The organism is Apilactobacillus intestinapis, assembly GCF_049166695.1.
In the GTDB taxonomy this organism is placed as follows: domain Bacteria; phylum Bacillota; class Bacilli; order Lactobacillales; family Lactobacillaceae; genus Apilactobacillus; species Apilactobacillus kunkeei_C.
In genome coordinates this window covers 57,484-114,538 of the sequence record NZ_JBMHFD010000001.1, presented here as the reverse complement: position 1 = coordinate 114,538, position 57,055 = coordinate 57,484, and the positions used below count along the sequence as shown (strand labels likewise).

General features: G+C 34.1%; 71 protein-coding genes and 2 tRNA genes (2 of these 73 running past the window's edge). 9 read left to right on the top strand and 64 right to left on the bottom strand.

Annotated elements, in window-relative coordinates; genetic code table 11:
- From ACOMA7_RS00750 to ACOMA7_RS00565, 38 genes are all read right to left on the bottom strand, one after another.
- A protein-coding gene (locus ACOMA7_RS00750; RefSeq protein WP_421391395.1) for a hypothetical protein crosses the window boundary here: on the bottom strand, positions 1–567 show its 5' portion. It extends 324 nt beyond the left edge of the window; 567 of the gene's 891 nt are visible here — the first part of the coding sequence; the start codon lies at positions 565–567; the stop codon falls past the left edge of the window.
- 61 nt (positions 568–628) lie between these two features.
- Positions 629–4,768, bottom strand: a complete 4,140-nt coding sequence (locus tag ACOMA7_RS00745; RefSeq protein WP_421391393.1) for a phage tail tape measure protein — start codon at positions 4,766–4,768, stop codon at positions 629–631.
- Between the two features lie 217 nt (positions 4,769–4,985).
- Positions 4,986–5,465, bottom strand: coding sequence for a hypothetical protein (locus ACOMA7_RS00740; protein WP_263500544.1), 480 nt, complete (start codon positions 5,463–5,465; stop codon positions 4,986–4,988).
- Positions 5,466–5,494: 29 nt separating this feature from the next.
- Positions 5,495–5,917, bottom strand: coding sequence for a PLP-dependent aminotransferase family protein (locus tag ACOMA7_RS00735; protein ID WP_057197999.1), 423 nt, complete (start codon positions 5,915–5,917; stop codon positions 5,495–5,497).
- A gap of 11 nt (positions 5,918–5,928) precedes the next feature.
- A complete protein-coding gene (locus ACOMA7_RS00730; protein WP_421391391.1) occupies positions 5,929–7,008 on the bottom strand; it encodes a hypothetical protein in 1,080 nt (359 codons plus the stop codon).
- Positions 7,009–7,035: 27 nt separating this feature from the next.
- On the bottom strand, positions 7,036–7,521 hold the full coding sequence (locus tag ACOMA7_RS00725; RefSeq protein WP_421391389.1) for a phage neck terminator protein: 486 nt from the start codon (positions 7,519–7,521) through the stop codon (positions 7,036–7,038).
- Positions 7,514–7,921, bottom strand: a complete 408-nt coding sequence (locus ACOMA7_RS00720; RefSeq protein WP_263504939.1) for a hypothetical protein — start codon at positions 7,919–7,921, stop codon at positions 7,514–7,516. The genes ACOMA7_RS00725 and ACOMA7_RS00720 overlap by 8 nt, the downstream gene beginning before the upstream one ends.
- Positions 7,921–8,526, bottom strand: a complete 606-nt coding sequence (locus tag ACOMA7_RS00715) for a hypothetical protein (protein WP_421391386.1) — start codon at positions 8,524–8,526, stop codon at positions 7,921–7,923. Before ACOMA7_RS00715 ends, ACOMA7_RS00720 begins: the two co-directional genes overlap by 1 nt.
- Entirely contained in the window at positions 8,523–8,876 is a 354-nt protein-coding gene (locus ACOMA7_RS00710) for a hypothetical protein (protein WP_053795559.1), read from the bottom strand. Before ACOMA7_RS00710 ends, ACOMA7_RS00715 begins: the two co-directional genes overlap by 4 nt.
- An 11-nt stretch (positions 8,877–8,887) precedes the next feature.
- Positions 8,888–9,124, bottom strand: coding sequence for a LysM peptidoglycan-binding domain-containing protein (locus ACOMA7_RS00705; protein WP_421391384.1), 237 nt, complete (start codon positions 9,122–9,124; stop codon positions 8,888–8,890).
- Positions 9,125–9,126: 2 nt separating this feature from the next.
- The gene (locus ACOMA7_RS00700; RefSeq protein WP_421391382.1) at positions 9,127–10,257 is read right to left on the bottom strand and encodes a major capsid protein; all 1,131 of its coding nucleotides are present in this window, start codon (positions 10,255–10,257) and stop codon (positions 9,127–9,129) included.
- Between the two features lie 11 nt (positions 10,258–10,268).
- Positions 10,269–10,664: a hypothetical protein gene (locus ACOMA7_RS00695; protein WP_094750419.1), complete on the bottom strand. Its 396-nt coding sequence runs from the start codon at positions 10,662–10,664 to the stop codon at positions 10,269–10,271.
- Positions 10,665–10,680: 16 nt separating this feature from the next.
- Positions 10,681–11,283: a capsid assembly scaffolding protein Gp46 family protein gene (locus ACOMA7_RS00690; protein ID WP_421391379.1), complete on the bottom strand. Its 603-nt coding sequence runs from the start codon at positions 11,281–11,283 to the stop codon at positions 10,681–10,683.
- 127 nt (positions 11,284–11,410) lie between these two features.
- Positions 11,411–12,334: a hypothetical protein gene (locus tag ACOMA7_RS00685; protein WP_421391377.1), complete on the bottom strand. Its 924-nt coding sequence runs from the start codon at positions 12,332–12,334 to the stop codon at positions 11,411–11,413.
- The gene (locus tag ACOMA7_RS00680) at positions 12,300–13,919 is read right to left on the bottom strand and encodes a phage portal protein (protein ID WP_421391375.1); all 1,620 of its coding nucleotides are present in this window, start codon (positions 13,917–13,919) and stop codon (positions 12,300–12,302) included. The genes ACOMA7_RS00685 and ACOMA7_RS00680 overlap by 35 nt, the downstream gene beginning before the upstream one ends.
- Before the next feature lie 12 nt (positions 13,920–13,931).
- Positions 13,932–15,206, bottom strand: coding sequence for a PBSX family phage terminase large subunit (locus ACOMA7_RS00675; protein ID WP_421391373.1), 1,275 nt, complete (start codon positions 15,204–15,206; stop codon positions 13,932–13,934).
- A gap of 70 nt (positions 15,207–15,276) precedes the next feature.
- On the bottom strand, positions 15,277–15,594 hold the full coding sequence (locus tag ACOMA7_RS00670; RefSeq protein ID WP_421391371.1) for a hypothetical protein: 318 nt from the start codon (positions 15,592–15,594) through the stop codon (positions 15,277–15,279).
- Positions 15,595–15,885: 291 nt separating this feature from the next.
- A complete protein-coding gene (locus ACOMA7_RS00665) occupies positions 15,886–16,110 on the bottom strand; it encodes a hypothetical protein (RefSeq protein WP_421391369.1) in 225 nt (74 codons plus the stop codon).
- Between the two features lie 155 nt (positions 16,111–16,265).
- Positions 16,266–17,111: a terminase small subunit gene (locus tag ACOMA7_RS00660; RefSeq protein ID WP_421391367.1), complete on the bottom strand. Its 846-nt coding sequence runs from the start codon at positions 17,109–17,111 to the stop codon at positions 16,266–16,268.
- Between the two features lie 47 nt (positions 17,112–17,158).
- Positions 17,159–17,344, bottom strand: coding sequence for a hypothetical protein (locus ACOMA7_RS00655; protein ID WP_057198030.1), 186 nt, complete (start codon positions 17,342–17,344; stop codon positions 17,159–17,161).
- 28 nt (positions 17,345–17,372) lie between these two features.
- A tRNA-Thr gene (locus ACOMA7_RS00650) sits at positions 17,373–17,445 on the bottom strand.
- A 666-nt stretch (positions 17,446–18,111) separates the two neighbouring features.
- Complete coding sequence (locus ACOMA7_RS00645; RefSeq protein WP_421391365.1) at positions 18,112–18,525, bottom strand: ArpU family phage packaging/lysis transcriptional regulator; 414 nt, start codon at positions 18,523–18,525, stop codon at positions 18,112–18,114.
- On the bottom strand, positions 18,522–18,725 hold the full coding sequence (locus ACOMA7_RS00640) for a hypothetical protein (RefSeq protein ID WP_421391363.1): 204 nt from the start codon (positions 18,723–18,725) through the stop codon (positions 18,522–18,524). Before ACOMA7_RS00640 ends, ACOMA7_RS00645 begins: the two co-directional genes overlap by 4 nt.
- Complete coding sequence (locus ACOMA7_RS00635) at positions 18,722–19,399, bottom strand: putative HNHc nuclease (RefSeq protein ID WP_421391361.1); 678 nt, start codon at positions 19,397–19,399, stop codon at positions 18,722–18,724. Before ACOMA7_RS00635 ends, ACOMA7_RS00640 begins: the two co-directional genes overlap by 4 nt.
- Positions 19,399–19,887 carry a hypothetical protein gene (locus ACOMA7_RS00630; protein ID WP_248605768.1) on the bottom strand — a complete coding sequence of 163 codons (489 nt, stop codon included), beginning with the start codon at positions 19,885–19,887 and terminating at the stop codon, positions 19,399–19,401. Before ACOMA7_RS00630 ends, ACOMA7_RS00635 begins: the two co-directional genes overlap by 1 nt.
- Positions 19,888–19,892: 5 nt before the next feature.
- The gene (locus ACOMA7_RS00625) at positions 19,893–20,405 is read right to left on the bottom strand and encodes a hypothetical protein (protein ID WP_421391358.1); all 513 of its coding nucleotides are present in this window, start codon (positions 20,403–20,405) and stop codon (positions 19,893–19,895) included.
- 174 nt (positions 20,406–20,579) lie between these two features.
- Entirely contained in the window at positions 20,580–20,768 is a 189-nt protein-coding gene (locus ACOMA7_RS00620; RefSeq protein WP_421391356.1) for a hypothetical protein, read from the bottom strand.
- Positions 20,765–20,914, bottom strand: a complete 150-nt coding sequence (locus ACOMA7_RS00615; protein ID WP_421391354.1) for a hypothetical protein — start codon at positions 20,912–20,914, stop codon at positions 20,765–20,767. The genes ACOMA7_RS00620 and ACOMA7_RS00615 overlap by 4 nt, the downstream gene beginning before the upstream one ends.
- The gene (locus tag ACOMA7_RS00610; RefSeq protein ID WP_421391352.1) at positions 20,901–21,398 is read right to left on the bottom strand and encodes a hypothetical protein; all 498 of its coding nucleotides are present in this window, start codon (positions 21,396–21,398) and stop codon (positions 20,901–20,903) included. The genes ACOMA7_RS00615 and ACOMA7_RS00610 overlap by 14 nt, the downstream gene beginning before the upstream one ends.
- Positions 21,398–21,610, bottom strand: coding sequence for a hypothetical protein (locus ACOMA7_RS00605; RefSeq protein WP_421391350.1), 213 nt, complete (start codon positions 21,608–21,610; stop codon positions 21,398–21,400). The genes ACOMA7_RS00610 and ACOMA7_RS00605 overlap by 1 nt, the downstream gene beginning before the upstream one ends.
- A gap of 12 nt (positions 21,611–21,622) precedes the next feature.
- Positions 21,623–21,802 carry a hypothetical protein gene (locus tag ACOMA7_RS00600; RefSeq protein WP_421391348.1) on the bottom strand — a complete coding sequence of 60 codons (180 nt, stop codon included), beginning with the start codon at positions 21,800–21,802 and terminating at the stop codon, positions 21,623–21,625.
- Entirely contained in the window at positions 21,803–22,624 is an 822-nt protein-coding gene (locus ACOMA7_RS00595; protein WP_421391346.1) for an ATP-binding protein, read from the bottom strand.
- Positions 22,608–23,366, bottom strand: coding sequence for a conserved phage C-terminal domain-containing protein (locus tag ACOMA7_RS00590; protein ID WP_421391344.1), 759 nt, complete (start codon positions 23,364–23,366; stop codon positions 22,608–22,610). Before ACOMA7_RS00590 ends, ACOMA7_RS00595 begins: the two co-directional genes overlap by 17 nt.
- A 125-nt stretch (positions 23,367–23,491) precedes the next feature.
- Positions 23,492–23,908 carry a single-stranded DNA-binding protein gene (gene ssb / locus ACOMA7_RS00585; protein WP_421391342.1) on the bottom strand — a complete coding sequence of 139 codons (417 nt, stop codon included), beginning with the start codon at positions 23,906–23,908 and terminating at the stop codon, positions 23,492–23,494.
- Entirely contained in the window at positions 23,901–24,647 is a 747-nt protein-coding gene (locus tag ACOMA7_RS00580) for an ERF family protein (RefSeq protein ID WP_421391340.1), read from the bottom strand. Before ACOMA7_RS00580 ends, ssb begins: the two co-directional genes overlap by 8 nt.
- 12 nt (positions 24,648–24,659) lie before the next feature.
- The gene (locus ACOMA7_RS00575) at positions 24,660–25,523 is read right to left on the bottom strand and encodes a DUF1351 domain-containing protein (RefSeq protein WP_421391338.1); all 864 of its coding nucleotides are present in this window, start codon (positions 25,521–25,523) and stop codon (positions 24,660–24,662) included.
- Between the two features lie 13 nt (positions 25,524–25,536).
- The gene (locus ACOMA7_RS00570) at positions 25,537–25,707 is read right to left on the bottom strand and encodes a hypothetical protein (protein ID WP_421391336.1); all 171 of its coding nucleotides are present in this window, start codon (positions 25,705–25,707) and stop codon (positions 25,537–25,539) included.
- Between the two features lie 102 nt (positions 25,708–25,809).
- Positions 25,810–25,953 carry a hypothetical protein gene (locus ACOMA7_RS00565; protein WP_421391334.1) on the bottom strand — a complete coding sequence of 48 codons (144 nt, stop codon included), beginning with the start codon at positions 25,951–25,953 and terminating at the stop codon, positions 25,810–25,812.
- A 67-nt stretch (positions 25,954–26,020) separates the two neighbouring features.
- Between ACOMA7_RS00565 and ACOMA7_RS00560 the strand changes: the two genes are divergently transcribed.
- Positions 26,021–26,164, top strand: a complete 144-nt coding sequence (locus tag ACOMA7_RS00560) for a hypothetical protein (protein WP_421391332.1) — start codon at positions 26,021–26,023, stop codon at positions 26,162–26,164.
- A 42-nt stretch (positions 26,165–26,206) separates the two neighbouring features.
- Here ACOMA7_RS00560 and ACOMA7_RS00555 read toward each other — a convergent pair whose 3' ends face one another.
- On the bottom strand, positions 26,207–26,923 hold the full coding sequence (locus ACOMA7_RS00555) for a Rha family transcriptional regulator (RefSeq protein WP_421391330.1): 717 nt from the start codon (positions 26,921–26,923) through the stop codon (positions 26,207–26,209).
- Between the two features lie 11 nt (positions 26,924–26,934).
- Entirely contained in the window at positions 26,935–27,159 is a 225-nt protein-coding gene (locus ACOMA7_RS00550; protein WP_057198074.1) for a helix-turn-helix transcriptional regulator, read from the bottom strand.
- 137 nt (positions 27,160–27,296) lie between these two features.
- On the opposite strand from ACOMA7_RS00550, the gene ACOMA7_RS00545 reads away from it, so the two are divergent.
- From ACOMA7_RS00545 to ACOMA7_RS00530, 4 genes are all read left to right on the top strand, one after another.
- A complete protein-coding gene (locus tag ACOMA7_RS00545) occupies positions 27,297–27,923 on the top strand; it encodes a LexA family protein (RefSeq protein ID WP_140968198.1) in 627 nt (208 codons plus the stop codon).
- 84 nt (positions 27,924–28,007) lie between these two features.
- Positions 28,008–28,256 (top strand): hypothetical protein, encoded by a 249-nt coding sequence (locus ACOMA7_RS00540; protein ID WP_421391327.1) that lies wholly within the window; start codon positions 28,008–28,010, stop codon positions 28,254–28,256.
- 50 nt (positions 28,257–28,306) lie between these two features.
- The gene (locus ACOMA7_RS00535) at positions 28,307–28,975 is read left to right on the top strand and encodes a hypothetical protein (protein ID WP_421391325.1); all 669 of its coding nucleotides are present in this window, start codon (positions 28,307–28,309) and stop codon (positions 28,973–28,975) included.
- A 10-nt stretch (positions 28,976–28,985) separates the two neighbouring features.
- On the top strand, positions 28,986–29,390 hold the full coding sequence (locus tag ACOMA7_RS00530) for a hypothetical protein (RefSeq protein ID WP_421391323.1): 405 nt from the start codon (positions 28,986–28,988) through the stop codon (positions 29,388–29,390).
- Between the two features lie 31 nt (positions 29,391–29,421).
- On the opposite strand, the gene ACOMA7_RS00525 is transcribed toward ACOMA7_RS00530, so the two are convergent.
- From ACOMA7_RS00525 to ACOMA7_RS00510, 4 genes are all read right to left on the bottom strand, one after another.
- The gene (locus tag ACOMA7_RS00525; RefSeq protein ID WP_051961179.1) at positions 29,422–30,573 is read right to left on the bottom strand and encodes a restriction endonuclease subunit S; all 1,152 of its coding nucleotides are present in this window, start codon (positions 30,571–30,573) and stop codon (positions 29,422–29,424) included.
- 439 nt (positions 30,574–31,012) lie between these two features.
- Entirely contained in the window at positions 31,013–31,945 is a 933-nt protein-coding gene (locus ACOMA7_RS00520) for a hypothetical protein (RefSeq protein WP_421391320.1), read from the bottom strand.
- On the bottom strand, positions 31,933–32,430 hold the full coding sequence (locus ACOMA7_RS00515; RefSeq protein WP_421391319.1) for a Panacea domain-containing protein: 498 nt from the start codon (positions 32,428–32,430) through the stop codon (positions 31,933–31,935). Before ACOMA7_RS00515 ends, ACOMA7_RS00520 begins: the two co-directional genes overlap by 13 nt.
- 173 nt (positions 32,431–32,603) lie before the next feature.
- Positions 32,604–32,831: a hypothetical protein gene (locus ACOMA7_RS00510; RefSeq protein WP_421391317.1), complete on the bottom strand. Its 228-nt coding sequence runs from the start codon at positions 32,829–32,831 to the stop codon at positions 32,604–32,606.
- A gap of 345 nt (positions 32,832–33,176) precedes the next feature.
- Between ACOMA7_RS00510 and ACOMA7_RS00505 the strand changes: the two genes are divergently transcribed.
- Positions 33,177–33,716 carry a helix-turn-helix domain-containing protein gene (locus ACOMA7_RS00505; protein WP_421391315.1) on the top strand — a complete coding sequence of 180 codons (540 nt, stop codon included), beginning with the start codon at positions 33,177–33,179 and terminating at the stop codon, positions 33,714–33,716.
- A gap of 83 nt (positions 33,717–33,799) precedes the next feature.
- Positions 33,800–34,948 carry a site-specific integrase gene (locus tag ACOMA7_RS00500; RefSeq protein ID WP_421391313.1) on the top strand — a complete coding sequence of 383 codons (1,149 nt, stop codon included), beginning with the start codon at positions 33,800–33,802 and terminating at the stop codon, positions 34,946–34,948.
- A gap of 146 nt (positions 34,949–35,094) precedes the next feature.
- Here the strand turns inward: ACOMA7_RS00500 and ACOMA7_RS00495 are convergent.
- From ACOMA7_RS00495 to uvrC, 6 genes are all read right to left on the bottom strand, one after another.
- A tRNA-Ser gene (locus tag ACOMA7_RS00495) sits at positions 35,095–35,181 on the bottom strand.
- A gap of 32 nt (positions 35,182–35,213) precedes the next feature.
- A complete protein-coding gene (locus ACOMA7_RS00490) occupies positions 35,214–35,732 on the bottom strand; it encodes an adenine phosphoribosyltransferase (RefSeq protein ID WP_034531719.1) in 519 nt (172 codons plus the stop codon).
- A gap of 20 nt (positions 35,733–35,752) precedes the next feature.
- Positions 35,753–38,056, bottom strand: a complete 2,304-nt coding sequence (recJ, locus tag ACOMA7_RS00485) for a single-stranded-DNA-specific exonuclease RecJ (RefSeq protein WP_421391310.1) — start codon at positions 38,054–38,056, stop codon at positions 35,753–35,755.
- A gap of 18 nt (positions 38,057–38,074) precedes the next feature.
- Positions 38,075–39,010 carry a ribonuclease Z gene (rnz, locus tag ACOMA7_RS00480; protein ID WP_421391308.1) on the bottom strand — a complete coding sequence of 312 codons (936 nt, stop codon included), beginning with the start codon at positions 39,008–39,010 and terminating at the stop codon, positions 38,075–38,077.
- A gap of 87 nt (positions 39,011–39,097) precedes the next feature.
- A complete protein-coding gene (gene obgE / locus ACOMA7_RS00475) occupies positions 39,098–40,390 on the bottom strand; it encodes a GTPase ObgE (RefSeq protein WP_421391306.1) in 1,293 nt (430 codons plus the stop codon).
- A 70-nt stretch (positions 40,391–40,460) separates the two neighbouring features.
- Positions 40,461–42,248 carry an excinuclease ABC subunit UvrC gene (gene uvrC, locus ACOMA7_RS00470; RefSeq protein WP_054608241.1) on the bottom strand — a complete coding sequence of 596 codons (1,788 nt, stop codon included), beginning with the start codon at positions 42,246–42,248 and terminating at the stop codon, positions 40,461–40,463.
- 87 nt (positions 42,249–42,335) lie between these two features.
- Here uvrC and ACOMA7_RS00465 point away from each other — a divergent pair, with 87 nt between their 5' ends.
- Complete coding sequence (locus ACOMA7_RS00465; RefSeq protein ID WP_167540463.1) at positions 42,336–42,476, top strand: SPJ_0845 family protein; 141 nt, start codon at positions 42,336–42,338, stop codon at positions 42,474–42,476.
- Between the two features lie 40 nt (positions 42,477–42,516).
- On the opposite strand, the gene ACOMA7_RS00460 is transcribed toward ACOMA7_RS00465, so the two are convergent.
- From ACOMA7_RS00460 to rpsO, 8 genes are all read right to left on the bottom strand, one after another.
- Positions 42,517–42,789 (bottom strand): nucleoside triphosphate pyrophosphohydrolase family protein, encoded by a 273-nt coding sequence (locus tag ACOMA7_RS00460; protein WP_034531728.1) that lies wholly within the window; start codon positions 42,787–42,789, stop codon positions 42,517–42,519.
- Positions 42,790–43,380, bottom strand: coding sequence for a ribosome biogenesis GTP-binding protein YihA/YsxC (yihA, locus tag ACOMA7_RS00455; protein ID WP_034531730.1), 591 nt, complete (start codon positions 43,378–43,380; stop codon positions 42,790–42,792).
- Between the two features lie 144 nt (positions 43,381–43,524).
- Positions 43,525–44,760, bottom strand: coding sequence for an ATP-dependent Clp protease ATP-binding subunit ClpX (gene clpX, locus ACOMA7_RS00450; protein WP_421391303.1), 1,236 nt, complete (start codon positions 44,758–44,760; stop codon positions 43,525–43,527).
- 140 nt (positions 44,761–44,900) lie between these two features.
- Positions 44,901–46,205, bottom strand: a complete 1,305-nt coding sequence (gene tig / locus ACOMA7_RS00445) for a trigger factor (protein ID WP_421391301.1) — start codon at positions 46,203–46,205, stop codon at positions 44,901–44,903.
- A 168-nt stretch (positions 46,206–46,373) separates the two neighbouring features.
- Entirely contained in the window at positions 46,374–47,561 is a 1,188-nt protein-coding gene (tuf, locus tag ACOMA7_RS00440) for an elongation factor Tu (RefSeq protein ID WP_053791852.1), read from the bottom strand.
- A 188-nt stretch (positions 47,562–47,749) separates the two neighbouring features.
- Positions 47,750–48,664 carry a hypothetical protein gene (locus ACOMA7_RS00435; protein WP_421391298.1) on the bottom strand — a complete coding sequence of 305 codons (915 nt, stop codon included), beginning with the start codon at positions 48,662–48,664 and terminating at the stop codon, positions 47,750–47,752.
- A gap of 28 nt (positions 48,665–48,692) precedes the next feature.
- Positions 48,693–50,384 carry a ribonuclease J gene (locus ACOMA7_RS00430; protein ID WP_054608243.1) on the bottom strand — a complete coding sequence of 564 codons (1,692 nt, stop codon included), beginning with the start codon at positions 50,382–50,384 and terminating at the stop codon, positions 48,693–48,695.
- Between the two features lie 181 nt (positions 50,385–50,565).
- The gene (gene rpsO, locus ACOMA7_RS00425) at positions 50,566–50,835 is read right to left on the bottom strand and encodes a 30S ribosomal protein S15 (RefSeq protein WP_034531743.1); all 270 of its coding nucleotides are present in this window, start codon (positions 50,833–50,835) and stop codon (positions 50,566–50,568) included.
- 275 nt (positions 50,836–51,110) lie between these two features.
- Here rpsO and rpsT point away from each other — a divergent pair, with 275 nt between their 5' ends.
- The gene (rpsT, locus tag ACOMA7_RS00420; RefSeq protein WP_034531745.1) at positions 51,111–51,359 is read left to right on the top strand and encodes a 30S ribosomal protein S20; all 249 of its coding nucleotides are present in this window, start codon (positions 51,111–51,113) and stop codon (positions 51,357–51,359) included.
- 72 nt (positions 51,360–51,431) lie between these two features.
- Here rpsT and holA read toward each other — a convergent pair whose 3' ends face one another.
- From holA to coaD, 6 genes are all read right to left on the bottom strand, one after another.
- Positions 51,432–52,460 carry a DNA polymerase III subunit delta gene (gene holA / locus ACOMA7_RS00415; RefSeq protein ID WP_057198098.1) on the bottom strand — a complete coding sequence of 343 codons (1,029 nt, stop codon included), beginning with the start codon at positions 52,458–52,460 and terminating at the stop codon, positions 51,432–51,434.
- A 2-nt stretch (positions 52,461–52,462) separates the two neighbouring features.
- Complete coding sequence (locus ACOMA7_RS00410) at positions 52,463–54,508, bottom strand: DNA internalization-related competence protein ComEC/Rec2 (protein WP_421391294.1); 2,046 nt, start codon at positions 54,506–54,508, stop codon at positions 52,463–52,465.
- A 171-nt stretch (positions 54,509–54,679) separates the two neighbouring features.
- On the bottom strand, positions 54,680–55,159 hold the full coding sequence (locus tag ACOMA7_RS00405; protein WP_034534666.1) for a ComE operon protein 2: 480 nt from the start codon (positions 55,157–55,159) through the stop codon (positions 54,680–54,682).
- 47 nt (positions 55,160–55,206) lie between these two features.
- Positions 55,207–55,872: a helix-hairpin-helix domain-containing protein gene (locus ACOMA7_RS00400; protein ID WP_421391291.1), complete on the bottom strand. Its 666-nt coding sequence runs from the start codon at positions 55,870–55,872 to the stop codon at positions 55,207–55,209.
- 64 nt (positions 55,873–55,936) lie between these two features.
- On the bottom strand, positions 55,937–56,986 hold the full coding sequence (locus tag ACOMA7_RS00395; RefSeq protein ID WP_301945525.1) for a SepM family pheromone-processing serine protease: 1,050 nt from the start codon (positions 56,984–56,986) through the stop codon (positions 55,937–55,939).
- A protein-coding gene (gene coaD, locus ACOMA7_RS00390) for a pantetheine-phosphate adenylyltransferase (protein WP_301945526.1) crosses the window boundary here: on the bottom strand, positions 56,986–57,055 show its final stretch. Its footprint extends 407 nt past the window's final position; the window shows 70 of its 477 coding nt (coding positions 408–477); its start codon lies off the right edge, out of view — the gene reads right to left on this strand; the stop codon is at positions 56,986–56,988. The genes ACOMA7_RS00395 and coaD overlap by 1 nt, the downstream gene beginning before the upstream one ends.

Sequence of the window (57,055 nt, the reverse complement as noted above, 5' to 3'; positions counted from 1 at the left end):
GATTTGTACACTTTCTGAATTATAATTATTTGAATGGAATATCAATGGAACACCATTATTAGACCAATATCTTAATTTTCCAATTTCACGTTTAACTTCATTCATCTGATCAATATCACCGCCACCAATTATTGCTTCAAATGAAATTGTATTTGCCCCTTGTTGAGTTGTTGTTGATAGGTTCATTCCTTTTTCAACTGCTTTAGTGTTAACTTGTGGAGAAGTATCAGCATTAGCTGTTTTCATATATAAAATTACATAGCTTTGATTTGTATTAGGATTTTGAGGAATTAAAGTAGCTTTGTCATTTGAAAACATTGGATTTTTTCGCATATTCTCTAGAGTATTACTTCTTAATTCATCAAATTTAGCTTTTTTCATGTTCACTTTTAATGATGCAATTTTCTTTTTATAATTTTGAATATTTTTTTGTTGAATCCTGATAGAATTCTTTACTTTAGTAGTTTGCTTTTTATTTTTTAATTTATTTAAAAGTGAGTTACTATGTTTAATTTTTGCGTTTAGTTTATCCATTTGTTCTTTCAATTTCTTTTCAGCTAATGTCATATATATCACTCCTAATTTATTTTTATGTACAAGAAAAGAGCTAGAATAAACTAGCTCTTTTCTATATTTTTCCAAGTGCATTATGTGCCATGCGTTGTACAGCTTGCTCTACAGCTTGTTGTAACTTGCTTGGTAATTGGTTAATGGTTGCTGAATCAGCATTACCATTAATATTAATTTCAACATTCATATTAATTTGTGGCTGTTGTAATCCACGACTTGACTTACTAATCAATGAATTAGCCATTGAAACTAATCCATTTCGTTTAGTCTTTTCAGATTTACTTTGCATTAACTTAGCAAATGGTGATGTTCCATCTGACTTAGCTCTTGCACTAATAGCCTCCATAATTAATCTATCTGCTGATTTGCGTTTTGGATTAATTGCTACTTCAGGTTGTCCTGGATATTCGCCAAATATAGCAGGTTGAGAACTCCAACCACCATTTGCATATCCATGTCCATTACCTAAGAAGCTTAAGCTATCTCCATAACGGTGTCTGGCATAATTTAGACCTGCATAAATAGATGCATATCCATTATTCCAACCACCTAATCCTGGATTACCGTAAGCTGCAAAAGTTCCTGGTTTAACTTGCATTAACCCCATTGCTCTACCATCAGCTAGTCCATCAGTACCACCAACTGCATTAGGATTACCACCAGACTCTGTATTGATTTGTCTCAATACCCTGTTTACCATATCGCCTGATGTACTCAATCCTAAAGCACTTAAAGCTTTAATTACGGATGGTTTCCATCTTTGTACGCCAGAACCACCTGGGTTAGAACTACCACCATCGTCAGTTTCTTTTTTAAACCAACTAGCAATTAGATCCTTAGCTTTATTAATAATTCCTCCACCAAAATCGCTGATGATTGGAATCTTACTAGTAAAGCCACCAAACATATTCATAACAGTTTTGATAGGATGAGCAATTGCGTTACCAATAGCCTCGGCATCATCAACAACTTTCCCACCAATTGATTTAGCTACCTTAACTGCAGAGCCTGCAAAAGATTTAACTTTCTTTCCTGCTGAACTAGTAAAACTTTCAATTCCGCCAATAATACCTCCACTGGCATAGTGTTCAATGCCTTGTGAATTCATAAAAGCTTTAGTTTCCTTAGCATTTAAGATTTGAGTTCCTGCAGGTAACCAACCAGTCCAGTTACGTTGTTGTGGTATAAATGCTTTCCCGTTAGGTAGAATTGCGAGTTCTTTGTTACCAGTTTCTGGGCTATCATGACCATCATTTAACATAGCATGTGTGCCTTTTGTAATTTGCTTTGAACCAGAAGTTCCAGAAGCAAATTTAATAGTTGGAATTGTATGACCACTTCCTCCTACATAGCTTAGCAACTTGTTAATACCTTTAATTCCACCATTTAAGAATCCAATTACACTATTTAAACCAGATGTAAATGCTCCCTTTATATCTTTCCAGATACTTCCAAAGAAAGCGCCTAGTCCTTTAAATGGTGCTTTTAGAATATCAACAACACCACCAACGATTCCTTTTAAGTCTTTACCTAAATGTTTCCAATTACCTGTAAAGACGTCAGCAAATACTTTAAATACATTACCGATAACTTTAAAGACACCTTTGAATAGACTCTTTAGGAATGCGCCTACACCTTTTGCAACTGCCTTAATAATGCTCATTGCTGCTTTAAATACAAAAGACAAGCCCTTAAAGATTGGCTTTGCTTGGTTATATAGATATTTGAATACACCTACAAGACTATGAATGTTCTTTCTACCTTGCTTTGATTGGAAAGCTTTCATCATATAATGCCAACCATCAGTAACTGGCTTAAATGATTTTTTAATAGCTTTAAATGTTCCGCTAAATGTATTCTTAATTGATTTAAAAGTACTTTTAGCAGCATTCCATGCACCAGTAAATGGTTTAAATGCTCCCTTTGGAAACAACTTTTTCAAGTTAGGAATTGATGCTTGAATTTTCTTTCCAATCCACTTACCTGCAGAACTACCAGCAATACCACCAATAGCTCCACCTGCAAATCCACCGACAGCAGTTCCAATTCCTGGAACAACTGAACCAATAGAAGCACCTAATGCTGAACCTCCAAGTGTTCCACCGAGCATTCCACCCGCTGAACCAATTTTAGATCCCGCATTCTTATGGTTCATACCAATTAACTGACTACCTGCAACAGCAATATCTAGATATGGTATTTTCGAACCTAACATTCCTAATCCACGAGTTAATCCACCAAATCTTCCAACTCTTGTGGCGTCTTGAGCAACGGTACCACCAATTTTTGCAAAGCTACCAACCTTACCAAATCGAGTTCCTGTCTTTTCAACGCCTCCGAAAATTGACTTAAATTTAGTCATCTTACTGATATTTCTACCATTACGTTCAACTCGTGACATTTGTAAGCCATCACCTAATCCACTTGATGAATTACCAGAACCTGCAATTTCACTAGCAGTTCTCATCTTTCCTGATTCTTGAACCATAGAATTACCCATAGTTTTAGAAACAGGTTCAGTGAACATCTTACGTAGTTTCCCAATTGCTAATCCAATAGCTCCGAAACCCTTTGTAAGTGATCCAATGATAAATGAAATAGGTGCAACTCCTGCTACGAACACCGTTCCATATGCAACGATTTTCTTTAACCATCCTGGTGCAGCAGCTAATTTAGCAATCAAATTACTCATTCCATTAGCAACTTTAGTGAACGTTGGTAATAATTCATTTGCAAAGGTTATATTTAACTGACTCATTGCTTCTTTAAACTTGTTCATTTGAACTTGAGCAGTTTGAGCATTCTTGGCAGATAATTCAGCTATATATCCCTTACCATGATTCTGGTTTTGTGATTTCTCAACTTGTCCATTTAACTCTTTTAACTGCTTAACATTGTTTGACAAGATGGTTGCTGCTTGTTGTCCAGTTTGTCCGAACAATGCATTAAAAATAGCACCTCTATCTGTACTAGACATTCCTTTCATCTTGTCATTCAATTTACTAAATACATCTTGCAATGGTAATAAGTTTCCTTTAGCATCCCTAAAATCTTGTGCAGATAATCCGAGTTGCTTTAACACGTTTTGAGATGCTCCCTTTTTAGGAGCAACCAATCTACTTAATACCTGTCTTAATCCAGTACCTGCTTGGCTCGCATCGATACCATTATTACTTAGGATACCAATTGCACTAGATGTTTCAGCAATTGATTGATTAGCATTATGAGCTGTTGCACCAACGTATTTAAGTGCTTCACCCATTCCACTAAAGTCAGTAGCAGTTAAATCAGCAGCATATGCCATTTGGTTTAATACCGTTTTAGTATTAGCCGCCATTTGATTTGAATTATTAGTCTTTAGACCAAATGATTCAATAGCAGCAGTGGCATTATGAACAACATCTGTATAGTCATCACCAGAAGCAATTGACGCTTGTAGGAATTGTTTTTGAGTTGCTAGAGTTTGGTTAGTTGAATAACCACGTCTAATCAATTCTTCATATCCTGCACCAATCTTTTCTTGTGATACACCATATTGCAATGATAAATCAGTACCAAGTTTACGCATCTTATTAACGTTACGTTGAGCTTCAACTTGTGCTTCACCACCAGTAACAGCTAAGTTCTTAATTTTTACATATTCATTTTGTAATGAAACTGCTTTTTTAGCACCACTGATAAATGCTCCTCCAAGTCCCAGCGTTACAAGACTCATTGATTTACCAATTGTTAAGAACTTATCTCCAACGTCATTTAAACGCTTAAATTTTGCTACTGATAAGCTTGCTGTTTGAGTTAACTTAGATTGTGATCTAGATAATCTATTATTGTTATCAGTACGTGTGTTGGTGTTAGATGTTGATGATTTCGTTGCACTATCATCAATCGCTTTCATCTTTTCAATCGACTTGGTAACTCTGTTATTCCCAGATACTGCTTGATTGGTAAACTTTCTGCTTGATTCAAGTGCTTGTTTATTCGATTCGCTAACTTTATCAAATGTACTTTTGTAGTTCTTAGCAAAATCAGATGATGATTTTGTAAAGCTATCAAGTTGTTTTGATAAACCATTCATTGTCTTTTGAACATTACCGCCAGACTTGGTCATCTTAGTTAGTGCTTTATTAAAAGAATCAATTGCTTTCTGGTCTACCTTAACCGGAATCTCAATTGTCGCTCTTCTTGATACATCAGCCATCTAAACACCTCCTAACATACTGCTATATAGATTTCTTTGACTTTCAATTCTCTTTTTCATTGCATATACAAACACAGACAACTCTGGAGCATTCATATTTGATATCTTTTCAGCATCAATAGTAGTTGCTCCATTAATAAATGCATTCCACATAATATTGGCATTACTGTCATGATTGATGTAGAACTTTATGGCTCTTTCAGATAAAGTCTTTAAACTAATCTGTAAGAAACGTTTCAGCTTGATCCATGAACCAGTGGTAAGTTTCCTTTGCATGTTGTTCAAAGAAGTCCCAACCAATTACATCATCAGTAACCTTGTCGTTGATTAGTAATGAGTTGTTGTTGAACATCTTAAATAATGCTTCGTGGAACTTAGCAGGTGTTAGAACAATTGAAGTTTCTCCATCTTCTTCAACAACTACTGAACGCTTAGCGTCAATAGTTTCTGCATCACGAAGTGAAGGTGATGTGATTTGAACTTTAATCTTTGTTCCGTCTTTTTCAGTGATTTCTAAATCACGAGTACGGCTATCAACATCAGTTACCTTTGTGCGTTTTTCCAAAGGCATGTGTGAAGTATCAACATCAGTAGATGCTGAACTTGATGCAACCGCACTTTCTGCAACAGCAGATGATTGTACTTCTGCTGAACTTGATTGAATTTCTGAACTTTCTGAATTTAAGAATTCTGCCATGATAATTTCCCCTTATTTTTTAATTAAGATTAAACTGCTGAAGCATCTGCATTAATGCACTTGAATGCAATTGATGCGTTTGGTGCTTCGTTACCTGCAGAGATATTTGGCTTCTTTTGAATAGAAGCTGTTGTAGTAGTAATACGTTCTACTGGTGTTGTAATAGTGATGGTGTGTTGAGCATCATAGTATGCTTGGTCAGCTGCCATCATCTTTGCGTAAATGTTTGATAAACGAGATACGTTAACTGTTAATGTAGCTTGGCCATTGTGGTTAATGATACGAATACCATTACCATAAACATCAGATGAAATAGTAATGTGGTCTTGGTCATATTCAAGTGTAAACACATCACCTGATGCATAAATATCAGGTACGATACCATCAATTGAGATAACAATATCGTTAACATCCCACTTCTTATCTGTAGCTACTGAACTTAAACTTGCCATTATATTTCCCCCTATCCTTCGACTTGTGGAAGAACCACAGTTTGACTTAGTGTTGCTGAATCAATTGTGTTAATTGGACGATATTTGTAACTCATACCAGTTAATACACCTGAAGCCTTCTTGCTATCTGAAACATCTGATGCCTTAACTGCTGTAATAGTGAAGTTAGGATCGATGTAATCTTTGTCAGCAAAATCTTTCAATTCTGCATAGATAGTTGAGTTGAATAATGAGATACCCGCATCGTCATATGTGATGCGACCTTCGTTTTGTAGGAACAAGTTGTTTAGGCTTGCTGATACACGTTTAGTAATTGCATCACGGATAACAATTGCTTGTAGTTGGTCACCAGATTGAGTAACACCTAAAGTTAACATTGGTGTACCAGCACGGTAAGCATATGTTGCAATGTGATTTGGTTTGAAGTATTTTTCAACGTCAGAAACGCCAAATTCATACTTATCTTGTGGTGTAACACCGTTTAATTGGTTAACGAATGTTGCTGACTTACCAAGCTTTGCATTTGCGTAATCAGCTAAGAAGTGAGCACCAAAGTATTCATCTTTGCCATTTACTAATGGTTTAGCAACTACAAATGTTGCTTTGTTACCTGCAATGTTTGTCGCTTTAACGAAGTCAGCTAGTTTGCTTTCATCAGAATAAGCAAAATCAAAAACTACTTCCTTGTTGTCTTGTTGTTCAACGAAGTTGGCAATTGTTGATACTGCAGTTTGTACATTATTAACGTCACTGCCTGATAGTGTGTCTACTACAGAGTGGAACAAGAAGTATTGAGCACCCGCATAGTAGTATTTAGTAAGTTGGTTAGTTAATGATGTTGTATCACCTTGTTTATAGGTCAAAACTTGGAACAAGGTTGAATTTGCATTATCAAAGTAAGCATCAGCTTGGTCATAGACTGCTGTACCAGGTTGGTAATCATTAATTACTGATTGAATTGATGTGTATGATTGGAATGTTTCCGCATTCCCTGCAACTAACAGCATTACTCCTGCCATTCCTGGATCGAAAACAGGGCGTTCATAATTAGTTACAATTTGAATTGGAGATAATGTTTGTACTCTTGCCAATTTAATAGCCTCCTATTGTTTGTTTAGTCAATCTAAACTGTTAATTTTTTCAATTTTTGATTGATAGTTACGATATAGTGTTAATTTCATTGATAATGAACGTGCTGATACGTTAAAAAGCCCTGCAAAATCATTTGTAGAGCCAGAGGTATAGTCACATTCTTTTAAAACTGCACCATACTGATGAAAAGTAGATTTATATTGCGGGTCAAACAATAACGTGGCAATGTCGTCTGCCATCATTAATGTTTCATTCCCGTTATCTGAATAACATGTGATTTGAATAAGATAGTCTGCAATTTCTTTTTCACGTGAATGCAAACCATTAGCAACTTCTGCTGTTTTGTTTACAGATGAAATGGTCACGTATGGATAACTGGGCAATTCATTACTGGTGTAATCCATAATGACGTGTTTGCCGTCCAAGCCAGTAATATCTTCAATCAAATGTCTTATTTGTCCATATAAACCAGACCAATCAAACGTTTTAGCTTGATAGATATTTCTAGCCATTGTGATCACTCCTATCTTGTAGTTGGTAAACAAAAAAGCCTGCTATATCGCTATAGTCAGACTTCTTTGCAATTGATAACTGCTTATCTTTATATTTAACTCGTGTCTTTAAAGGTAAATCTATTTTAGATATCCACTCATATGAAAAGTTTTCAACTGAACCACCAGATAACATGTTCAATGTATTACCTAATGAACTAGAAGCGGAAGTCCCAGTTGGAATAATTGGTTCACATACTGTCACCCAATCACTTTCAGCATAGTTATTCCCAATATCGCCAAAACCATCATCAGATGAGCTTTCAACTTCTTGAGTTGTCTTGTATGCTAATTCAACTTTAAATATCCTATACAGTCTATTTAAGGCTGTATTAAATGTTCTCTTTGCTACTGCGTCCATTAAATCACCACCCATGTTATCGAACGTTGCAAAGCACCAGTATCAAGTAAAGGATTATTAAATCCTTTATTGTTCTGTGTAATCTTTGCATTCATTGGTTCATTAGTTGCAACCATTTCACGTTTCATTTCTATGCTTAAAAATTTACCAATTTTGTCGAATATTTGTCCCGCTGTTGTTTTATGCAGATATATATCTACAACGCCATTAGCAACAATATTTGCTATTTTGTTAACGTTTTTAGAGGCTGTTACGTCAATAAATGGTCTAGCAGGTAATTTAACTTCTTTTGTTAATAAGAAGTAAACTACCAATTTCCCATTCTCAACTTTTGCAAGTGTTTTTTGCCCTGATTTAGCAACATGCCAAAACAAACCATTAATTTCTCTAGCAGTACGTTTCCCAGCAACTGGCATAGGTATTGTTAACCATTGTCTTGTTACTGGATGAATAACAGCACCATTGTTTTGCACTTCTGCAATCATTTGATTATATTCAACCGTACGATTGCCAGTAGCAAGTAATGACCCAACAAAAACACGATGCTTATTTAAGTTTTCAACCTCTTTAATGCCCTGAGTTAAATAATCAAAGTCATAACTCAAAATGTTTTAACACTCCAACCACCTAAATGTAGGTCGTTTAATAGACTTATAAAGTCATTTAAATAAGCTTTGCTACCATTTTCATTAGCAGACATTCCTACTTGGAATACATCCGCTTTGATTGTAGTAGCAATACCATCAGATTCTTGGTTTGATTTAATTAAATAAGCAGTATAAAGAGTTAACAGCATAATCTTATTATCTTTATTCAACACATTATATTTACTAACTTTAATATTTGCTCTTTGAATAAAGAAATCTAATTGATTAGTTGCATTCGGATCATCAAACAATTGCGAATAATTAGTTTTTAAATTATCGCTAACAGCTTTCTTGATGTCTTCATCCATATAAATCACCTTTATTCTTTATCGTCATCTACTTTGCTATCAGTTTTGTTTGTGTAACTTGTTGATGAATAATTTGATGCGTAACTAGTTGAAGTAGTTGGTGCATCTGTTGGCACTTCAATTACACGACCTTCAACCAAGTATGGTTGAGGTATCTTTTCGTTTGCTTTACGTAGATTACCAACTGAAACACCGTACTTAGTAGCAACTGCATATTCTTCATCATTTGCTTGTACTGTGTATTTCATTATTATTTACCACCTTTGCTATCAGTTGAGTTACTTGCTGAGTTATCAGTTGTAGTTGATGCAGGAGTAACATCCTTAGCACCGTTATCGTTACCAGTTAAAACAGTCATAACACCAACGTTGTTTGATGCCTTGATTAATGGTAGGAATACTTCTGAAACTTGGTACTTAACACCCACTGGGTCATCAATTACAGATGTTGTAACAGTAATGCCGTCAGTAGTTGTTGCTACGTCGTAACCTGCATTACCTGCTAATCCCATTTGTTCTTGAGTTTCAGTGTGAGCCATTGAACCAATCTTTTCAGAAGGTACAAGTACAACCTTGCCGTCTGGAATGAATTTCTTACCACCAACTGATTTGTCGTAAACCATGATGTCTAATCCAGTTGCATCTTTGAAGATTGATTCAGCTTGAGCGTTTGATGTAGCAACGTTATTTGAATTAGTTCCAAGACCTAATGTATTAGTGATTTGTCCTGAATGAATTAACTTGTTGTAAGTCATTTGGTTCATGATTGCAGTGTTAAATCCAACACCTAATTTGTTGCTTAAGTTTTGAGTAAATACATTTACATCATCTGTAGGAGTTGAGTCTTTTGTTCCCCAGTCCTTATCAACAGTTGTAAATTGGTCTTGTGAGTAGAAGAAATCAACAATTTCATTTGATGATGCATTTGGATATTTGCTGAAGTCAATCTTTCCGTTTACTAGACCTTCAGTAAATAGGTATTCACGAGTAACACTTGCATTGTTAAATAACTTAAGTGCGTCTTGTAATTGTGTACGTACGACTGCTTGTTGTTCGTATTGTGAAGTTGCACGAGCTAATGCGTCGTTAACCGCACGTCTTGTACGTTCATCAACTAACATGTGTTTCTTGAATTGGTTTAGCTTGTAAGTAGCTTCACGGAATCCTTGATTCTTCATTCTAGTTGAACTTGCGTCTTCAGTAACCATATCTAGCACTGATAGACCATCATTTTTACCAAATACAACGTTAACAGCAGTACCGTTAACAACTTCATCATCTAGAAGTACTTGGTATAGGTAAGTTGGTTGTTCGTTTACATTTGTGTTCCATACAGCAGCAACTGCTTGTGGGCTTGCAATGTTTTGTAGTTCTGTTGGCATTTATATCTCTCCTATCTATCGATTACAGTAATTTTTGGTAATGACTTAACTAAGTTGTGTACTTGGTCGTCACTGTAGTATTTTGCCTTTGTGGCAGTTTCAATCATTGCACGGTTAATAACACCTGCAACAACTAAAGCACCGTCTACTTGACCGTTATTTACGTTTGCACGGTGCAATAGAACACCTTGTGCCTTGCTTGCGTCAGTAGTTGGTGTCATAACTTGCTTGCGGTCGCCAAGTAATACATCAGTAGATGCAGTTAACCATGTACCCGCTTCGATAAATTTGTTGCCGTCAGTGTCTGCTTGAGCAGATGGGTCATCAACAGCAACGGTAAATGCAACCGCTTGGTCTTCTTTAACAAGGATTGCGTCATCTGGACTTAAAATGTCTCTAAATTGCATAATATATGCCTCCTAATTATTTAATGTCTTTCAAACTAAACTTTGAGCCTTTAAAAGTGTCCACAAGTTCTTTTGTCTTTTGACTGTCATCTAAGTGACTTGTGGTATTAGGAACTTGAACCTTTTGTTTGATTGAGCTAATTGATGCGTCAACGATTGACTTCAATTGGTCGTATTTCTTAAATGTTTCATCTTCGTTATCAGAAACAATTAATGAAAGTTGATCATCAGTTAGGTTCAACTTATCTTCGTTAGAACGCTTTAAAACCTTGTTTCTAATTTGTCCTGTAATTAATTCAGAATTTAAAGACTTGTTCTTTTCTTTCAAACCATTTAATTCATCTTGAAGTTTCTTCATTTGGTATGATTGCTTTTCATCATCCCCCATACCATTTGTCTTTAGTTTTTCAACTTCTGCAGATAATGAATCAACTTTTGTTTTGTTAGAATCAATGGTTGCATTCAAAGAATCAATTTGCTTTAGATACTTGGCATTTGATTTCTTGACAATTGAATTAACAAGGTCGTTGTATTCTGCCGGAATTTCTTTAGGTTCACCTTCTCCTCCTTCGTCAGCAAAGAATTGTAGTCGCATAGGTAAAGTATGCTTATTTAACATAATAAAAACTCCCTTCCATAGCTTTTAATGGTGAATCAATGCTTGCACCTATCCATAGCTTTTATGACGACTTCAATGCTTGGTCGTAAAAATAGGTAAAATAAAAAGCCTTAACGATTGTTAAGACTTAACTTGTTACTTTATTTAAAAGATTAACCATTACATAGAAACATCTACAAAATGGATGTGTATCACCTGGAATATCTGGAACATCTGAAATATCATATGGTCCATTGTCAGCAACACTTGCACATTTATTACATGCTCCTGGTTGATTAACGACATCAACTTGTTTACCACCTAGCTGTTTAAATGTAGTTAGATTAACTTGGTTAATAACACGTGAACTTTCTGTCTGCACTAATCTTCTTGCATTGAATTCTGCAATATTAATACGATCAGAAATGTTTTGATTAGGTTTAAACTGCTTTGTATTAACATGCTTTGACAATGTTTTATTTAAATCATCTAATGTCATCCCTTGCCTTAGATGTTTGCTAACTAGTTTCTGAACATCGCTAGCAAGGTCATCAGTATTAATCCATAATCTATCAGACCATATAGATGCATTTTCACTATTGTTAACAATAGTTTGTACATTTGCTTGATTAAATTTGAGTTTCATTGTGCTGTTTAACCATTTAGTTTGACTTGCTATGTCATTAGCTAAATTGCTTTTAGCAAAATTTTCAATTTTAGCGGTCATATCAACAATGCCTAAACCAATTAATGCAAACATTAATTGATATCTACGTTGATAAGCTAATGAAGTGTAAGCTTTGACTCTATCAGTGGCATTATTGCCCCAGTTAGACGCATCACACTGCAAGATAGCTTGTTTCCATTGATTAATACCCCATTTATCAACCATAGAACGTGTCTCAGCAATGCTTAGATTGTTCTCTTTAGCATAATGATTATAGAACTGAGTTAAGTGGTCACGAATGAACAACAATGCAGCATCATAATATGCATCGAAATGTTTTTCGTCCGAATTATCTTGATCAACTAACTGATTAATCCGTTTCTTCACTGTTGTTTGAGTTATCATCACTGTCACCACCATTATTATCAGAACCTGCGTTCTTAATTGCATTATTTACAATGTCTTTAACATTTTGAACGCCTTGTTCTTGTTCGTTCAACCAGTTTTGTACTTCTGCATGAGTGTCCTTTACTAATGATAATGCTGATAGCTTAGTTTCATTAGTTACTTGTCCATCTAATGCTTGAACTGTTTGAGCTTCTTCAAGAACGTTCTTAGGAATTGATTGTTTATGGTTAAACTCAATGTTTTGAACGTTGGCATTAACCTTTAACTTACTAAATAAGCAACTGAACAATGCTCTTAAACTGCTATCCATCTTAGATGCCTTTGTTTCTGCTTTACTCATCATATCTTGATAACGTTGTTTCAATGCAATACCACTAATAGCACTAGCAGATTCACCGAACTTGCTATCATTCATATTAACAACTTGAGCATTTTGATATACTTGTTCGATTGTTCTATCAAGCATATGTTCTTGCATGTCGTCATTAATATCTGGCGTTACATAATAAGCATTAGGTGTTTCTTGTTTGTCATCAGATAATGCATCAGATTCATCTTTAAATAGATTTAGTACGTGCATTGTCTTAACATTTGTAATTTGGTCATCAGTAAGCTTTGCTCCAGTTACAACCAAGATACCGTTTGAGATTGAATTGATGTCGTTTGCTTTGCTAGATAAGATTTCATCAGCAGCATCAATCAGACTTAAGACGTTGTCAAAGATACCAACACGTTCATCATTTTCGGGTAATTCAAATACTGGAAATCCTTCAAATGAATGAATATTCTCTTGATTAAGAATGTTTGGTTGTCCTTCCTCGGTTTCTTGAACATTAACCATAGTTAAATTCCCTTTTGTACCACTGAAGTGATAATCTGCTACGTCATCCATAACCCAGATATCATTATTAATTCCATTAGTAGAATAATTAATAGCAATTACTGGGTTATTTAATGGTGTGTTGTCGTAGACAATCAATGTATCTCTAGGACTTAATACGGCTATATCAATTGAATCAGCAGTATCAAACGCTCTAAAGTATGCCCTGCCATAAATATCTGCGGTCTTAGCATACTCACTCGCCTTATCTGTGAAGTTAACATCATTCATCCAATTAGAAATATCTTCGTTGGTCTTATCAGATTCATCTTGATTTGTGTTATCTACATACCTAATTTGAATTGGATCACCAATAAAGAAACCATTGAATGTATCAGTTAATTTCTTAGGTAAGTTAACAATCAAACGATTATCTGGTTTGCCAAGTGGTGTATCTGGCTTTTGCATAATTGTATGATGACGTCCCTTGTAATAATCTCGTTTAATACGATATTTAGGAACAATGTTTTCTTCATGATAATTAGCAATGTTTTCAATAATGCTTGGGTCAGCAAGCAATTGCTCTTTAGTTAACGTTGTATGATAAACATCACTGTCATCAATATAAACATTCCCGCCATCAGCAACAATCTGGTCATCATTATCGGTCATTCCAAATGCATTAGAACCACTTTGGAATGTTTGACCAGTTAAAATATAGTCTTGTAAATTCTTAACAAGTTTACCGTTGATAGTTTCCATTGTTTACCTCCTTTAAAAGTCTTTGTACATTTGTACTCCATTTGTTTTATCATCTTTTGGTCTTAATACTTTCATGCAAAAATACCTCATTGCATCACATTCATGATCGAACTTTTTAATTACTTGGTCTTTACCTTTTTCAGCGGCTTTATCATCCCATGAGTACGTTTTTAACTCTTTGAACAATGGTTGCATTTTGTTCGTAAACTTAATAGAACCATCATCCATACGCAGTTGAGTTACACGGATACCATTGTTAACATCATTATTTGCTTTAACAACTTTATATCCACGCATTTGCAATGATTTAATCATTGAACTTGCTGACGGGTCCATGATTATTCCTTGAGGATTAATACCATGCAGGAAGTGAACAAAATCATCAACATATTGTTCATCAGTCTTTTGTAATTGATGTTCTTCACCATCGTAATAATACGTGTCTAAGGCGTACCAAATACCGTCTGTACCTTTGCCCCATAATATGAATACCATTGGATGATATATACCATAATCGGCGCTAACGATATACGTTGTAATGCTTACTCCGTCTGGAACATCCCTTATCATAGTTTCTTCATCGAAGTTACTATAAACAAGTCCATCAGCTGATACCCATTCGCCTAAAATAAAACGCTTGTAGAACGCTCCTGAGTACATTGCAGATGCATCGTCTATCATCTGTTGAGTTAATATCGGGTTGTCGTTCATGCTAAAACGTAGCCTAATAGCCTTTTTACTTTTTAGATCATCAATCCAATGACGTTTAAACCAGTGATAAGGATTAGATGGGTTACAGTTGAACCAATACTTATGTCCTTCAACTGACAAACAACGACCAGTAGCTTGATTAACAAATGACTCTGGCATAAGAGCTACCTCATCAAAGTAACAACCTGCTGCTGTTAACCCTTGTACAAGGTCTTGACTTGATTCATCTTTACCACCGAACCAATAGAATGTATTTGTCACTCCACCATAATTGATAATCATCTTGTTATCTGATTGACGTTCAATGATGTTATAACCACGTGGACGTAAGTAATTCTCCAGTGGCTTAATAACGTTACGTTTTAGCGACGCAATCGTTTTACCTGCAATGATAAAGTCCATTCCGTCAAAGTGGCTCATAGCCCAATAAATGAAAGCCTGCGACATCCACATAGTCTTACCTGTACGAATAGAACCATCAGCAATGAATGCATTCTTATTCTTCCACTTTGGATCGAACGACCACTTAAGAATAAACATTTGTTTAGCTGATGGTGGCGTGTATTCAACTGACATGGATATCACTTCCTTTCACGTGTTTTTATGTACTAAAAAAAGGCTAGCTATTTGCTACCCTTTAAATCAATTAATCTTTAAACCAACACTTTATATCTGTTTCGTATATAAATCCAAATATCTCGTTTAGCTCACCTATGGCACAAGAATAAATACCACTGTAAATAGACCAAGTTCCATCTTCATAAAATGAAGCAACTGGTTTATCTCCTAGATTAAGTTCTATAAGGCAATGAACATCACCTTCTTCTTTTGTTATACGGTAATCTGGTATTTCTTTTTTTTCTGCTGAGAAACGATAATTAGGTATTTCTTCATCATATCTATTAATTTCAAAATCTTCATTTAAAAATGCAGCTAGATCGAAAGGTGTTTCATAGTTCATCATGTTTTTCTCCTTTTTTTATGATTGTGAATAATCATTAGCAGTAGACTAATTTAACTGCTAAAAATAACTAAATTTAAGCAAAATAAAAACACGCTATAACCACTGATATGACAACGTTTATAGCGTGTTTTTATCTCTACTTTACATAATGTATGTTAAGCGAAGTAGACGCACAAACGTTGATATAACAACATTTATAAACGTCACTAATTAATTTCACAAACTTCCTTGTGAATTTGCTTATTGTGAAGTAGGTTCACAAACTTAGTTATCTTCCTTAAAAGTATAAATTCAAACATCATTTTTATCAATATTAAGCCATTTGGCATGCTGTTTTGTACTTTGATTAACCCAACCTGCCATAATGTCATCAATAGTTTTCTTGTTATCATAATCAATCTTGCGTTTGTCTCCACGGAATTCTTGACGAGCAACGTTATAAATTGCTTTAGATAACTTAAGCTTTAATTCGTTGTCACGTTTATCTACTTGAGTTGATTTAATGTATTGTTGCATTAATTCATTCAGTAGTGTTAATTCTGTGAAATTTAGATTAACATTTGTTGTTCTTGTAAACAATTCGATAATAAATCACTCCTTATTAGGCAATATCAATATAATCAGTAAAGCTACAATCAACGAAGCATAACTGAATAACTTCAAATATTTAATCATTCCTCAATCTCGCTTTCGTCAATTTCATCTTTACCACTTGCTACTGATTTTCTAATTGCTTGAATCAATGGATCAGATTTAGTATCAGTCTTTTGTTCAGGCAAGATTTTAACTAGTTCCTTAAGCATTGATGTCTTATCATACATATCTAACTTAAAACCATCCCTACCGCTTGAAATCGATTTAATACCGCTCGTGTCGATTGTATTAAAGTCTTTTGGAATAACATCAACAGTATAGTAGTAATGTTTAGTGCCATCGGCATTCTTTTGACCTTTGGAATAAACCTTTTGAATATCAATCGTTACATAATCAGATATATCAGTACGGCTTAGCTTAAGCATGTCGTTAATAACATCTTGTGCATTTGCGACCATTGTATTCGCCATTTCTTCTTTGCATTCTTCCAATAATCGCTTTACCTTAGCCTTGCTTAGTAGCGTTGAACCATTTGTCATCGCCGTAGCATGCGAGCAACCAAACGCCTCTTGATAAGCTTTTGTCGCATTGTAATACTGTAAGTACAGTAAAACAAATCGTTTCTGCTTATCGTTAAGCGTTTCATTGCTTGTAACTTTATCTGTAACGTTCTTATTTGTAACAGCGTTACGTTTTTCCGTTACACTTTTAGGCTTAGGCGTTACATCTGTTACATCATCTTTAGCAGCTTGTTTCTCTAGTTCCTTTGCAATTTCTGGATCAACTTGCCACTTACCACGTGAACGATGAACTCTAATGGTTGTTGCTTTAACGCCATACTTTAATGCTAAGTCTTTATATCCAATACCAGATTCATAATCTTTCTTAATTGCTTTCCAGTCTGCCATAGCACCCGATAACACTCTCCTTTCATCTAGTCTTATGTAACGTTACATTGTTACGTGTTACATTATTCAGCCTTAACGTTCTTACTTTCGTCATATAACGCTTTACGTAACACTTTAATACGTTTCTTCTTGCTCTTTACATTGTGCTGTACATAAAACAATACTTCATTAGCATGTTCATTAATGTATTCAGCATCATCTAAACTTTGAATCCAATCATCTTCAGGATTACTTAGTGGTCCAATCAAATCATCACATCCCTTATATGTATTTATATGCTTGTTGTAAGACTCGAACTTACCACCTCATGTTTACAAGACATGTGCTCTACCAGATGAGCTAAACAAGCATTAAAAAAGACAGCCATTATAGACTGCCTAGTTAATTATTATCGTTCTGGCTTGATTTGCACAAGCGAGCGCTGTATATAACTACAGAGTGTTTTACTCATTAAACTACAGAACGTTTACAAGAGAACTATCGTTATCATAGTTCTCTATAACAATTTATTCAGATGTTGTTTATAAATTAAAAAGAAAGATTTTACATATTGTTTTTGCATACATATTTCATCCCAAATAAATTATTATTTTTGCCTTATGGCAATTGTGGAAGATAGGTTTGAACTATCATCTTTTACATACGTAAACGAGTTTCATTACTCCATTCCACCATATAAAAAACCACATCTCTGTGGTTAAAAGAATGTTGTATATTTCTCAAGATACCGCCTGTTATTGATGCAGGCAATTGGTAATCCAGGAATCAAACCTAGAATGACGTTAGTCATGTAATCATACTTACCTAGTAACAACATATCACTAGATTCCCCGGAAGCTACCATTGAGGTAGCAAAAACTAAAAACGGAGTTGAACCGTTATTAGTCAATAGTTTTTGTTAGGTGTAAAAAAGCTGCAAGACAATCATTTATATATAATTTTCTTACTATACCAATTATATATGTTTGAGTATTTTATTGGTCTTAAATCAGTCTTAAATGTGTCTTAATTTAGTCTATTTCAAAGGAATGGATACTAAACTACATGTAATTCCAAACCAATATTTTGCCTCTTTAAGATATTGATAATACGTAGCCTTGCTAATACCTAACTTGTCCCATTCAGGGATGTTATCATTTTTATCCATATCAATATACTTGTTATAAAGTAACGCCTTAAATGAAGGCCTTAAATTATCAATCGCCTGTTCGATACAGTCACAGTATTGCTGTGATCCAATATGATTCACAATATTAGATTCAGCAGGATTATCAATTTTACTTCCCTTTGGCATTCCATCACTATCTGGGCTACCAATTGTTCCTGGTTGTTTCTGAGATAACTGATATTGTAGTTCATAGTTTTGTAAGTATTCAGTCGCTCTCTTAATCAGTACATCCCTATCAATTCTGTCATAAGTAAGCATCATTTATTCATCCTTTCATAAGCTTCCATGTATTCTTTAGTTTCTTTTGTCCATTTGTCTCGTGGAATTGATAGCATTCCATAATAGATTGCTGGTTCAGCATCTAAGATTGCATATTTTAATTCATATTGTTTAACAGCCTGGTAATTCGCAATCTCATGTATACGCCATGCAAGGTTAGATATTAGTGTTCGTCTATTCACTGATTTATCGCTCCTTTATCCGCTAAATTTAGCTTGTCTATCATTTCCGGTGTCAACTTAATTGGTTTAATTTGATACTTCTGCATAAAAGTACTTATTCCATCAGTATGTTTACCTGATATATGATGCTTATCGCATAACGTCCAAGCATAGTATCCTACTTGATTAACATGTCTACGATTTCTGCCCATCCCAATAGTATCAACATGATCAAGCTGAGCATGTGTTTTCCCACAAACAAAACATATTCTGTGCATAACAAGTTGATATCTTAAGGCGTAACTCTGCTGTATCTCGTCCATTATTTTTGTCTTGAAAGGTATCTCATTTTGAATACAGAACGTTATCTCGTATTCTAAAAATTGTTTAGCTATTTCTATTGAGCAATTGCTAAAGCTAAACCACACTGGATTGTCCATTTGCTCTATGAATCTAATCTTTAATATTTCTTCCACATTAATCTGTGTATAACCAAGATATTCTGCAATTTCATTAAACAATGCGAATATCTTTTTTCTTTGGTCAACAGTTATATGCCTACCATCATCAAAGTACATTGTTGATTGAGAACCAACAGCATTTGTGATCATATAACGTTGGCTATCAGATAAATCTTTAATCCTAATGGTTATTTCATCATCATTAAATGAAGTAATAAATCCAGTTTCTTGCATTATTCATCACCAACTAGCACTGCCTTACGTGTATCTATAATTTGATAATATGGTAATTCGTTCATTTTCGACCAAGTCATCTTCGTTTGTTCGTGGATCATATTCTTTAGCATTTTTTGATTTCTATTTTCGTAAGTTTTTCCATCAATAACCGTCCATACTCCACCATTTTTTCTAAGTTTATTCTTTTGAATGATTGAAGCTACAGTACCCTCAGATAATCTCATCACTCGCATAATATCAAATTTGTTATATCCATTTGCTAGCATTTCAGATACTTCAACAACAGTTTTATCAGTTGTTTGTAATTCTGGCTTAATAGTATATTTGTGGACATCATCAATAATCTTTTTAGATATTTGTCTTGAAGATGATGCTCCAAATGACTTTCTCAATTCAATTAATTTATCATTGCTCTCATTAACATTTGTAATCGATCCAAATTCTGCTTCTAGTTCATGGATGATTTTAATTTGTGATTCTTTCAAAGTAATCATTCCTTTACATAAACATCCCTAGTGAAAATATGCTTATCTACTCCAAATTGTTTCTTAAACTTTTTCGGACTAGTTTCATATCCCATCTTGGTTACACTATTCATTAATTCACCTAATGTCGCTGCTCTTAGTACTTTGTCATCAACTACTACTTGATAATATGAATGTCTTAGTTTAGCTCTAGTTATACATGTAAGAACGCTAGAACGTTTTGAACCAATATTTTTAGCAATTTCAGATGACTTAATATCTGGATTTTTAGCAATTTCAATTGCAATCAATTCATTCAAAGTTCCATGCTTTTTTTGAATTTTTGCAGGCGTGATAGCTCCAATGTGTGCATAAACATGTTCACTTTCCTTGTATACTTCTTCATCTTCTTTGCCTAGAATATCTCTACTTTGAAGTTCAATTAAATCAGGATCATCACTCGGAGCATTTTCAATAGAACCATAATTATGTTCTATCTTTTGTATTGTCGAAATGATGTAATCGTGTTCACTTGTCATTATCATCACCACTCTTTTTGTCTTTGTTTATCTGTGAGTAATATTCATATTTGCAACTGTAAAATTGAATAATAATATATTCCACTAAATCTTTGATTAGGTTGAATAAAATTGAAATAAATAAAATTGAGACACTTCCTAATACAAGCCAACGAATAATTTCTGAAATTGTCATTAATCAATACCTTCTTTCCTTAACATTTCAATAATTTGATCACTATTTTTTCTAACTGATGTAACGTTAGATGCATAATAATCTCTTGTTCTAATATCTAATGAATTATCAAGATACATTTCTTGTACGACTGCATTAAGCAGTCGGTTATTTGCTTTAATTTTGTCAATTAGTTCTTCTTTTTTCATTCTTCATTCTCCTTGTAGATAATCATTACAATCACATTTCCATTATCTTGGCTAATTTTTACGTCCACGACGTCTAAGTCCTTCATAAAGTTATTAATAGCTGTTTCATCACCAGAAATGTAGTAAATAATCTTAATTTTTGTCATCAGTAACTTCCACCTTTCCTAGATCAACAATCTTCGCCATGTTGGTAGGAAGTGTCGATTTTAGTTTTTCGATTTCGCTTTCAGAAAAGATATATGTTTTGCTCTTCAGGTCACTATATGAAACGAGACTGGAAGTGTGTCCTCTATAGTTGTCATTTGTCGATTTATAGTAAGCGGTTAAATGGTAGCCGTCGCTATCTTCACCAATAATGATGTTGTACTTCTTTTCTGGAAACCAATCTTCATAAGGGTGTTCAAGTACATATTTACTAATCCAATACATTTCTTTCCAATTTAAAGTAATCTTGTTTGTTGTAAGTAAGATTTTTTTATTTAATTTATCAAATATAGAAATGCTCCATGATTCGTTGATAAGCTTATAATCAACTGTAAACATTCCTTTGTGCTTTTCTGATAAATAATAAATACCTTCATTTTCATTTGTTTCATTTAACTTATCTACTAAGTCTTGTAACGTTTTCATTAATTTTCTTCCTTTCCAAAATTGATAACCTTACCCATTGAATTTAACCAATCGATTAATAAATCTAGCTTCTTAACATCATCTTCTGCACGTTCTTCTTCATCAGTTAAATCAACATCTGGATGATCTTCAAAGTATTCTTGAAAGTCAGATAAATCATCTGCAATATCATCTAAAATTCTTATAATTCTAAATTTTGTGTAATCATTCATAACTGTGTCTCCTTATGCGTAAACTACATAATCAAAATCATATGGACTATCTAAATAGCTAACCTTGAACCATCTCATTTCATCTTCCGTAAAGATGCTCGCTTGTTCTTCATTTTCAACTAATGAAATCTTGTAGATACTGCCTTTAAACCAATGCCATTTGTTATTTTTCAAAATCTTTAATTTATACATTTAAAAGTCCACCAATCTTTTGTCTGAAGTCTTTTCTGTAAATTTAATCAAGTGTCCTTTGACACCTTTTTCCATTCTTGATACAAGTTTTGGATTGTACATAGCTTCTAACTCTTTAGCATTCAAATTAGTTGTGATGATTATTCTTGATCTTGCATTTAAGATTCCAAATAAAATCTTTTGTACGAAGTCACTAGCTGATTTATCTCTATTCATACTTGCTTCACTTCCTAAATCATCTAAAACAAGTAAATCAACATTAGTGAGCAATCTAACCATATTTCCTTCCGAATATTTGTTATCAGAATAATTAAAGCTATCCTTGATTCTTCTAAATAACTCATCAACTGATACAAACAAACATGATTGAGGCTTTTCTGTAGTATTATTGACTGCTTTTAACATTGATAAAGCTAGGTGTGATTTACCTCTTCCAGGTTCTCCAGTAAGTAGAGTATTGAATTGATTATCTTTATTTAGATATTGATAAGCAGATTGTTTAGCAATGTGTAAAGCTTGTTTTTGTTCGTCATTAGTAACTTCAAAATTATCAAAAGTAGCATCTTTTAGATCACTGTCAGTCATAATGCTGTCTTTAGCTAAAACTTTACTTGTGCGCCTTTTTTTAATCTGGTTCGTATATTTAATCGTTAACTCTTTTTCTTTTGTTTCTTGCTCGTTTTTTTGGCAGATAGGACAGAATGGTTGTCCTTTTGAAACGTCTAAAATAATCTTATTAACATGATGCTTTGAACATTTTTCATCAGTAACTGTTGTATGCTTGTTTAAAAAATCATTAAACATGTTAGAAGTCGATTCCATGTACCTCACCACCTGTATTTCTTGTATCTATTTTTTCATTTAGATATCCATCAATCTTCGATGCTCTAAACAATGTTTCAATTCTCAAATATTTATCCATGTCCGTGTTTAGCCATGAAGAACATTTGTTATCAATAACACGCTTTAGATCATCAATTGAATAATCTTTAAGTCTAGCTTCTATCGTTTTGTAATTAGATTGTGTGTTTCTGAAGTGTTTATCAGCTTTATCATTCAAGTAGGCAATTATTTCTTTCGCCTTACTATGGTCGTGTTCGTTAGAACTCGACATATTATTTGTAGTAATCTCTGTAGTAGTCTCTTGGTAGTCTATGGTATTGGTAGTGTCAACTTGGCACTCTCCATCGTGACAACTTGGCACTCTCGTCGTGCCATTTTGGCACTCTCGATGTGCCACTAGTTGATTTAAATATTCATAGTTGATTGAATACCAATTTGTTTTGTCGAAACCACGCTTGTTATACCTTGATACATCAATAATTTTTTGTGTTTCTAAGCTAGTTTTAATTCTTTTAATTGTTCTTAGTGACCAAAATGGAAATTGGTTTTTCCACTCTTCAAATGTGTTATATATCCATTTTCTTCCGTCGATATTATGGTTTGATTTTTGTAACCAATAATTTAATTGTTGAAGAAATATAGATTCGTTCAATCCTATTATTGTTGCTAACTCAGGTCTGATAACTAAAGGCCTTTCATTAAATAAATAGTTATCTGTCATGCTTATCACGCTTTCTCTTTTTTAGATCATGATAAATATAGTTAGCATTCCAACCAAAGTAGATGCTACATATGATTAGAACAATGATGCTTACAGCAATGTTTAACATTTGTCATCCCTACTTTCTAAAATGGTAAATCATCATCCGTAATATCAACTGGATTACTTGGGTTATCGAATGGTGACATATTATTTTGTTGTGTTTGTTGAACTTGGTTATCTTGTCTTGGTTCTAACAATGCAAATTGTTCAACTACAACTTCTGTGATATATACTTTCTTTCCGTCTTTATCGTCATAAGTTCTAGTTTGAATTCTTCCATCAACACCAATTAATGTTCCTTTATGGGTAAAATTAGCTAGGTTCTCAGCGGTTTTCTTCCAGACAACACAGTTGATGAAGTCCGCTTCGCGTTCGCCGTTTTGGTTGGTAAATCTACGGTTTAACGCTAATCTAAAGTTACCAACTGCACTACCAGATGGTGTGTATCTCAAATCAATGTCATCTGTTAATCTTCCTGTTAAAACTGTTCTATTAATCATTTGTCATTGCTCCTAACTTTGTAATTTGTCCTTTTACTTCTGCCTCTACATAACTATTAAGGTTAGCTAAATCATTTGCTCTACATTTCTTAATATCGTCAATCTTGTAAATTTGCTTTGCTTTAACAAATATTTGTTGAGCGTTTTGCTTACCAATTTTTTCAATAGCTTGTTTTGCATTGTAGTTATATCTAATTTCTTCAGCCATTAATTTTTCTGATTCATTTAGTGGCTTTGATTGGTTTGTATTTCTTTTAGTGGTTTTTGGTTGTTGTTGATAATTACGCTTTTGATATCCGTTATTTTGCTTGTTATATCCATTCTTTGAAACATTTGAGGCATTATTACCATCGTCATCTTCATCGGCGACAATCGCTAAATTTGTAGTTAATGCATAACGTCTTGCATAAGTTGATGCCGATCCAACTCCCTGAGCAGTAATTTTTTCAAGTGGTAACACAATCGGGTTAAACTTAATCATCCCTAAATTTGAAATGATAATTGTTTGAACAGATAGTGCTTTACCTTCGTTATTAATCCCAAAGTCTTGGAAAAAAGATAATCCTAATGGTTCTAATGCTTCGACAGCAGTTTCTTGTACGCTTTGTAGTGAAGCATAATTACTTTTACTAAATGGATTATTTTTGTCCTTTTTCGGCTGCTTAACATTCTTTTGAAACTCAACCATTTTCTTCATCAATTCAAACTTGTCTTTATCTTCTTTGACTACGAATTCCACTATGATCAACTCCTATTCTGCTAATTTAAAATTAATATCATGTTCTTCCATGAATTTAGCTAAGTTAACTAAGTCTTCACGCTTACCAGTAACAACAAGATTGTATGTTTCTAGTTTTTCAACTTCTCCAGTTTCTGTATCAACTAATTTGTCGTCAATAACCTTGGTGCGTTCGTCTTTAGCTTGCTTTTCAGCTTGTTCTTGCGCCTTTTTAGCTTCTTGTCGAGCTTGTTCACGTTGAACATCTTGTTCCATGCGCTCGGCAACTTCAACTGCTGATGAACCACCCTTTAATTGATAAAGGTATGCATCTGGATTCACGCCAAACTTTTCAGCAAACTTGATAACAGTCATGGTATCTTGTTCTCTTCGAAGTTCTTCAGCATCTTCTAACTTGATTGCTTGAATTGCTTCATCTTGCCAAGTCTTCTTGCTCGTTGACTTATTCAACCATTTTGGATTAATAGCAATATTTTCAGCATCTGCCATGTGGCCTTCACAAACTTCTGTGATGAATGATCTAATTTCATCTTCTTTAGCTTTAGCAGCTCTTTCGTCATAATCGTTTAGTTGCACCTTAAGATTATCGATTACTTGGCTAAGTGGTTCTTCAATCTCTTTGATTGACACTTCAAATTCTTTTAATGGTTGTTGATATTTTTTCTTGTATTCTTTACGCTTGTCTTCAAGTTGCTTTAACAATCCATTTAATTCAGTTTTAGTTTTCTTATCACTCTTAACTGTGTCGTCAGTGATAATTAAATCTTTGTATTTGTCTGCAATTTCTTTAACCGCATTCTTTAATAGTTCAGCATTTTTAAGTTCTAACTTACCTACTTGGTAATCTACTGTTACATTGTTACTAATTTCTTGCATTTCAATTCCTCCATTACAAATCTTGAATTCTTTGACCATCTTCAGTAGAATTGAAGTTAATCAAAGCATTTGATGTTATTACAAAGCGGTCGTTAATGCCCCACGCATTAGCGGCTTTTTTTGATTTTCTTGAGTGTCTCTTGTTTAAGTAGATGAAGAATTTCATAAGTGAATTTAAAAACATCAGCAAACTTCTCCTTCCTTTCCATAACGAATATTGTTGTTGGTACAGCGAACAGCCATCCCAAAATGAATTCCATAGTTGAAAGTTGCCATTCAGCAGATGTCATTGTTTAATCATCCTTTCTTTAGCAATTTGTTGATCTAGTTTTCTTTGAAGAATTTTTACTTCTTCTTTTAAGTTTTTAATTTTAATTTTTTGAGATTCTAGAATTTCTAGTAAATCTTTATTTGCATGATAGTTTTTCATATCTAATCACCTTTTTATTATTTATAGTTGTATAATTTAAACATCTCATTATGAAAGAGGTGTTTAAATGCCTGAGAAAAAATCTTCTAATTCTAAAGCTAGTCAAGCAGGAAAGGATTTGCGCAATTCGAGACTTTCAAAAAAGAAAAGGTCTAAAGCCGGACATTTTCTTGCTGAATTGAGAAAGAAAATTAGAAGAAATAAAAAATAGTATAAAAAGCAGTTTTCTACATGGAGTAGAAGCTGCTTTTTTCTATACTTCTACTTTCTTATTAATTAATTCCATCTTTGTGGCTGTTGCAGGTTCCCATGCATAGATATATTGCATGACTTTTCCAAAATCTTTATTTTTAATTTGCGATCTTGCGCTAACCCCTGCAATTCTCTTGATACCATGATTAATATCACTGAATAGTAATGAAACATTATTTTTATTTCGAGAATATCTTCTATCATCTAGGTATTCATAAACTTTTTTAGAAACAAGTCTTCCAATTACAGCGTATGAACCATTATCAAGCAAGACATTGTTTTTTAAATCATTAACATCCTTTTCAATTTCTTTAACTCGTTTAACGGTTCTATTTGTAACTTCCATAGTTAACAATAATTTTTCTTCTGGCGAATTTGGTAATTGTGTTTCATTATGTTTCTTGATATAACTTTCCATTTTATTAAAAGCTTGGATATAATCTAATTTAAATTCCTTAGCTTTTTTACCAGTAAAACCAAATGCAAGTAATGTAAAACCATCTTTAGTCATGTAATACTTCTTATATGTTTGCTTGTTTTGAGGATGTACATAACTAGATTTTAAAAACATTTGGGTATCGCCAATTTTGGCTGACCCTTCGCTTAGTAATTTTTCTATATCTCTTACTACTTTTGAATTTTCTTTACCAAACTTTTTTGCTACTTGAACTGAATCAGTTACAGCTTGATTGTTTTTGACTTCTACAATATTTTTCATTTCATATCTCCTTAAGCGTGTAATTTTGTACTGTTAAACTGTACATATCTAGAAAAAATAAGATCATCATAATTTACATGGAAAATTTTTACGATACGTTGAACAACATCATTATTTGGTACTGTTCTGCAGTTTTCATAATTTGCCCATGCTGTACCAGTTACTCCAACGATTTCAGCCATTTGGCTTTGTGTAAAACCGTAGTTGACTCTAAGTGCTTTTAAAGTAATTCTCATTGTTTATCCCCCTTTCTATGTTTATTATATTAATACTGTTAAACTGTATTGTCAACAGTTTAACTATACAATTTTATATTTTATATTGCAAAATATACTGGTAAGCAGTATTATATATATGAAAGGTGGTTATCAATATGTCAAATCTTGGTAATAAAGAAGCCATGAGTGACAATTTACACCGTCTTTTACACGATAGAGGAATAAGCCAAAGAAAAGTAGCTAACGACTTAAATATAAGTCCTACTACATTTTCTAGTTGGGTAAATGGTATTTTCTATCCCAGAATTGATAAGATAGAAAAGTTAGCAGATTATTTTAACGTTAAGAAATCTGCACTTATTGAACCAAATGGTGATGATTCCGAAATCAAAGTGTTTAAAGATATTACTCAAGTTCCTGTTATTGGTGATATTGCTTGTGGTGATCCAATCACAGCAATACAAAACGTTGAAGAGTATATGCCAGCACCTTCATCATCATTACCTGTTGGTAATAATTTTTATCTTCGTTGTGATGGAGAATCAATGAAACCAACTATAAATAATGGTTCATTGGTTTTAATTCATGAACAACCAACTGTTGAAGATGGAGAAATTGCTGCTGTACTTATCGATGGAGAGGCAACTCTAAAAAGAGTTAAGCATCAGGGTAAAACTATTATTCTAATGCCAGATAACAATCAATATAATCCAATAGTACTAACGGACGATATTGATGCAAGGATACTTGGAAAAGCTGTACAGGTTGTAAATAGTCTTTAATAAAAAAGCAGAGCATTTTAAATGCCCTGCTTTTTTATTGTTATAAATGATATAATTATAATAATTTAATCAGGAGGTATTAATGTGGTTAAATACAGATGTCCTTGGTGTTTAAACACTTTTAACGACCAATTAAGATTCTGTCCCTACTGTGGGAAAGAAATTAGTTATTCTGAAAATGATTTAAATTATATTAATAACAAATCTAAATCAACTACATTTTTTGAAGCTCTTAATGATTTAGGAAATGGGTTTCTTCAAATTGGTTATGGTTGCGGATGTGGCTGTTTAATGTTAATTGTATTCGTTTTTATCATATTAATCATTTTATAAAATTGAATAACAAAGTTTAATTATAATTATTTTATTAAAGGAGTTTCATTATGTACTTTATATCAATGGTGTTTGCATTTTTATTTTATGCTTCAATAGTTATCTTTTTCGTTAATCGTCATAAATACAAAAAAAGTGATTTAGCCATATATAAAAAGAATAGAAAAAAGATTCTTATTGCTATGGTTTCATCATTTTTATTAAGTGGTCTATTTTATACAATATCACCTCAATCAAAACAGGATGCTATTCAAGATGCGCGTGAGGAAAAACAAGATGATAAAAAAGAAGGATCTTCAAGTTCATCTACAAAAAATGTTAAAAAAGAAACAAAAAGCTTTGACTATTCTAAATATAAAGACTTTAATTCTGAATACCCTAATAGTTTAAGTTCATATAATGAAAATGATTTTATGGCAAAAAATGTTAAATTTACTGGTAAAGTTTATGGTTTATCTGCATCGTCACTTGGATATCAAATTATATTAAAAGATAGTAAAAACCATTTAGCATATTTAACTTCAGATGGAAAGCAATCTGGTAAGATAACTAGTTTTGACTCATTAACAATCTATGGTTCAACAAATGGTACATCTAAAATAAGTAAAAACGATTTTAATCGTTTCGATAACCAAATAAAAGATAATGATTTAGGAAAGCCAACAATTTTATTAAACTCTGATAAAATCATTGTTCATCATGATACTAATATAAATTAGGAGATTTTGTATGAAAATCAACTATTATAAACCAGTATACGATTTAATTGCAGATAAAAATCCAATTAGAATGTGTTTTGTTTGGAAAAAAATTAATAAAGATGAAGAAACTATTCAAAGTATTGACACAAAGGTAGTTTTTACCTTCAATGTAGAAACTAACGAAATCAATGAAAACGTTAAACATATGTTGTCTGATCCAATTCATTTATCTGTAAACTCACTAACAGATAGTGTTAGCTATAACAAGCTTGCAAATAAATTGATTAGATTTGCAAAAAATAATTCTATCCCAGAATTAGACTTGGAAAATATAAGATTAAAATTTTATTTATGTGATTTAATTAAGGGTACTGATGAGTATGGTAATCCATTTATTAGTATCTCTGCAATTTTTAGAGAATTTATATCTTAGTAAAAAGGAACAGTTAAATACTGTTCCTTTTTTAAATAAACATCTTTTGTAAGTATGCTTTCTTCTGCTGCTTTAATTGATTTAGCTTATTGGATTGTTCTTCAATTAATTTATCTAGCTTAGCAAAGAAATCACCTATTTTTTGTTGTTCTTCATGGTTAGGAAGCAAAAAGTTGAATCCATTAATTTCTGATTTTGAAATATTTGGTTGAGCACCCGCTACTTTTATTGAATTCATGTTTTTATAGTAATTATTACTTTTTAATAGACAATAAACAAACGAATTATCATAACGAACATTTGTTTTAAAATACCCTACTCGTTGATTCAAATAAAATCCATTCTTTTTCAACAATGAAATTTTTCCAACCGTTGCTCCTGACATTGCAATCAAAATACTACCATTGTTAACTACAAATTTTCGTAATGATTCACTTTCTTTATAATACTTGAAGTCTCCGCCAATATTACCATTATTTAAAATATTAGAAATCCTTATAATAGGTAAACCATCAGAAATAAATTTATCACTTTTAAATGAGTATCCTGTTTCCAAGGGGGCAATTTCTTCAATACTTTCTTCCTTCCACTCCCCACTAAAACCACTAAATCTTAATCGAGGTACTGTTTCACCCTCTTGGGGGAACATCTTCTGTAAGTATCCACGCTTTAGTTTCTTTAGTTGATCTACCTTTTGGGTTTGAAGTTCAATTAGTTTGTCTAGTTTTGTAAAGAAATCACCTATTTTTTGTTGTTCAATTTTCTCTGGAATTGAAACAAATATACTCTCGATATTTGTACTAGTTAAACTAGGAACACCTGTGGATGTATTATACTTTAACCATTCGATTGTATTAAACAAAAAGTATACAAATTTTGCGTCACTATTACTTTTTATTTCACTGTAAAAAAGAGTATCAACTGTCCAAAAAGGGGTATCCATATACATGGGTTTATTAATTGTTCCCTTCCTACCAATTAATACACTTTCCTTATCATATAAAAAAGAATTAGTTCGGCCTATTATTCCTCCTGTTCCCAATATTGGGTATTTTCCTTCACTAACTTCAACATTTTTTTGAGACTTTCCATTTTTTATTTTTAATATATCTCCTATATGTAACAATTTGAAGTTATTACTAAATCCACTAAACCTTAAATCAGGTAAATTTTTATATGCCATAATAAACAGACTCTTTCCTAAATATGTATTAACTAATAGATATTTTAACATATTAGCAATTATAAAATTTGACAAAATAAAAAAAGCAGATAAAAGGAACTGCAACTATTATTTATCTGTTCAATATTATAACTTCAGTTCCCAAGTAAGTGCTTTTTATTTTTGCTCTCTATGTTTTGAATATTCATACACTGAAATTAATTGAATCAATCCAACTGGAATTATTATTCCCAAATATCCATACAGATAATAAAGCTGAACCGCGGTTTCACATATTACACATAATATGAATATTAATAAGTATATATCATTTAGAGATGAGAGATGATTGCCTATATACGCCCTACTGTTAGGTGTATTGACTACAATTATTATTAATTTAATTTTTGTTTTAATTAGCTACATATAAAAAAAGCACCTTTTAATAAGGTGATTTTTATTAAAAGAACATAATTAGAATTGTTCCACCTGCTAAAATCATTAAACAAAAAATAGAAATAATTATCATTAATTCCTTCGAATAATGATAATCATTATCTTGTACTTTATTTGTTAAATTATCTTCATCATTATAATTATTCATTCGCATCAACTTATGAATACCAGATAGTAATGCTAAAAGTAACAAGTAGGTACCAAATATATATAATGATCCTAATATCAAAGCACTACCTAATGAATGATTGTCTTTTGTAGCGTTTTGTCCAAATACATTACCAAGTAATTGCAATCCTCCAAATGTTGCAAAGGTTATAGCTGTGAATATTCCTAAAATAGATATAAAGTCAGTGTAAATATTTCCCTTAACACTCTTCATTTCTTTAGAGTACCCTGAAACAGCTTTTTTAGCATCTTTAATATCATCAGAATACACTTCAATATCATCTTTCACTCTATTAATATCATTGGAATACATTTCAATATCGTTTTTTACTTTATTAATATCGTCTTTAGCTTTATCAACATTTTGTTTGGCTTTAGTAGAGTCCTGTAGCGCACTTTTAGCCATTTCTGAAGCTTTTTTAGATTCTTGCACAATATACTTCTTTTGTATTATTGATAATCTAATATGCCTCAATATATCAGATGATAATTTGTCAAAACCTTTTTTGAATTTTTCATCATCAGCGTTGGAAGGTATAGCACTATAAATTTTTTGGTGAACTTCTTCATACAAACTATCTAGCTTATCATCATCATCAAGTTTATAAACATATTCACTAATCAAATCATATGGAACATGTTCATTTCGTGCTATAAATAAAATAAACAAACTAAGAAGATTTTCACTTTCTTTTTCATCCAAATTGCCACTTTTAAAGATAAAATGGCAAATAGCTTCTTCACTATTATTATGATTTAATTTTGCCAAAATCTATTTCCTCTGTAATATTTTAATGTTTCTTCATTTGAATATTCTCCATTATTAGGCAATTCCTTCCACTGAGTTTCTTTGTGAGATTCATTAACTAAATCAAATGGATTAAATATTAAGAATTCATTTATATGATTATTGATAAACTCTTTTTCCTCTTCATTTAAGGAATTAGTATCTAGGCCTTCAGAAACATCTATATCTACAATATTATTATTATTATCTCTATGAATATTGATATGCTTCATATATGATTTTATTGGACTAGCATGGTTTGAAGAATACTCAAAATATACAGTTCTTAAAACTGGTCCATAATCCCATCTTTCGAATTTTTCATCTTCAATTAGAGATTTACCAGAGTGGATCAAATAATCTGCATTCAAAAAATACATTACTTTTTGGAGCATTAAATTAGAAACTGGTTTGTTTAATTCATTAGCTTTCATTATGATGTAATCAGCTAAATCCATAGCTTTCATTTAAACCCCTCCTAAAAATATACGTCATGACGTATATTAATCTCAACTGATTATATATCCTATGGTAAAAAACTGTCAATAGAAATAGATGTTTACGTAATTCCAAAAAAGATATTTAATAAAAAAGGAACAGATTAAATCTGCTCCTCTTTTAAATACCGTCCCCACAACGATTATTGTTCTAATAAATACTTATTAACTTCTTGTTTGTTAAAGAAATATGCATCCACGTCAGTAATAAAGTGAACTGGTAACCCATCCTTTAACATCTTATCAAGTGTTGGATAACTAACACCTAACCATTTTGCAAATCTACGCTTACCTTTTATCCATGGATTATCATTAATTTGTTCAATGTGATCAAGTAAATCATTTAAACGTTTTGTAGTAATTTCATCCATTTCAAAACCTCCTTTTGAACTTAACCATTCAACAAGCTTTGATTCAGTTACATCATATATCTCGTAATTACCATTAAACATTATTGAAATAGTACTTACTGATATTCCAGTTTCTGCCGCTAATTGTTTTGCTGATATGTGTAACTCCCCACACTTCCTCATAACTTGTTTAATTACGAATTCACTCAAATAAACATCTCCTTTTGAATACTTTAGTACACAAAATGAGTACTTCTATACACATGATATTAACACTAATATATCATTTTGAGACACAAAATCATAATAAAGTTGTATTTTTGAAACTCAAAGGTTACAATATGTAACTGTTAAGGAGGTGAAATTATGATTGAAAACAAGTTAAATGTTTTGCTTGCAGAAAGACAATTAACTGCAATTGATGTTTACAAAGCTACTGGAATATCTAGAAAGTCATTAGGTAACATCATTCACGGAACTAATCCAAAAGCAGATACCTTAAATAAGTTATGTATGTACTTACACGTTACTCCAGCTGAATTCTATATATATAGCCCATATGAGCTAATTTTTAGCGCTGTAAGCACTGAAAATAAAAATGAATATAAATTATTCACTTCAATTGTTCATTACCAAGAGGAGTCATTAATTGAGTCTACTTTCGTCATTGATCAAGTTAAAGATAGAAATTATGTTGTTTCATTTAATGATTCAGCTGATCTGATGGAAATTATTAATAAGCAAAACATAATCTTCCATAATAGACTAAAAGAAAGAATTGAGAACGAAGTAGAATCATTGATCTGTATGGAAAATGATTTCATTGAAAATACTAAAGGTAAAGTATATGTAACTTATAAAATGCCATGGATATCAAGCTACCAAAAAATTTATTCTCGTAAATAATGTTGTAATTCACTCAAATAAACAAAATAATACTTCTATTCCATTTACATACCGTCCCCACTGACGTGTGTAGGAGGAGTATTATGGCAACAATTAAAAAGTATAAATTAAAAAATGGTGCAACAAGATACATGTTTAGTGCATATATCGGTAAAAATATCAATGGTAAACAATTAAACACAACTAGACGTGGATTTAAAACAAAAAAAGAAGCACAACTAGCTTCTTCAAGAATATTAATTGACATCAGCAATGGTAAAAAAGTTACTAATGAAGATGATATTCTATTTATAAACGTATATGAGTCTTGGCTAGAATCATATGTAAACACTGTACGTATTTCAACATATTCAAAAGCCGTTAGAATATTTGAAAACCACATATTACCTTATTTCAATAACATCAAAGTAAGCGAGATCAAGCCAAAGGATATACAACGTGTTGTAAACCAATGGTATAAGATTGCTGAATGTAACTATAAAAAATGGTTCTACTATCTTCAATCAGTTTTAAACTATGCAATTAAGAATGATTATATAACTAACAATCCATGTAAGATGGTAACTTTACCAAAGAGAAAGCAAAAACCCGGAAATAAGCCTGCTAACTTTTGGACTAAAGAAGAATTACAAACATTTTTTAATTGCATAGATAAAGATAAAGAACCTGAGAAGTTTACTTTATTTAGATTATTAGCTTTCACTGGTATGCGTCGTGGCGAATGCCTTGCACTAACTTGGAACGATGTAGACTTTAACAAAAGTACTATTCATATCAACAAAAATCTAACTCAAGGTATGCATGGTGAACAAATCATTCAGCCTCCTAAGACACAAAAAAGTAACCGAACTATCATTATTGATAATCCAACGTTACATTATCTACAAAATTGGAGACTGAAACAAAAACAATTGTTTCTAACTTTTGGCTTTAATACCTTTAAAAAGAATCAATTAATATTTGCATCTTCAAAGAATAATTACAAATCTTTAAATCAACCTGGAAAGTGGTTAAATAAGATAATCAATGATCATGATTTAAAGAAAATCACTGTTCACGGCTTTAGACATAGCCACGCATCAGCATTATTCGCAGCAGGTGCAACGATAAAAGAAGTTCAAGAAAGGCTTGGTCATGAAGATGCCCAAACAACTATGAACATATACACTCACGTTACATCTAAGCAAAATAAAAATGCAGTTAAAAAATTAAGTAGTTACTTAAATTTCTAACTGCATAAAAAATGACGTAGTTTTGACGTAGTTTATAGTTAATAATAACTAACTATAAATGACTGATATGTACACCACAAATGCTTATAAACACCGTCACGTTAACGTCCATTAACAGTAATTGAACGGTATGACATTGTGGCTAAAGGAGAGTACAGGAGTCGAACCTGCCCGCCGGTGTTACCGGGTCGTCGGATTTCGAGTCCGATGCATTACCGCTCTGCCAACTCTCCATAAAAAAGGATGCACTAAGCATCCAATAAATTTAGTATTTTAGTAAACTAAGAATATCGTAATCCTTAATCTTTTCTCTACCCTTTAATGCTTCAATTTCAACAATGAAAGCAGCTCCAACAACAATTCCGCCTAGTTGTTCAACAAGCTTGATTGTTGCTTCAATTGTTCCACCAGTTGCAAGTAAATCATCAGTAATAAGAACTCTTTGGCCAGGCTTTACAGCATCAGAATGTAGGTAAAGTGATGACTTCCCGTATTCTAATCCGTAAGAAGCACTAACTGTCTTACCTGGTAATTTACCTTTCTTTCTAGCTGGTACGAATCCAATGCCTAAATCATAAGCGACTGGACAACCAACAATGAAGCCACGCGCTTCGGGGCCAACGATTAAGTCGACTTTCTTTTCTTTAGCATATTTTACTATCTCATCGGTAGCTTGGTGATATGCTTGTCCATCTTCCATTAATGGTGAGATATCTCTAAATAAAACACCTGGTTCTGGAAAATCTTCGTAACTTGCAATGTAGTCATGCAAATCAAGTGCCATTAGCCAATAACTTCCTTTCATTAACCCAAACAAATGCGAATAGCTTGTTTAAACTTCTCTTTACTAATTGTCAAAAGTTGTTTTTCAGCTTCGATTTGTTTCTCTCTATTCTGGTATGCGTGACTGTTTGATAAATCACTGTTAACCAGATCAGGATTATAATTCATAATTCCATCATTAATATAAACGAAATTTAATTCATTAAATACATCTACCATGAAGATAAATATATCACGGTCAATGCCTAAATAGCGACTAATTTCATCTACTTTATCATGTATCTGAATGTTGTTATGCGTCTTAATGAACTTAAATAGTTTAGCATATTGAGCACGGTTTGGCATCCCCTTTTTAAAAATATAATGATTTTTGAAAAGGTAAAATGTCACGCTATTAAAACTAATTTCACTTAAAGCATCTTGCAAATGTGAAATATCACTAGGACAATCAACAATTATTATATTATCAAATTTATCAAATGAAGACAAATCAGGATATAGGCCAACAGTGGAGTCAGAGCCTACAAATGGACGCAACTTATTGTATAGTTTTTCGTTAAAGAACAAGTATGCAGCAGCTGGTTCAAACATTTCTTTTGCAACAACTTGTGTTCTTTTATCAACAATTTCAACACCACTGCTGTACATATCATCCAACATGATTTGAATAGTTATGCGTCCCTTCCAAGTATTCTTTTCCAAGTGACCAGCAACCTTCATTGCATCACTATTGGCCAATAGGTCATCAGCAAGTGCACCATTCTTAAATGCTAGTACATTGACCTTACTACCATGATCAACCATTTGGAATTTTAGGTGACTATTATCTTTACCCATTGTTTGCACGTTAGTAACGTTTTGTGGTGTAAATTCGAAGACTGGGAATTCATTATCAGTACCAAATGGTGCCAATAATTGAACTTGGTTAAACAAGTCTTCATTTACATCACTGCAACTTAAATCAGCAAAAATGTTTAACGGTGCTTTGACTTGGTCTGATAATTCATGTTCTTTAGCGTATTTATTTAAATGCTCAGTTAAGGCTGTGACGTCATCTTCTTTGATGCTTAGTCCAACAGCCATTTCGTGGCCACCAAATGAAACCATTTGATCTCTCATGCCATTAATTGCATCGAATAAATTAAATCCTTCGACACTTCTACCTGACCCCTTTAGGATTCTGGTATTAGTATCCAAGTTCATGACGATACTTGGTTTATGGAATTGTTCTACCAAACGACTGGCAACAATTCCAACAACGCCTTCGTGCCAGTTTTGACCGTATACGACCAGCACTGCACTTTCTGGTTGAGTTTGCGCTTGAATGATTGCTTCGGTACTGATGTCTTCGACAAACTTACGACGCTTTTTATTTTGGTCTTCAGTGTCCTTAGCTAATTCTTCGGCCTTGATATCATCGAAGGTTGTTAATAGTTCAACTCCGGAACTGGCACTACCCATTCGACCCAATGCGTTCAAACGTGGTGCTAATCCAAAACCAATGCTTTGTTCGTTAACAACTTCTTTAATCCCGGCTAGCTTAGCTAAGCTGTATAAACCTGGTCGTTCAGTGTTAGCAATCATTTGTAGACCGTACTTTACAATCACCCTGTTTTCATCAGTTAAGGAAACCAAATCGGCAACGGTTCCAATTGCGGCTAAATCCAAGAATTCTTCTGGTAGTTCACCCAATAGCGCAGTTGCTACTTTAAAAGCGATTCCTACACCTGAGAATTCACCAAATGGGTATTCGTGGCCAGGATATCTAGCATGCACAATCGCATAAGCATCAGGTAATTCATCTGGCATTTGATGGTGATCGGTAATGATGACATCACATCCCATTTCGTTTGCGACATCGACAGATTCTTTACCTGAAACACCATTATCAACTGTCACCATTAACTTGGTCCCGTCATTAATTAAACGCTTGTATACTTCAGGATTTGGACCATAACCGTCAGTGAAACGATTAGGAACAAAGTATTCAACGTTGGCACCCAAATTTTCTAGCGTTTCATACATCACCGATGTACTGGTGATTCCATCAGCATCGTAATCACCATAAACGGTGATTTTTTCATCGTTTTCGATGGCACTAAAAATTCGTTTGCATGCCTTTTCCATATCGTGCAACAAAAAAGGATCTCTTAGATCACTCAACTGAGGGTTTAAGAAACCATTTATCTTGTCTTCACTGTCGTATCCCTTCTCAATCAATGATTCGACAATTCTAGGGCTAATCGATAATGATTTCCCAATTGTCGTAGCATCGTTTGAGAGTTTCGTATTCGTATGTTTCCAATCAAAATTAGCGGAGATCATCTAATCAATCCTTTTGTTTTAATTATTTTTTTCAAACGGTATATCGACTATATCAAAGTCCTTAACAACCTTGGTGTTATTAAAGACAGTCTTGGCTTGATTTTGTAATTCGTAAGCCATCTTGCCAGTGTATCTTGCTGAAACGTGAGTAAGTAATAAGCGGCCAACCTTAGCCTTAGTTGCTAACTTAGCAGCTTGCATGTTGGTTGAATGGTAGTAGTTGTGGGCTAATCTGCTTTCGCCTTTACCAAAGGTACTTTCATGAACCAATACGTCGGCATTTTGTGCCAAGTTGTAGCTGGTTGGGTTGCTTCTAGTATCACCAATGATAGTAACTGTTCTACCCTTTTGAGATGGTCCAATGAAGTCTTGGCCATTAATTTCTCTACCGTCATCTAAAGTAACGGTTTCACCATTCTTAATCTTTCCGTAGACCGGACCAGATGGAATGTTTGCTTCCTTTAGCTTATCGACAAGTAGTTCACCTTGGTGGTCCTTTTCTTCGATTCTAAAACCATAACAAGTAATTTGGTGATCTAATTCACCCATGGTTACCTTAAATTTATCATCTTCGAAGACAACACCCGGTTGTGATAATTCTTCAAAATTAATCTTGTAAGCAAGTTTAGTTTGAGATACTGATAAACTCACACGAACAAAGTCGGCAATTCCCTTTGGTCCATAAATTGTTAATGGAGTGTCGCCACCTTGGAATGAACGTGAACTTAATAAACCTGGTAAGCCAAAAATATGGTCACCATGTAAGTGGGTAATGAAAATTTTATTGATTTTACGAGGCTTTAAGTTAGATCTCAAGATTTGTTGTTGAGTACCTTCACCACAATCAAACAACCATACTGAGTTGCATTCATCCAATAGTTTTAATGCTGTTGCAGCCACATTTCTAAATTTACCTGGAACCCCTGATCCAGTTCCTAAAAATTCTAATTGCATAAATTCATTTTTCCTTTTCTATTCGTAATATTCGATATATAAATTGTAGCACATAAAAAAAGATGGGATTAGTCCCATCTACTTTTATTAGTCCACAAATGAGAATGTGAAGTCTAGAATTGAAACCATGTCGCCGTCTTTTGCGCCATGTTCTCTTAGTGCGTCATCTACACCCATTCCCTTAAGCTGTCTTGCGAAACGTAGCATACTTTGGTCGTGAGTTGTATCTGTCATTTGGAATAGACGTTCAATCTTCTTACCGTATAGAACCCAGACACCGTCTTCATCACGTCTGATGTTGAATGGTGCTTCTTCATCATCAGCATTGTATTCAACTTCTTCATCAACGTCTTCAACATCAGTGATTGGGAACTTAGGAGTAGTTTCCAATAGGTCTGAAGTCTTAGAGATTAATTCTTTTAGACCTTCATGGGTGATTGAAGAAATAGCCAACACTTCGTGAGCTAATTCGTCATCTTTGATTTGTTCTTTAAATGTTTCTAGATTTTCAGCAGCATCAGGCATATCCATCTTGGTTGCTACCACGATTTGTGGTCGTTTTAGCAGATTTTCATCGTACTTAGCTAATTCGTCGTTAATCTTCTTGTAGTCAACATAAGGATTTCTTCCTTCTTGACCACTCATATCAACTAAGTGCAAGATGACACGTGTTCTTTCAACGTGACGTAGGAATTGGAAACCTAAACCAATTCCAGATGATGCTCCTTCAATTAATCCAGGTAAATCTGCAATTACGAAGTCTCTACCGTCATCTAGTCTAACCATCCCTAGGTTAGGTACCAATGTTGTAAAGTGGTATTCAGCAACCTTAGGTTTTGAACTAGTGATTGTAGATAGTAGTGTTGATTTACCAACTGATGGGAATCCAACTAATCCAACATCAGCTAATACTTTAAGTTCTAAACGAATGTTTAATTCTTCACCAGGTTCACCGTTTTCGGCAATTTCTGGCGCTGAGTTCTTGGCAGATGCGAAGTGGGTGTTTCCACGTCCACCACGTCCACCTTTCAATGCAACATATTCATCATCCGGATTTACCAAGTCAAATAACAATTGGTTGGTATCATCGTTATATACTGATGTTCCTTCTGGAAGATAAATATATAAATCATCGGCACTCTTACCGGTCATTCGTTTATTTCCACCGTCTGCCCCGTTTTTAGCGGCAAACTTACGCTTATATCTGAAGTCCATCAAGGTGTTCATCCCTGTGTCCACAGCAAAAATAACGCTTCCTCCGCGGCCACCATCACCACCGGCAGGTCCACCGTTTGGAACGTATTTTTCTCTTCTAAAGGCAACGATTCCGTTACCACCTTTTCCTGACTTTACATTAATTTTTACTTGATCAACAAACATGTTATCTCCGCTCTACTTTTTATTTTATACATAGTATAACTTTATTTTTAAAGACCGTAAACAGTCCACATCATTTTTCAATATTATTTAATGAGTATTTGATATTCTTTGCTGTTTTGGTATTAATCCCTAACGCCTCAATTTCATTAATTGGTGCGTTGGCGATTTTCTTCATTGTCTTAAACTTGTTCAATAACTTACTTCTAGTCTTTGGTCCAACTCCCTCGATTGTATCAAGTTCTGAGCTAAGTGAATGCTTAGTGTGAACTTGGCGATGGAAGTTAATCGCAAATCTATGAACTTCGTCTTGAATTCTTTGAACAAGATAGAATGCCTGACTCTTTGGATTCAACGAAATATGTTCATCCAATTGTCCAAACAATAAGTCAGCAGTCTTATGCTTATCGTTTTTAACCATTCCGGCAACCGGAATTTCCAAGCCTAACTCATTTTCCAAGACATCTTTAACGGCATTCAATTGGATTTCTCCACCATCCATTAGAATTAGGTCCGGTAAATCAGCATGTTCCTTCAAAAGTCTTGTATATCTTCTTCTAATAACTTCTCTGGTACTTGCTGCTTCATCAGCATGATCTTCGTTTTGGAGTTTGTATTTACGATAAGCGTTCTTATTTGGTTTCCCATCCACAAACTGAATCATGGCTGAAACAATGTCAGCCCCTTGAATATGTGAGTGGTCAAAGGCTTCAATCGTTTTGGCTGAAGCAATGTTCAAGGCCACCGCTAATTCATCAGCAGCTCCCTTAGTCTTGATGTTATCTAGTTCCATCAAACGGAACTTTTCATCCAAGACTAGCTTGGCATTCTTTTGTGCCATATCGATTAAGTCCTTCTTTTGTCCCCTTTGTGGAACCCTCACCGGTGTCCCAATTGCTTCTGAAATCAAATCAGCATCCAATGTTTCTGGAATTAAAACTTCCTTTGGTGTTTGATGATTTTCTTCAGAATAGAACTGACCGATAAAGTCTTCCATTGTTTCAACTGGGTCATCCACAATTGGGAAACTACGCTTAACTCGTTTCAACAAACGAGCTTGTCTGATAAAGAAGATTTGAATTGAAATCCATCCATGGTTCACGTAGTAATTGAAAATGTCGCGAGGTGTGGTGTCATTTGAAATAATCTTTTGCTTTTCCACAGTGATTTCGATGTACTTCAATTGGTCCCTAATTTCAGCAGCGCGTTCATATTGTAATGAGTCCGCCGCAATCTTCATCTTTTCGGTCAACATCTTCTTGGCAATTCCCACATCACCATTTAAAAACGACTTAATGTGGCGAATTTGGTTTTGGTATTCAGACTTAGGAACCTTTTTAAAACATGCTCCCAAACATTGTCCCATGTGATAGTAAAGACAAGGTCTGTGTTGATAACCATTACATCTTCTCAATGGATAAACCTTTTGTAAGAAGTGCAATGTTTCATCAGCAGCATATACATTTGGATATGGTCCAAAGTAGTATCCACCGTCTTTTTTAATGGTGTTAACAATCTTTAGTTGTGGATCACGTTCGTTTGTAATCTTGATGTATGGGTATCCACCATTACCTTGTTTTAACTGAATATTATAGTAAGGTCGATGCTTTTGAATCAATGTGATTTCTAGTAGGAATGCTTCTTTGTCATTAGTCGTAATAATGGTTTCAAAGTCCCTAATTTGTGAAACCAACTTGGCTGTCTTTCCCTCATGGCTACTCTTAAAGTATGATCTAACACGATTTTTTAGATTCTTTGCTTTACCAACGTAAATGATTTTACCTAGTTTATTCTTCATCAAATAACATCCAGGTAAATCTGGTAATAATCTAAGTTTATGCTCAATGTGTGAAGTTGCCATTTTATCACCTCGTTTGAAAAAACACTTCAATATGACAAATTCGATTTAATTTGCTATCATATACCATAAATAAGGAGATGCATAATTATGGGTTTAAATATTCAACGTAACAACGACTTAAATGCTATGTTCGATAAGTTTGCCAAACTGGACACTAAGAACGAAGATCGCGATAAATTTTTAAAACGTAAAGATAAAAAATCAACCGATAAAAAGAAAGAAAAATAATATAATTTAGGCATCACAATTAAATTGTGATGCCTATTTTTTATTGTTTATTTAGGCGGTTAATATTGAATTCAGCAATTTCTTCAAAATCAATATTGTTCCATTCTGCAACTTGAGATAGGTACCAAAGTACGTCACCCATTTCCTTAACAAGCTTTTCACGATCTAGTGAATCGCCATGGAAAGTGTACTTCTTAACTAGGTCAACAACTTGACCGGTTTCACTAGCTAAACCTAGTGCACAGTTAGTTAAGACTTGTTCATTTCCGTGTAATGTTTTGTTTGCAGCTTTTTGGTAATCGTTAAATTCCACTTATTTTACCCCCGTTTTACTTTCGATCCATTTCCAAACTTCTTCTTTTCCGTACTTACTTAAAGCAGAGAATAATTGTATTTCATCACCGTCGTTTAAGTCAACAGTCTTGTTTAAAATACTTACTTCTTTATTCCACTTGCTCTTAGGAGTCTTATCCATCTTAGTAGCCAAGACTAAAGTTGGAATGTCATAGTATTTTAGAAACTCGTACATTTGCAAGTCATCTTGACTTGGTGCACGTCTACCGTCAATTAATAAAACAACCCCTTTTAGTTGTCTTCTAGTGGTTAGATATGTTTCAATCATTTCTCCCCATTTAGCACGTTGTGCCTTTGAAATTTTCGCATAACCATAACCAGGAATATCAACAAAGAAGAGTTTTTCATCTAAGTTGTAGAAGTTCAATGTTTGAGTCTTTCCTGGTTTGTTAGAGGTTCTAGCATAACCGTTACGGTTAATTAACACATTGGTTAAAGAAGATTTTCCCACATTGGAGCGACCAACCAATGCAATTTCTGGATATCCATTACTTGGGTATTGTTTTGGTTCCACCGCACTGATATCGATATTGACGTTGTGTACATCCATCTTAATTCACTCGTTTCTGTAATTTTATATATTAATTTTACCATAAAAAAGGCACCTTCATAAATGCATTTACCACAAAAATACCTTTTAATTATTTCAAAAAAACAAAAGGCCCTACAGTGTTAAACACTGTAAGGCTTTTTATTATTGAGCTTCTTTTACAATCTTTGGTTCTGATTTTTTCAAAACAGAGTCAGCGGTAACGATAACTTTCTTAACGTCCTTATCGCTTGGTACTTCATACATGATGTCTCTCATGGTATCTTCCATGATTGATCTCAATCCACGAGCACCGGTCTTTCTTTCGATGGCTGTATGAGCCATTTCCTTTAGCGCATCGTCTTCAAATTCTAGTTCGACACCATCGATTGACATTAGTTTAACGTATTGTTTAACCAATGCGTTCTTAGGTTCAGTTAAAATTCTAACCAAGTCTTCTTCGCTTAACTTGTTTAAGGCAGTAAGAATTGGTAAACGACCAATAAATTCAGGGATTAGACCGAATTGTAGCAAGTCACTTGGGATAACGTGTTGCATGATGTTATCATCGTTAACTTTAGCTGCTTCACTGGGATCAGTACCGAATCCAATGGTCTTGTCTCCTAAACGGTGTTTTACGATGTCTTGAATACCGTCAAAGGCACCACCAACAATGAATAAAATGTTCTTAGTATCAATTTGAATCATTTCTTGTTGTGGATGCTTTCTACCACCATTAGGTGGAACACTAGCAACAGTACCTTCTAAGATTTTCAATAGCGCTTGTTGAACACCTTCACCGGAAACATCACGTGTGATTGAAACATTTTCAGATTTCTTAGCAATCTTATCAATTTCATCAACGTAGATGATTCCCTTTTCAGCTCTTTCAACATCAAAGTCAGCATTTTGAAGTAGCTTTAATAAGATGTTTTCAACGTCTTCCCCCACATAACCAGCTTCGGTAAGGGTTGTAGCATCTGCGATTGCAAATGGGACGTTTAAAATACGAGCTAGTGATTGAGCAAGGTATGTTTTACCTGAACCAGTAGGTCCAATGATTGAAATATTACTCTTTTGTAGTTCAGTATCGTCTTCATCATCTAAGTTATTAACACGCTTGTAATGGTTGTATACAGCAACCGCTAAGGTCTTCTTAGCTTCATCTTGACCAATTACGTAATCGTTTAACTTATCAACGATTTCCTTTGGACTTAATGATTTGATTGTTGTATCTGCATTTTCTTGTGCTAATTCTTCGTCGACGATATCTTTACATAAATCGATACATTCATTACAAATGTATACGCCAGGTCCCGCGACGATTTTCTTTACTTGATCTTGTGATTTACCACAAAAAGAACAAGTAATGGGGCCTTTTCCTTCATTATCTTCAAACAAAAACTTCACCCCTATATAATTCCGATATTATTTTAAATAATACCACATTATTAATGTTGATAACATCATAATGCTTTAGTTTAAAAAAGGTCCAATTAACGAATTGTTAACTGGACCTTTAATATTAACAAAAGTCGAAATTATTTGTTAATTTTTGACTTTGGTTCTTGTTTTGCGTTGTCAGTGATTAACTTAACAGCGTTTTGGATTGAAATATCATGTTTCAACATGTCTTCAGTTAAAGCACCACGTACGGCTTCTTCTTTCATACCGTATTGAGCAGCTAAGTCCTTAACTTGTTGATCGATTTCTTCTTGTGAAGGAACGATGTTAGCATCCTTAACAATTGCTTCTAATACAAGGTTAGTCTTAACACGTTCGTCAGCACCTTGAGCAAATTGTTTCTTCAAGTCTTCTGGCTTAGTACCAGTTAGTTGGAAGTACATTTCAGCATTGATACCTTGTTGTTGCATGCTTGCAAGGTATTGATCCATTTGACGTTGAACGTCTTCGTCGATCATTGCTTGAGGAATTTCTTTAACAGTAGCGTTTGCTACAGCACCCTTAATAGCTTCGTCTTCAACTTGAGTTTCACCTTCGGCCTTCTTTTGTTCCTTTAGTTGGTCCTTAATCTTAGCCTTTAGTTCTTCTAGACTGTCAACATCTTCGTCAACGTCCTTAGCAAATTCGTCATCTAGTTCAGGCATTTGCTTTTCTTTAACTTCGTGAATCTTAGTCTTGAAAGTAGCTTCTTTTGATGCTAATTCTTTAGCTTGGTAATCTTCTGGGAAAGTTACCTTAACATCAACATCTTCACCAGCTTTGTGGCCAACTAGTTGGTCTTCAAATCCTGGGATAAATGATTTTGAACCTAATTCTAGTGAGTAGTTAGTTGCTTGGCCACCATCAAATTGTTTGCCGTCAACGTAACCATCAAAATCGATAACAACAGTGTCACCGTTTTCAGCAGCCTTGTCTTCTTTTAGAACAAGTTCTGCTTGGTTCTTACGCATGTCTTCAATCTTAGCGTCTACATCTTTTTGGTAAACACGAGTGTTTGGTTTTTCAACAACGATTCCTTTGTAATCACCTAGTTCTACATCTGGCTTAACAGTAACGTTAGCTTTTAGAACCCATGGTTGATCCTTTTCTAGACTATCAATGTTAACTTCTGGTTGAGCAACTGGTTCAATGCCAGTTTCCTTGATAGCTTCACTGTATGCTTCTGGTAAAAGAATGTTTAAAGCGTCTTGGTATAGAGCTTCTTCACCGTACATTTCGTTAAATACTTGGCGTGAAACTTTTCCCTTACGGAAACCAGGAACAGTGATGTTTTTCTTGTTCTTGTTGAAGGCTTGATCTAAACCTTCTTTTACTTTGTCAACACTAATTTCGAATGTTAGTTCACCGTCATTAGTGCCTTTTTTTTCCCATTTAGCTGACATTATTTTCCCTCCGACATGAAAATATAATTTTTACAATTTTCTTCTAATTGCGCACCTCTATATTTTAACGTAACACAAGTAAAAAGTAAATAATTATAGGTCTTTCGCTTATTTTTATGTACAAAAAAAAGATCCAGATAAAAATCTGAATCTCTTTTTTAGAATTGATTATTCTTCGATGTCTGAAACAACACCGGCACCAACAGTGTGACCACCTTCACGAACAGTGAACTTAGTTCCCTTTTCGATGGCAACTGGCTTAGTTAGCTTAACGTTGAATTCAACGTTATCACCAGGCATAACCATTTCAACACCGTCTTCTAGTTCGATAACACCAGTAACGTCAGTGGTGTGGAAGTAGAATTGTGGACGGTAGTTTGAGAAGAATGGAGTATGACGTCCACCTTCTTCTTTACTCAAAGCATATACTTGAGCCTTGAATTCAGTATGAGTCTTGATTGAACCAGGAGCAGCGATAACTTGACCACGTACAACTTGTTCACGGTTTACACCACGAAGTAACATACCAACGTTATCTCCGGCTTCACCTTCGTCAAGAGTCTTACGGAACATTTCTAGACCAGTAACAGTAGTCTTTAAGATGTCTTCAACAAGACCGATGATTTCAACTTCGTCACCAATCTTAACAACACCACGGTCGATACGTCCTGAAGCAACAGTACCACGACCAGTGATAGTAAATACATCTTCAACAGGCATTAGTAATGGTTTTGAAGCATCACGTTCTGGAGTTGGGATGTATTCGTCAACAACATCCATTAAGTGTAGGATTACGTCTTTTTGTTCTTGGTCGTCTTGTAGAGCCTTTAGAGCTGAACCACGAACAACTGGAATATCATCACCAGGGTAATCGTATTCTGAAAGTAATTCACGTACTTCCATTTCAACTAAGTCAACTAATTCATCATCGTCAACTAAGTCAGTCTTGTTTAAGAATACAACGATGTATTCAACACCAACTTGGCGAGCTAGAAGAATGTGTTCACGAGTTTGTGGCATAGGACCATCAGTTGCGGCAACAACTAGGATGGCACCATCCATTTGAGCGGCACCAGTGATCATGTTCTTAACGTAGTCAGCATGTCCTGGGGCATCAATATGAGCGTAGTGACGCTTTTCAGTTGAGTATTCAACGTGAGCAGTGTTGATTGTGATACCACGTTCACGTTCTTCTGGAGCAGCATCGATTTGAGCGTAATCAGAAGCGTCTGCTAGACCCTTTTCTGAAAGCACTTTAGTGATAGCTGCAGTTAAAGTAGTCTTACCATGATCAATATGGCCAATAGTACCAATATTTACATGGGGTTTTGTTCTTTCATAATGTTCTTTTGCCATTTATGAAAACCTCCTATAAATTTCGAAAGATTTGAGTTAGCAAATGCAAACTCATCTTTATGATTTATTATACTACATCTTCTCAAAAAGACAAAATCACATATCAGTCTCAAGAAGAATTCCTTTAATATTATAGCTACTGTATTTTTATTTGTAAACACAAAAAAAGCATATTTAACAATTTTATTCTATTTAATTGAATTAAATTGTAGCTTTATAATTTCGATTAATTTTACATAATCATCATTATCATCTACAGTGTACTCTTTTGCGCTTAGATATGCCTGTATTGACAGGTCATACCACCTGTTTGCATCCAGAATTATTTCATCATTGAATGGGTACATCAAAATTGATTGATGTTGGAAGTAACTACTCAATAACATGAACTTTTCTGGATCCATCATATACTCGTCAGTTAAGCGATTAAAGATAAGTTGATATGAGTTCATATCTTGAAGTGATTTAATTTCACCCATCTTAACTTTCTTTGTCTTTCCATCAATCCACATCATGTCGACGACCTCATTTGAACCAACTTTTCTTAACGTGTCGATTACCTCTGCCTTAATCACAAATTGGACAAATGGGTCCATCAAAACAAAGCGACTGTATTTTAAAAATTCATCGTATGGTAAATGTTGTCCATTTAAGAACGATTCCTTTTGCCAATACATCGTTTGCTTACTACTTATATGGTAGAACTTTTGTGCAAGTTGATGAATTTCTTCACTTGAATTACTTCTAAAAGAAGCTTCGCTTTCTTCAATTAGCTTTAAGCCATCATTGTAATAGCTATCGTTGACTTTAAATGTTTCAACAATTTCTCTAGATTTAATGTATTCATTGTTTTTCAATAACACATTAATCATCAATAAAAAGTCCTGCTCATTTGTGGTAAACGCATTTGGATTTTCCATGACTTCTTTTCTTGCTTCAACATATTGCTTTAAGCTAAAAAGAGATTGAACTAATAATACTTCAATCTCATCGCTTGGCTGATCTTCTAAGTAATTTTTGGCTTTGTTGATAGCTAATTGATATTGTTTGTCATCAATGTTTGATGCAATATCCTTAGCTATTTGTGAACTATGTTCATCCATTAAAATCACTCCGAATAATTAACCTTATTTATTTTTGTGGACGCTTCTTTTTATGATGTTGGTTTACTTCCATAATAACTGGAAGAATTACCGGACGACGTTTTGTCTTATCAAATAAGAAGTGACTGATTTTTTCTCTTACTGATTGCTTCAAGTGACTCCAATCAAATTCCTTGTTATCAAGGTTTAATTGAATGGTCTTAGAAACAATTTCAGCTGCTTCATTCATTAGGTCCTTGTTTGACTTAACGTAAATGAATCCTCTTGAAGTTATCTTAGGACGAGAAATGATAATCTTTTTCTTTCTATCGATTGTAACAACAACGATGAAGATACCATCTTCTGATAATACCTTACGGTCACGTAAAACGATGTTACCAATATCTCCGACACCGATACCATCAATCATAGTGTTACCTGCTTCAACGGCATTACCATGGTGGAATTTAGCACCATCATATTCGATAGTTTCACCCTTGCTTAGGATTAGAATCTTATCTTCGTCGACACCCATGTTAGTAGCAGCACGTTTGCTTTCGTTCATCATCATATATTCACCACTAACTGGAATGAAGTACTGTGGTTTCAACAAACTAATTAACATTTGGATATCTTCAGCACTTGCGTGATCAGAAACATTTAGGTCGTTTGAAATAACCTTAACTGTACCGTCAGCTTGGTATACCATGTCATCAGTCTTAGCCATACTGTTATCCATTGCTGGAGATGGTGACGTAACGATTAGTACAACGTCACCGGGTTCGATGTTGATATCCTTTTGTTGTTGAGCAGCCATTCTTTGAACTAGCTTGATTGGTTCACTAACTGGATTAGTTTCCAATACAACAATTTCGTCGCTTTCAAGCTTCTTTAGTTCTTCAATGTCTTCAATTAATAAGTCTTCTGCTACATTAATGTATCCAGAATCAATTGCTAACTTAACTTTGGCATCTAGGTGCTTACCAACAAATACTTTTCTTTCAGACTTTGCAGCTGCGTCAAATACTTGTTGAATTCTTAATAGGTTAGCAGAGTTAGCTGCAACAATCACACGACTCTTACTATCTTCAAAGGTATCAAAGATGTATTGGCTAGCTTGAATTTCGTTTGCCATTGGGAATGGATTGTCTGCATTTTGTGAGTCTGCTAGTAAAGCGATAACCTTCTTGTTACCAACCTTGGCGATTGAACTGTAATCAGTTGCAAAGCCGTTACGTAATGCTGGATCAAACTTAAAGTCACCAGTGTATACGATTTGGCCTTCTTCAACAGCCAATGAAATTCCCATTGAGTCAGGAACTGAGTGACTAGTCTTAAAGAAAGTAACTGTGACGTCATCAAAAAGAATTTCACTCTTTTCGTTGATTACGTTGAAGTTGTTAAACTTCTTTGATCTTTCATTATTCTTAACTTCGTACTTAGCCATTTCAATGGTTAGTTTTGATCCGAATACCGGGACATCGAATTCACTGACGAAATATGGTAGTGCGCCAATTGAATCCATGTCACTATTAGATAGGAAAACTCCGATAATCTTTTCCTTGTTTTCACGTAAGTATGTGAAATCAGGAATAACTACATCAATTCCTAACATGTCATTTTCAGGATATTTTAGACCACAATCTAAAACATAAATCCCATTGTTAATCTCAACGGCATATAGGTTCTTGCCACTCTCCCTTACTCCTCCTAAGGGAATAATTTTTACACTATTTTTCATGATTCACCTCATATAATTTTATGTATATTTTTTATTATGAAATAAAATAATTATTTTCAATACGATCTCATTTAACTATCTATAGTGTATCATACTTTTAAATTGAATAATAACTGATAAGTGCATATATGTATGTATAAAAAAATGGAACCACTCATAGAGCAGTTCCATTTTAAAAATATTAACGACGTAGACCTAAACTCTTGATTAAATCACGGTAACGTTGAACATCTGTGTTACGTAAGTATCTTAGTAAGTTACGACGGTGACCGATTTTCTTCAACAAACCACGTTGTGAATGGAAATCCTTCTTGTGTTCTTTCATGTGACCATTAATTTCGTTAATGTCAGCAGTTAGTACAGCAATTTGTACTTCAGCAGAACCAGTGTCACCATCATGTCTAGCATACTTCTTGATGATGTCGTTCTTTTCAGCTTGTGTTAGAGCCATTGTGTTTCCCACCTTTCAAAAGTAAATATACCAGATACTGAGTAAAGCGCCAGATGAGAGCAGCGACAAAACTAAGTATCGGTACTGTAGTTTTAAACTACGTTAATCATACTACTATGATTACCTGAAAATAGCAAGGTAATATCCTTATTAATGTGATCGGAGAAATCCGAATTATATAATTCTATTGCTTTTTTAAGTTGTCTTTTGTATAATAAAAGTCGTTGAAATTTAAGGATTTTAAATAAAATTCGACTTTTTTGGAGGTGAATTTCATGCCTGTTATTAAATCTGCTATCGAACGTGTAAAAACTAATGAAAAAGCAAACAAACGTAACGCATCTCAACTAAGCAAGATGAGAACTGCTGTTAAGAAGTTTGAAAAAGCTGATGCTAACGCTGACAACCGTGAAGAACTATTCAACAACGCTGTTAGTGCATTAGACCATGCTAAGTCAAAGGGCTTAATCAAAGCTAACACTGCTGCACGTAACAAATCACGTCTAGCTAAGTTAAACAAGTAAAAAGAACTCAGTTTTAACTGAGCTTTTTTTATTCCTAAAAAAGGACATCTCGTTTGAGATGTCCTTTTTTGTTTATCCAATTTGATTATCGACAAATTTTAAAGTGAACATTTGAAATAGTAGTTCTGGTGATTCAGGTGTTGATTTGAGTTTTTCTTCAACATCAACTAATCCTAAATAAGCATCCCTCAAACTACTAAATTGATACTTACGCACATTTTGCATTGCCAGTTTTACTCTAAATGGATGCACCTTTAGCTTTTCTGCAATGTTTCCCTGACTGTATCCCTTACGACTTAACACATTCACCTGTAGTAATAGTCGAAACTGTGATAACAAGACTGCATTAATTTGTAATGGTTCTTGATCCTCTACGATTAGGTTACGGTATAAATCGATGGCGTTTTTGGAATCCTTTTTCATTACGTAGTCAATTAAGTCAAAAACGTTTTGGTCCAATGACTTGGCAACCAAACTATCGATACTGTTTTTAGTAATGACCTTATCCTTTTGACAGTATAGGAATAACTTAGGAAGTTCGTTCATTGCGGATGATAAATCGTTAGATACTCTTCCTAGTAATTCTTGAAGGGCATCCCCTTCTACCGTGTAACCATTACTCTTAATGTTGTTAGCAACGTATGATTGGATGGCACGATCATCTAGTTTAGTTAAATCGATTACCTCTGCGTTGTTTTTTAATTGCTTAGTAACCTTTTTTCTAGAATCTAGCTTGCCGTATGGTGCCATGATGACCATGACCGTACTATCAACTGGGTGGTTAACGTATTCAATAAAGCTATCGATGTCATGATCTAAGGTCGACTTGCTACGTTCACCGGTTAAAAAGTACGGATTGTTTACAACAACCAATCTCTTTTCACCAAAGAATGGCAAACTTTCAGCATCACCCACGGCAGTGGCAATGTTTTGACTTTCCATGTCATAGCTAGCGAAGTTCATGGTTCTTTCTTCTTCCGGAATTAATTCCACGAAGTGTTTTTTAATTTCATTAATTAAATAGTCTTCTTTACCTAACACTAGATATATTGGGTTAATATTGTTGTTTTTAATTTGTGTTAATAGTTCGTTTACTTTCATTACTATTCCCCTTGCAATTTAAATATCCAGTGATTTCCTAATAATCCATATTTATATGATATCATACCCTGTTTTTGTGTGTTCACGTATGCTAAATTATTATCCTTTAATCTTTCAAGCGTTGCAACACTTGGATGGTGATATCGATTGTTCCTACCAGCGGAGATAATTGAAATTTTGGGATGAATGAATTTTAAAAACGCATCACTGCTGGAGGTATCACTACCATGATGACCCAATTTCAAATAATCCGCTTTTAGCATCGGATATTTTTGCATGATGTCAATCTCACCACTGGATGGTAGATCACCCATAAACAACCAGCTGCGATTTCCTTGGATTGTACCCAAGACGACCGAGTCCTCGTTTTTACCGAGGCCACTTACAAAGGGATGATAAATGTTAAACGGAAAATCAGGTAACTTTTGGTTTGCTTTAATTAACACTAATTTTGTTTTATTCAAATAGGGACGAATTTTCCTCATTATCGATGGATTGTTCTGCAAACCATCCCCGACAATAATCCGGTCGACCTTTAAATCCGCCAGGATTGCGGGAACATCTCCCGTGTGATCAGCATCCTGATGACTCAATACTAGATTATCAAGATGGCTGATACCGATACTTTTCAAATAATTAATCGACGTTTTTTCTGCTTGATAATTTACCTTATTGTTTTGCCTGCGACCAAATTGTAACTTACCACCTGTATCAATCATAGTGATTGAACGGTTAAACGGCTCACGAATTAGGATGCTGTCACCCTGGCCAACATCGAAAAAGGATACCTCACCCTGCAGTGGATAGTGGATATACATAAACGTGATTAGATACATACATAGTAGCATCGACACTCTTTTAAAACTGACCCTGTCGATTACCAACAGTGTCATTATTAGAAGAAGCGTTGCCACATACAGATTGGGTTTACCAAAATTAATCTGCCCTGGTAAAGCCCCCAGCCAATTGACTGCATTATCAAAGCTATTCAATATCAATGCCACCACTGAACTAAACCATCCAGCAATTGGGTACGTAACGACCGCGATTAATATCATTGGCATAATTAACGCCGAAAATATTGGTATCACCAGATAATTGGCTAGCATCGTCAGTGCGTGCCACTGAAATAGCTTGTAGATAATAAAGGGTAAACTGACTAAGTTCATCATCACCGTTTGCTTGAGCGGCTTCATTTTATTCGTATAAATCAAGCCGAATGCCAGAGCGTAACTTAGTTGTGAACCAAACTGTAACAACATCTCCGGCTCAATTATTAAATTGACCATCAAGGTAATCGAAAAGACATCCAAACCGGTCAATCGCTTCTTTATCATTAATGCAATAATGCCAATTTCAACCGTTAATATTGACCGCATCAATCCAATCGATGATCCAGCAATGACGAAGTACGTTGGCAGAAATATCAAGGTCACCCACCGAACCTTCTCCCTGGTCACACGGAATAGTCCCAGTATCATTTTCAAAAGGTTCACGATGTAAAAGACATGCAACCCGGAAATACTAAATAAGTGAATGAGCCCCAATGTCTTTACGCCTGATAGTTCATCGTTGAATGAATTGTCCATGACGCCTAGAAGCAGACTGCTGGCATAGAGGTTCAATGGATGCGGTAATTGGTTCGTGTATTTCAACATCTTCATCCGTAAATAATGAAGAATATCAATGATTGAAAACCGATGTTGTTCTTCTACACTATTTAACTGCTTAACGGTCAATCGACTGTAGATACCCATACTCTCGTAGTATTCTTTGGCACCAAACTGGTTAAAGTTTCTAGCCTCATCAAATGGCTGGACGACTCCAGACACATTCATGGCAATTGGCCTTAAATATTGCTTTACCCTCTTTGCGTCATTACCGTAGACCATTATCTGTTTACCGGTATCAGTAATAGTGCCGATACTATAAAACGAGTCGTCACTGTACTTAATATTATCTGGATAAATTAAAACGCTTTGCGTTACCGTTTGTTGTCCTTGAATTTGATTAGCTTGATTTTGTTTATATCTATACCAGCAAGCCAAACAAAAAATAACCACCATGACGGTGGTTATTTTTATTACTAACGCGTTTTTTAATCGAATGATCCGAATCATCCATAGACAAAAAAGCAGTAGACCGAGCTTTAAATCACCAAAGAAAATAATGCTTAATATTCCAATCGAAATCGATGGAAAAATATATAAATTATTAATTTATTTTGGTAAATAAGAGCTAAATTCGATTTGTTTGATTGTTTCTTCATCCAAGATTACTTGGTTCAATTCGACGTTGTTTTGTTTAATTAATGACAATGCATATTCATCATTGTGGTAGTTTCTTAGGTAGTTAATCTTTTTGATTCCCGCTTGTAATAATACTTTGGTACAAGGAAGACATGGGAAATCAGTTACATAGATTTCTGAACCATCGGTTGATTCACCGAATTTTGCACATTGAGAAATGGCGTTCATTTCTGCATGAATTGTTCTTAAGCAATGGCCGTCTCGCATGTAACACCCAACATCAATACAGTGTTCATCCCCTGCAACTGATCCGTTATAACCACCGGCAATAATACGTTTATCTCTTACGATGGTTGCTCCAACAGAAAGGCGGTTACAGGTGCCACGTGTTGAAAGTAAAACAGCTTGTAGCATGAAATATTGATCCCATGGAATTCTGTGTTTAGTCATAATTAATTACTCTCCCTCTTTTACTACTATTCATAGTATAGCAAAGTTTACACTTCTAAAGAATCTTTTAATCTTTCAAATGTCTTATCACCGAATCCACTGACCTGTTTGATTTCATCGATTGAGTGAAAACCATTGTGTTGGTTACGATAATCAATTATCTTTTGTGCTTTCTTTTCACCCACGCGATCGAGTTTTTGAAGTTCATTTAAATCTGCAGTATTCAAATTAACTTTGACGTTATTTGCAGAACTGCTGGTGGTCGTATTATTCGAACTAGCAAACGATGAACTACCAGCTGCACCCTTTTTATTAACCACGACAACATCTTGGTCGTTTAATACCTTGGCTAGGTTAACATTTTGTTCATCGGCATCCGCCTTAAAGCCGCCTGCTTCCTTGATGACGTCGGTAACACGGCTGTTGGATGGGATTTGGTAGACGCCCGGATGCTTAACCTCACCCTTAACATCAATATATAGTTCTCCCGAAGCACTACTTTGGCTTTGAGAGGACGAGGATGAAGCCACGACACTACTTTGTTCTGAATAATCGGTTGCTACGTTGTTAGAATCATTGCTGTTTTGATTCATGATTAAAATAATAACTAACCCTAAACTAAAAGCGATTAGTAATAGACCAATCAAAATTTTATATGCATGTTCATCAATTATTTCTTTTATCTGCGTTGAAAAATCTAATATCTTATTCACCGTTTCCTCCTTTCTAAAACTTAAATACGAAAAAAGGAATGTAATTTATTCAATTACATTCCTTTTATTTTATTTTCTTCAATGCATTTAAAGCATCACTGAATGAAGTTACCGGAATAACTTTCATGTTTGGTGCATACTTCTTCGCTGTTTTAACAGCAAGTTGGTAATTGGTCATATGTTGATCTTCATACTTAAGCACTTCTTTGGTTGGTTTAACGTATGGTGCTAAGAAATACTTAGCGCCAGCATCTCTGGCCGCGATAATCTTCTTATCGATTCCGCCAATTTCACCAACGTTCCCATTTTCATCAATGGTTCCAGTCCCCGCAATATTTTGCGAGTGTCTAATGTTTTGTTGAGTTAGTTGCCCATAGATTTGAAGTGAGAACATCAATCCGGCAGATGGGCCACCAACTTCACCTGGGTTAACATCAATTGGAATCTTGGTAGAAACCTGATTGTCATCAGATAAAATAATCCCAATTCCAGCTTGGTTGGTACCAGCTAGCTTATACAGTTTTCTGGTAATTTGAATTTTCTTCTTATTACGGTAAATCGTTAAGGTCATCTTTGAACCAATCTTCTTGGATTTTACATAGTCTCTAAACTGCGCAGAGCTCTTAAACTTATGCCCGTTCAAAGAAACAATGGAGTCACCAGCTTTAATTTGATTGTAGAAGTTAGACTTACTATCAACTGCCAGCACGTAGATACCACGATATTTCAAATAAACATCTTTTTTGGCGTAGTGAAAGGCATTATAAATTGCGTTATTGATTGCACTTTCCATGTAAACATTTTGCAGATTGATGTAACTTTGTTGATCTTGGTTACCAGTTACATCGCTAATGCTTTCAATTGTTTGGTGTGGATTGAACTTAGCAACAACGTATGATGCAATTGATGCTTGTGATTCACTCACCGTGGTAAACATGAATTTACCTTTGAACTTATCACTGTGTCCCTTGATTGAAACAACTGGTTTTAAATTAGGGGCTGTTCCGGGACTTTCAATATACTTTGGTAGAAATGGAATATTAACAAAAATCGCAAGTGCAGCAATTGCCACAAAGAGTGCGATTAATTTATTCCGTCTGTTATTTTTAAACATTAACTTAACTTCTCTTTCAATGCCGTAGCAACGTTTTGTGGTACATAGGGAGTAATATCTCCGCCAAAA

Bases quoted from the DNA above. Each gene is read 5' to 3' on its own strand.
- ACOMA7_RS00745 (WP_421391393.1), bottom strand. From the start codon at position 4,768: ATGGCTGATGTATCAAGAAGAGCGACAATTGAGATTCCGGTTAAGGTA.
- ACOMA7_RS00740 (WP_263500544.1), bottom strand. From the start codon at position 5,465: ATGGCAGAATTCTTAAATTCAGAAAGTTCAGAAATTCAATCAAGTTCA.
- ACOMA7_RS00735 (WP_057197999.1), bottom strand. From the start codon at position 5,917: ATGGCAAGTTTAAGTTCAGTAGCTACAGATAAGAAGTGGGATGTTAAC.
- ACOMA7_RS00725 (WP_421391389.1), bottom strand. From the start codon at position 7,521: ATGGCTAGAAATATCTATCAAGCTAAAACGTTTGATTGGTCTGGTTTA.
- ACOMA7_RS00720 (WP_263504939.1), bottom strand. From the start codon at position 7,921: ATGGACGCAGTAGCAAAGAGAACATTTAATACAGCCTTAAATAGACTG.
- ACOMA7_RS00710 (WP_053795559.1), bottom strand. From the start codon at position 8,876: ATGGATGAAGACATCAAGAAAGCTGTTAGCGATAATTTAAAAACTAAT.
- ACOMA7_RS00705 (WP_421391384.1), bottom strand. From the start codon at position 9,124: ATGAAATACACAGTACAAGCAAATGATGAAGAATATGCAGTTGCTACT.
- ACOMA7_RS00700 (WP_421391382.1), bottom strand. From the start codon at position 10,257: ATGCCAACAGAACTACAAAACATTGCAAGCCCACAAGCAGTTGCTGCT.
- ACOMA7_RS00695 (WP_094750419.1), bottom strand. From the start codon at position 10,664: ATGCAATTTAGAGACATTTTAAGTCCAGATGACGCAATCCTTGTTAAA.
- ACOMA7_RS00690 (WP_421391379.1), bottom strand. From the start codon at position 11,283: ATGTTAAATAAGCATACTTTACCTATGCGACTACAATTCTTTGCTGAC.
- ACOMA7_RS00685 (WP_421391377.1), bottom strand. From the start codon at position 12,334: ATGATAACTCAAACAACAGTGAAGAAACGGATTAATCAGTTAGTTGAT.
- ACOMA7_RS00680 (WP_421391375.1), bottom strand. From the start codon at position 13,919: ATGGAAACTATCAACGGTAAACTTGTTAAGAATTTACAAGACTATATT.
- ACOMA7_RS00675 (WP_421391373.1), bottom strand. From the start codon at position 15,206: ATGTCAGTTGAATACACGCCACCATCAGCTAAACAAATGTTTATTCTT.
- ACOMA7_RS00670 (WP_421391371.1), bottom strand. From the start codon at position 15,594: ATGATGAACTATGAAACACCTTTCGATCTAGCTGCATTTTTAAATGAA.
- ACOMA7_RS00665 (WP_421391369.1), bottom strand. From the start codon at position 16,110: ATGCAACAATACATTAAATCAACTCAAGTAGATAAACGTGACAACGAA.
- ACOMA7_RS00645 (WP_421391365.1), bottom strand. From the start codon at position 18,525: ATGATGCTTACTTATGACAGAATTGATAGGGATGTACTGATTAAGAGA.
- ACOMA7_RS00635 (WP_421391361.1), bottom strand. From the start codon at position 19,399: ATGCAAGAAACTGGATTTATTACTTCATTTAATGATGATGAAATAACC.
- ACOMA7_RS00625 (WP_421391358.1), bottom strand. From the start codon at position 20,405: ATGACAAGTGAACACGATTACATCATTTCGACAATACAAAAGATAGAA.
- ACOMA7_RS00620 (WP_421391356.1), bottom strand. From the start codon at position 20,768: ATGAAAAAAGAAGAACTAATTGACAAAATTAAAGCAAATAACCGACTG.
- ACOMA7_RS00615 (WP_421391354.1), bottom strand. From the start codon at position 20,914: ATGACAAAAATTAAGATTATTTACTACATTTCTGGTGATGAAACAGCT.
- ACOMA7_RS00610 (WP_421391352.1), bottom strand. From the start codon at position 21,398: ATGAAAACGTTACAAGACTTAGTAGATAAGTTAAATGAAACAAATGAA.
- ACOMA7_RS00605 (WP_421391350.1), bottom strand. From the start codon at position 21,610: ATGAATGATTACACAAAATTTAGAATTATAAGAATTTTAGATGATATT.
- ACOMA7_RS00600 (WP_421391348.1), bottom strand. From the start codon at position 21,802: ATGTATAAATTAAAGATTTTGAAAAATAACAAATGGCATTGGTTTAAA.
- ACOMA7_RS00595 (WP_421391346.1), bottom strand. From the start codon at position 22,624: ATGGAATCGACTTCTAACATGTTTAATGATTTTTTAAACAAGCATACA.
- ACOMA7_RS00590 (WP_421391344.1), bottom strand. From the start codon at position 23,366: ATGACAGATAACTATTTATTTAATGAAAGGCCTTTAGTTATCAGACCT.
- ssb (WP_421391342.1), bottom strand. From the start codon at position 23,908: ATGATTAATAGAACAGTTTTAACAGGAAGATTAACAGATGACATTGAT.
- ACOMA7_RS00575 (WP_421391338.1), bottom strand. From the start codon at position 25,523: ATGCAAGAAATTAGTAACAATGTAACAGTAGATTACCAAGTAGGTAAG.
- ACOMA7_RS00570 (WP_421391336.1), bottom strand. From the start codon at position 25,707: ATGTTTTTAAATTCACTTATGAAATTCTTCATCTACTTAAACAAGAGA.
- ACOMA7_RS00565 (WP_421391334.1), bottom strand. From the start codon at position 25,953: ATGAAAAACTATCATGCAAATAAAGATTTACTAGAAATTCTAGAATCT.
- ACOMA7_RS00560 (WP_421391332.1), top strand. From the start codon at position 26,021: ATGCCTGAGAAAAAATCTTCTAATTCTAAAGCTAGTCAAGCAGGAAAG.
- ACOMA7_RS00555 (WP_421391330.1), bottom strand. From the start codon at position 26,923: ATGAAAAATATTGTAGAAGTCAAAAACAATCAAGCTGTAACTGATTCA.
- ACOMA7_RS00550 (WP_057198074.1), bottom strand. From the start codon at position 27,159: ATGAGAATTACTTTAAAAGCACTTAGAGTCAACTACGGTTTTACACAA.
- ACOMA7_RS00545 (WP_140968198.1), top strand. From the start codon at position 27,297: ATGTCAAATCTTGGTAATAAAGAAGCCATGAGTGACAATTTACACCGT.
- ACOMA7_RS00535 (WP_421391325.1), top strand. From the start codon at position 28,307: ATGTACTTTATATCAATGGTGTTTGCATTTTTATTTTATGCTTCAATA.
- ACOMA7_RS00530 (WP_421391323.1), top strand. From the start codon at position 28,986: ATGAAAATCAACTATTATAAACCAGTATACGATTTAATTGCAGATAAA.
- ACOMA7_RS00525 (WP_051961179.1), bottom strand. From the start codon at position 30,573: ATGGCATATAAAAATTTACCTGATTTAAGGTTTAGTGGATTTAGTAAT.
- ACOMA7_RS00515 (WP_421391319.1), bottom strand. From the start codon at position 32,430: ATGAAAGCTATGGATTTAGCTGATTACATCATAATGAAAGCTAATGAA.
- ACOMA7_RS00510 (WP_421391317.1), bottom strand. From the start codon at position 32,831: ATGGATGAAATTACTACAAAACGTTTAAATGATTTACTTGATCACATT.
- ACOMA7_RS00505 (WP_421391315.1), top strand. From the start codon at position 33,177: ATGATTGAAAACAAGTTAAATGTTTTGCTTGCAGAAAGACAATTAACT.
- ACOMA7_RS00500 (WP_421391313.1), top strand. From the start codon at position 33,800: ATGGCAACAATTAAAAAGTATAAATTAAAAAATGGTGCAACAAGATAC.
- ACOMA7_RS00490 (WP_034531719.1), bottom strand. From the start codon at position 35,732: ATGGCACTTGATTTGCATGACTACATTGCAAGTTACGAAGATTTTCCA.
- recJ (WP_421391310.1), bottom strand. From the start codon at position 38,056: ATGATCTCCGCTAATTTTGATTGGAAACATACGAATACGAAACTCTCA.
- rnz (WP_421391308.1), bottom strand. From the start codon at position 39,010: ATGCAATTAGAATTTTTAGGAACTGGATCAGGGGTTCCAGGTAAATTT.
- obgE (WP_421391306.1), bottom strand. From the start codon at position 40,390: ATGTTTGTTGATCAAGTAAAAATTAATGTAAAGTCAGGAAAAGGTGGT.
- uvrC (WP_054608241.1), bottom strand. From the start codon at position 42,248: ATGGCAACTTCACACATTGAGCATAAACTTAGATTATTACCAGATTTA.
- ACOMA7_RS00465 (WP_167540463.1), top strand. From the start codon at position 42,336: ATGGGTTTAAATATTCAACGTAACAACGACTTAAATGCTATGTTCGAT.
- yihA (WP_034531730.1), bottom strand. From the start codon at position 43,380: ATGGATGTACACAACGTCAATATCGATATCAGTGCGGTGGAACCAAAA.
- tig (WP_421391301.1), bottom strand. From the start codon at position 46,205: ATGTCAGCTAAATGGGAAAAAAAAGGCACTAATGACGGTGAACTAACA.
- tuf (WP_053791852.1), bottom strand. From the start codon at position 47,561: ATGGCAAAAGAACATTATGAAAGAACAAAACCCCATGTAAATATTGGT.
- ACOMA7_RS00435 (WP_421391298.1), bottom strand. From the start codon at position 48,664: ATGGATGAACATAGTTCACAAATAGCTAAGGATATTGCATCAAACATT.
- ACOMA7_RS00430 (WP_054608243.1), bottom strand. From the start codon at position 50,384: ATGAAAAATAGTGTAAAAATTATTCCCTTAGGAGGAGTAAGGGAGAGT.
- rpsO (WP_034531743.1), bottom strand. From the start codon at position 50,835: ATGGCTCTAACACAAGCTGAAAAGAACGACATCATCAAGAAGTATGCT.
- rpsT (WP_034531745.1), top strand. From the start codon at position 51,111: ATGCCTGTTATTAAATCTGCTATCGAACGTGTAAAAACTAATGAAAAA.
- holA (WP_057198098.1), bottom strand. From the start codon at position 52,460: ATGAAAGTAAACGAACTATTAACACAAATTAAAAACAACAATATTAAC.
- ACOMA7_RS00405 (WP_034534666.1), bottom strand. From the start codon at position 55,159: ATGACTAAACACAGAATTCCATGGGATCAATATTTCATGCTACAAGCT.
- ACOMA7_RS00395 (WP_301945525.1), bottom strand. From the start codon at position 56,986: ATGTTTAAAAATAACAGACGGAATAAATTAATCGCACTCTTTGTGGCA.